52 protein-coding genes and 1 tRNA gene (2 of these 53 running past the window's edge) are annotated in these 57,440 nt (G+C 56.7%); 27 read left to right on the top strand and 26 right to left on the bottom strand.

Features of this window, described 5'->3' with window-relative positions; all coding sequences use genetic code 11:
• From mukB to BVU99_RS19540, 4 genes are all read left to right on the top strand, one after another.
• Positions 1 to 1,085: the 3' end of a chromosome partition protein MukB gene (mukB, locus tag BVU99_RS19555; protein WP_025302287.1), read on the top strand. 3,364 nt of this gene lie to the left of the window's left edge; the window shows 1,085 of its 4,449 coding nt (coding positions 3,365-4,449); its start codon lies beyond the left edge, outside the window; it ends in the stop codon at positions 1,083 to 1,085.
• A 220-nt stretch (positions 1,086 to 1,305) separates the two neighbouring features.
• Positions 1,306 to 3,114 (top strand): L,D-transpeptidase, encoded by a 1,809-nt coding sequence (gene ldtD / locus BVU99_RS19550; protein ID WP_025302288.1) that lies wholly within the window; start codon positions 1,306 to 1,308, stop codon positions 3,112 to 3,114.
• Positions 3,115 to 3,294: 180 nt separating this feature from the next.
• Positions 3,295 to 3,843: a YcbK family protein gene (locus tag BVU99_RS19545; RefSeq protein ID WP_025302289.1), complete on the top strand. Its 549-nt coding sequence runs from the start codon at positions 3,295 to 3,297 to the stop codon at positions 3,841 to 3,843.
• Positions 3,844 to 3,907: 64 nt separating this feature from the next.
• Positions 3,908 to 4,555 (top strand): MBL fold metallo-hydrolase, encoded by a 648-nt coding sequence (locus BVU99_RS19540; protein WP_025302290.1) that lies wholly within the window; start codon positions 3,908 to 3,910, stop codon positions 4,553 to 4,555.
• A gap of 77 nt (positions 4,556 to 4,632) precedes the next feature.
• On the opposite strand, the gene BVU99_RS19535 is transcribed toward BVU99_RS19540, so the two are convergent.
• The 5 genes from BVU99_RS19535 to BVU99_RS19515 form a co-directional block, all read right to left on the bottom strand.
• Positions 4,633 to 5,823 carry an amino acid aminotransferase gene (locus BVU99_RS19535; protein WP_049204255.1) on the bottom strand — a complete coding sequence of 397 codons (1,191 nt, stop codon included), beginning with the start codon at positions 5,821 to 5,823 and terminating at the stop codon, positions 4,633 to 4,635.
• Between the two features lie 244 nt (positions 5,824 to 6,067).
• Complete coding sequence (gene ompC / locus BVU99_RS19530) at positions 6,068 to 7,195, bottom strand: porin OmpC (protein WP_025302292.1); 1,128 nt, start codon at positions 7,193 to 7,195, stop codon at positions 6,068 to 6,070.
• A gap of 301 nt (positions 7,196 to 7,496) precedes the next feature.
• Complete coding sequence (asnS, locus tag BVU99_RS19525; RefSeq protein ID WP_004928205.1) at positions 7,497 to 8,897, bottom strand: asparagine--tRNA ligase; 1,401 nt, start codon at positions 8,895 to 8,897, stop codon at positions 7,497 to 7,499.
• Between the two features lie 213 nt (positions 8,898 to 9,110).
• Positions 9,111 to 10,316: a nicotinate phosphoribosyltransferase gene (gene pncB, locus BVU99_RS19520; RefSeq protein ID WP_099817388.1), complete on the bottom strand. Its 1,206-nt coding sequence runs from the start codon at positions 10,314 to 10,316 to the stop codon at positions 9,111 to 9,113.
• Positions 10,317 to 10,571: 255 nt separating this feature from the next.
• Entirely contained in the window at positions 10,572 to 12,272 is a 1,701-nt protein-coding gene (locus BVU99_RS19515) for a GGDEF domain-containing protein (protein WP_025302294.1), read from the bottom strand.
• Positions 12,273 to 12,609: 337 nt separating this feature from the next.
• Here BVU99_RS19515 and pepN point away from each other — a divergent pair, with 337 nt between their 5' ends.
• Positions 12,610 to 15,228: an aminopeptidase N gene (gene pepN, locus BVU99_RS19510; RefSeq protein ID WP_089195727.1), complete on the top strand. Its 2,619-nt coding sequence runs from the start codon at positions 12,610 to 12,612 to the stop codon at positions 15,226 to 15,228.
• A gap of 52 nt (positions 15,229 to 15,280) precedes the next feature.
• Here pepN and ssuB read toward each other — a convergent pair whose 3' ends face one another.
• The 5 genes from ssuB to ssuE are packed head-to-tail and all read right to left on the bottom strand — an operon-like array spanning position 15,281 to position 19,593.
• On the bottom strand, positions 15,281 to 16,054 hold the full coding sequence (gene ssuB, locus BVU99_RS19505) for an aliphatic sulfonates ABC transporter ATP-binding protein (RefSeq protein ID WP_025302296.1): 774 nt from the start codon (positions 16,052 to 16,054) through the stop codon (positions 15,281 to 15,283).
• Positions 16,051 to 16,845 (bottom strand): aliphatic sulfonate ABC transporter permease SsuC, encoded by a 795-nt coding sequence (gene ssuC, locus BVU99_RS19500; RefSeq protein WP_033650683.1) that lies wholly within the window; start codon positions 16,843 to 16,845, stop codon positions 16,051 to 16,053. The genes ssuB and ssuC overlap by 4 nt, the downstream gene beginning before the upstream one ends.
• Positions 16,846 to 16,856: 11 nt before the next feature.
• On the bottom strand, positions 16,857 to 18,005 hold the full coding sequence (gene ssuD / locus BVU99_RS19495) for an FMNH2-dependent alkanesulfonate monooxygenase (protein WP_025302298.1): 1,149 nt from the start codon (positions 18,003 to 18,005) through the stop codon (positions 16,857 to 16,859).
• Positions 18,006 to 18,024: 19 nt separating this feature from the next.
• The gene (locus BVU99_RS19490) at positions 18,025 to 18,990 is read right to left on the bottom strand and encodes a sulfonate ABC transporter substrate-binding protein (RefSeq protein ID WP_049295343.1); all 966 of its coding nucleotides are present in this window, start codon (positions 18,988 to 18,990) and stop codon (positions 18,025 to 18,027) included.
• A 24-nt stretch (positions 18,991 to 19,014) separates the two neighbouring features.
• On the bottom strand, positions 19,015 to 19,593 hold the full coding sequence (gene ssuE / locus BVU99_RS19485) for an NADPH-dependent FMN reductase (RefSeq protein WP_043137622.1): 579 nt from the start codon (positions 19,591 to 19,593) through the stop codon (positions 19,015 to 19,017).
• Positions 19,594 to 19,851: 258 nt separating this feature from the next.
• Between ssuE and pyrD the strand changes: the two genes are divergently transcribed.
• Positions 19,852 to 20,862, top strand: a complete 1,011-nt coding sequence (gene pyrD / locus BVU99_RS19480) for a quinone-dependent dihydroorotate dehydrogenase (protein ID WP_019454516.1) — start codon at positions 19,852 to 19,854, stop codon at positions 20,860 to 20,862.
• A 176-nt stretch (positions 20,863 to 21,038) separates the two neighbouring features.
• A complete protein-coding gene (locus BVU99_RS19475) occupies positions 21,039 to 21,587 on the top strand; it encodes a cell division protein ZapC (RefSeq protein ID WP_004928171.1) in 549 nt (182 codons plus the stop codon).
• Between the two features lie 6 nt (positions 21,588 to 21,593).
• Here BVU99_RS19475 and BVU99_RS19470 read toward each other — a convergent pair whose 3' ends face one another.
• Positions 21,594 to 22,697, bottom strand: coding sequence for a YcbX family protein (locus BVU99_RS19470; protein ID WP_099817387.1), 1,104 nt, complete (start codon positions 22,695 to 22,697; stop codon positions 21,594 to 21,596).
• 103 nt (positions 22,698 to 22,800) lie between these two features.
• On the opposite strand from BVU99_RS19470, the gene rlmKL reads away from it, so the two are divergent.
• The 6 genes from rlmKL (at position 22,801) to rmf (ending at position 30,858) form a co-directional block, all read left to right on the top strand.
• A complete protein-coding gene (rlmKL, locus tag BVU99_RS19465) occupies positions 22,801 to 24,927 on the top strand; it encodes a bifunctional 23S rRNA (guanine(2069)-N(7))-methyltransferase RlmK/23S rRNA (guanine(2445)-N(2))-methyltransferase RlmL (protein ID WP_025302302.1) in 2,127 nt (708 codons plus the stop codon).
• Positions 24,928 to 24,932: 5 nt separating this feature from the next.
• Positions 24,933 to 26,837 (top strand): ABC transporter ATP-binding protein, encoded by a 1,905-nt coding sequence (locus BVU99_RS19460; protein WP_049295345.1) that lies wholly within the window; start codon positions 24,933 to 24,935, stop codon positions 26,835 to 26,837.
• 145 nt (positions 26,838 to 26,982) lie between these two features.
• Positions 26,983 to 28,227 (top strand): membrane integrity-associated transporter subunit PqiA, encoded by a 1,245-nt coding sequence (gene pqiA, locus BVU99_RS19455; protein ID WP_228988422.1) that lies wholly within the window; start codon positions 26,983 to 26,985, stop codon positions 28,225 to 28,227.
• Positions 28,214 to 29,860, top strand: coding sequence for an intermembrane transport protein PqiB (pqiB, locus tag BVU99_RS19450; protein WP_025302305.1), 1,647 nt, complete (start codon positions 28,214 to 28,216; stop codon positions 29,858 to 29,860). Before pqiA ends, pqiB begins: the two co-directional genes overlap by 14 nt.
• Positions 29,857 to 30,417 (top strand): membrane integrity-associated transporter subunit PqiC, encoded by a 561-nt coding sequence (gene pqiC, locus BVU99_RS19445; RefSeq protein WP_043137613.1) that lies wholly within the window; start codon positions 29,857 to 29,859, stop codon positions 30,415 to 30,417. Before pqiB ends, pqiC begins: the two co-directional genes overlap by 4 nt.
• Positions 30,418 to 30,687: 270 nt before the next feature.
• A complete protein-coding gene (gene rmf / locus BVU99_RS19440) occupies positions 30,688 to 30,858 on the top strand; it encodes a ribosome modulation factor (protein WP_004928150.1) in 171 nt (56 codons plus the stop codon).
• Positions 30,859 to 30,922: 64 nt separating this feature from the next.
• Here rmf and fabF read toward each other — a convergent pair whose 3' ends face one another.
• From fabF to BVU99_RS19420, 4 genes are all read right to left on the bottom strand, one after another.
• Complete coding sequence (gene fabF, locus BVU99_RS19435; RefSeq protein ID WP_043137608.1) at positions 30,923 to 32,200, bottom strand: beta-ketoacyl-ACP synthase II; 1,278 nt, start codon at positions 32,198 to 32,200, stop codon at positions 30,923 to 30,925.
• The gene (locus BVU99_RS19430; protein ID WP_099817386.1) at positions 32,197 to 32,724 is read right to left on the bottom strand and encodes a helix-turn-helix domain-containing protein; all 528 of its coding nucleotides are present in this window, start codon (positions 32,722 to 32,724) and stop codon (positions 32,197 to 32,199) included. Before BVU99_RS19430 ends, fabF begins: the two co-directional genes overlap by 4 nt.
• A gap of 402 nt (positions 32,725 to 33,126) precedes the next feature.
• Positions 33,127 to 33,645 carry a bifunctional 3-hydroxydecanoyl-ACP dehydratase/trans-2-decenoyl-ACP isomerase gene (gene fabA / locus BVU99_RS19425; RefSeq protein ID WP_004928144.1) on the bottom strand — a complete coding sequence of 173 codons (519 nt, stop codon included), beginning with the start codon at positions 33,643 to 33,645 and terminating at the stop codon, positions 33,127 to 33,129.
• Positions 33,646 to 33,713: 68 nt separating this feature from the next.
• Positions 33,714 to 35,462 (bottom strand): Lon protease family protein, encoded by a 1,749-nt coding sequence (locus BVU99_RS19420; RefSeq protein ID WP_025302309.1) that lies wholly within the window; start codon positions 35,460 to 35,462, stop codon positions 33,714 to 33,716.
• 210 nt (positions 35,463 to 35,672) lie between these two features.
• On the opposite strand from BVU99_RS19420, the gene matP reads away from it, so the two are divergent.
• A complete protein-coding gene (gene matP / locus BVU99_RS19415; RefSeq protein WP_004928138.1) occupies positions 35,673 to 36,131 on the top strand; it encodes a macrodomain Ter protein MatP in 459 nt (152 codons plus the stop codon).
• Between the two features lie 105 nt (positions 36,132 to 36,236).
• Here the strand turns inward: matP and ompA are convergent, their stop codons facing one another.
• Together ompA and sulA are read right to left on the bottom strand one after the other, a co-directional pair.
• Entirely contained in the window at positions 36,237 to 37,316 is a 1,080-nt protein-coding gene (gene ompA, locus BVU99_RS19410) for a porin OmpA (protein ID WP_015377358.1), read from the bottom strand.
• Between the two features lie 356 nt (positions 37,317 to 37,672).
• Entirely contained in the window at positions 37,673 to 38,179 is a 507-nt protein-coding gene (gene sulA, locus BVU99_RS19405) for an SOS-induced cell division inhibitor SulA (protein ID WP_025302310.1), read from the bottom strand.
• Between the two features lie 229 nt (positions 38,180 to 38,408).
• On the opposite strand from sulA, the gene BVU99_RS19400 reads away from it, so the two are divergent.
• Positions 38,409 to 39,065 carry a TfoX/Sxy family DNA transformation protein gene (locus BVU99_RS19400; protein ID WP_025302311.1) on the top strand — a complete coding sequence of 219 codons (657 nt, stop codon included), beginning with the start codon at positions 38,409 to 38,411 and terminating at the stop codon, positions 39,063 to 39,065.
• A 4-nt stretch (positions 39,066 to 39,069) separates the two neighbouring features.
• Here BVU99_RS19400 and yccS read toward each other — a convergent pair whose 3' ends face one another.
• Entirely contained in the window at positions 39,070 to 41,205 is a 2,136-nt protein-coding gene (yccS, locus tag BVU99_RS19395) for a YccS family putative transporter (protein WP_049204262.1), read from the bottom strand.
• A 26-nt stretch (positions 41,206 to 41,231) separates the two neighbouring features.
• Complete coding sequence (locus BVU99_RS19390; RefSeq protein WP_025302313.1) at positions 41,232 to 41,684, bottom strand: YccF domain-containing protein; 453 nt, start codon at positions 41,682 to 41,684, stop codon at positions 41,232 to 41,234.
• Between the two features lie 166 nt (positions 41,685 to 41,850).
• Between BVU99_RS19390 and helD the strand changes: the two genes are divergently transcribed.
• Complete coding sequence (gene helD, locus BVU99_RS19385) at positions 41,851 to 43,905, top strand: DNA helicase IV (protein ID WP_099817385.1); 2,055 nt, start codon at positions 41,851 to 41,853, stop codon at positions 43,903 to 43,905.
• 33 nt (positions 43,906 to 43,938) lie between these two features.
• Here helD and BVU99_RS19380 read toward each other — a convergent pair whose 3' ends face one another.
• The gene (locus BVU99_RS19380) at positions 43,939 to 44,397 is read right to left on the bottom strand and encodes a methylglyoxal synthase (protein WP_016928284.1); all 459 of its coding nucleotides are present in this window, start codon (positions 44,395 to 44,397) and stop codon (positions 43,939 to 43,941) included.
• A gap of 123 nt (positions 44,398 to 44,520) precedes the next feature.
• Positions 44,521 to 45,186, bottom strand: a complete 666-nt coding sequence (locus BVU99_RS19375) for a DUF2057 family protein (RefSeq protein WP_099817384.1) — start codon at positions 45,184 to 45,186, stop codon at positions 44,521 to 44,523.
• Between the two features lie 256 nt (positions 45,187 to 45,442).
• On the opposite strand from BVU99_RS19375, the gene BVU99_RS19370 reads away from it, so the two are divergent.
• Positions 45,443 to 45,856 (top strand): CoA-binding protein, encoded by a 414-nt coding sequence (locus tag BVU99_RS19370; RefSeq protein ID WP_049295349.1) that lies wholly within the window; start codon positions 45,443 to 45,445, stop codon positions 45,854 to 45,856.
• A gap of 61 nt (positions 45,857 to 45,917) precedes the next feature.
• Here the strand turns inward: BVU99_RS19370 and hspQ are convergent, their stop codons facing one another.
• Positions 45,918 to 46,235: a heat shock protein HspQ gene (gene hspQ / locus BVU99_RS19365; protein WP_004928104.1), complete on the bottom strand. Its 318-nt coding sequence runs from the start codon at positions 46,233 to 46,235 to the stop codon at positions 45,918 to 45,920.
• A gap of 60 nt (positions 46,236 to 46,295) precedes the next feature.
• The gene (gene rlmI / locus BVU99_RS19360) at positions 46,296 to 47,486 is read right to left on the bottom strand and encodes a 23S rRNA (cytosine(1962)-C(5))-methyltransferase RlmI (RefSeq protein WP_025302317.1); all 1,191 of its coding nucleotides are present in this window, start codon (positions 47,484 to 47,486) and stop codon (positions 46,296 to 46,298) included.
• 93 nt (positions 47,487 to 47,579) lie between these two features.
• On the opposite strand from rlmI, the gene yccX reads away from it, so the two are divergent.
• Entirely contained in the window at positions 47,580 to 47,858 is a 279-nt protein-coding gene (yccX, locus tag BVU99_RS19355; RefSeq protein WP_025302318.1) for an acylphosphatase, read from the top strand.
• Between the two features lie 34 nt (positions 47,859 to 47,892).
• On the opposite strand, the gene tusE is transcribed toward yccX, so the two are convergent.
• Both tusE and yccA read right to left on the bottom strand, forming a co-directional pair.
• The gene (tusE, locus tag BVU99_RS19350; RefSeq protein WP_004928095.1) at positions 47,893 to 48,222 is read right to left on the bottom strand and encodes a sulfurtransferase TusE; all 330 of its coding nucleotides are present in this window, start codon (positions 48,220 to 48,222) and stop codon (positions 47,893 to 47,895) included.
• A 111-nt stretch (positions 48,223 to 48,333) separates the two neighbouring features.
• Entirely contained in the window at positions 48,334 to 48,996 is a 663-nt protein-coding gene (yccA, locus tag BVU99_RS19345) for an FtsH protease modulator YccA (RefSeq protein WP_049239713.1), read from the bottom strand.
• 228 nt (positions 48,997 to 49,224) lie between these two features.
• Here yccA and BVU99_RS19340 point away from each other — a divergent pair.
• From BVU99_RS19340 to BVU99_RS19305, 8 genes are all read left to right on the top strand, one after another.
• Positions 49,225 to 49,312 (top strand) — tRNA-Ser (locus BVU99_RS19340).
• A 216-nt stretch (positions 49,313 to 49,528) separates the two neighbouring features.
• On the top strand, positions 49,529 to 49,741 hold the full coding sequence (locus BVU99_RS19335) for a hypothetical protein (RefSeq protein WP_025302319.1): 213 nt from the start codon (positions 49,529 to 49,531) through the stop codon (positions 49,739 to 49,741).
• 831 nt (positions 49,742 to 50,572) lie between these two features.
• Positions 50,573 to 51,157, top strand: a complete 585-nt coding sequence (locus BVU99_RS19330) for a fimbrial protein (protein WP_025302320.1) — start codon at positions 50,573 to 50,575, stop codon at positions 51,155 to 51,157.
• A gap of 54 nt (positions 51,158 to 51,211) precedes the next feature.
• Positions 51,212 to 51,907: a molecular chaperone gene (locus BVU99_RS19325; protein WP_025302321.1), complete on the top strand. Its 696-nt coding sequence runs from the start codon at positions 51,212 to 51,214 to the stop codon at positions 51,905 to 51,907.
• A gap of 14 nt (positions 51,908 to 51,921) precedes the next feature.
• Entirely contained in the window at positions 51,922 to 54,417 is a 2,496-nt protein-coding gene (locus tag BVU99_RS19320; RefSeq protein WP_099817383.1) for a fimbria/pilus outer membrane usher protein, read from the top strand.
• A gap of 14 nt (positions 54,418 to 54,431) precedes the next feature.
• Positions 54,432 to 55,496 (top strand): fimbrial protein, encoded by a 1,065-nt coding sequence (locus BVU99_RS19315; RefSeq protein WP_049295353.1) that lies wholly within the window; start codon positions 54,432 to 54,434, stop codon positions 55,494 to 55,496.
• A gap of 136 nt (positions 55,497 to 55,632) precedes the next feature.
• The gene (locus tag BVU99_RS19310) at positions 55,633 to 56,157 is read left to right on the top strand and encodes a hypothetical protein (RefSeq protein ID WP_049204270.1); all 525 of its coding nucleotides are present in this window, start codon (positions 55,633 to 55,635) and stop codon (positions 56,155 to 56,157) included.
• A 91-nt stretch (positions 56,158 to 56,248) separates the two neighbouring features.
• Positions 56,249 to 56,764: a LuxR C-terminal-related transcriptional regulator gene (locus BVU99_RS19305; RefSeq protein WP_197538605.1), complete on the top strand. Its 516-nt coding sequence runs from the start codon at positions 56,249 to 56,251 to the stop codon at positions 56,762 to 56,764.
• 47 nt (positions 56,765 to 56,811) lie between these two features.
• On the opposite strand, the gene soxR is transcribed toward BVU99_RS19305, so the two are convergent.
• Entirely contained in the window at positions 56,812 to 57,285 is a 474-nt protein-coding gene (gene soxR, locus BVU99_RS19300) for a redox-sensitive transcriptional activator SoxR (RefSeq protein ID WP_025302326.1), read from the bottom strand.
• A 145-nt stretch (positions 57,286 to 57,430) separates the two neighbouring features.
• On the opposite strand from soxR, the gene BVU99_RS19295 reads away from it, so the two are divergent.
• Positions 57,431 to 57,440, top strand: partial view of an efflux RND transporter periplasmic adaptor subunit gene (locus BVU99_RS19295; RefSeq protein WP_099817382.1) — the start only. Its footprint extends 1,076 nt past the window's final position; the window shows 10 of its 1,086 coding nt (coding positions 1-10); it begins with the start codon at positions 57,431 to 57,433; its stop codon lies beyond the right edge, outside the window.

Here is a 57,440-nt window from a genome sequence, read left to right as displayed (position 1 = left end):
GTCTGGTGAAAGACAATGGCGTGGAACGCCGCCTGCATCGCCGCGAGCTGGCGTATATGGATGGCGACGAGCTGCGTTCGATGTCGGATAAGGCGCTCGGTGCGCTGCGTCTGGCCGTGGCGGACAACGAACACCTGCGAGACGTGCTGCGCCTGTCGGAAGATCCGAAGCGGCCGGAGCGCAAGATTCAGTTCTATATCGCGGTGTACCAACACCTGCGCGAGCGTATCCGTCAGGACATCATTCGCACCGACGATCCGGTCGAGGCCATCGAGCAGATGGAGATCGAGCTGGGCCGTCTAACCGAAGAGCTGACCGCGCGCGAGCAGAAGCTGGCGATCAGTTCGAAAAGCGTGGCCAACATCATTCGCAAAACCATTCAGCGCGAACAGAACCGTATTCGCATGCTGAACCAGGGGCTGCAGGCCGTTTCCTTCGGCCAGGTGAAGAGCGTGCGCCTGAACGTCAATGTGCGAGAAGCGCACGCCACCCTGTTGGACGTGCTCTCTGAGCAACAGGAACAACATCAGGATCTGTTTAACAGTAACCGCCTGACCTTCTCCGAAGCGTTGGCCAAGCTTTACCAGCGCCTGAATCCGCAGATCGACATGGGGCAGCGCACGCCACAGACCATCGGCGAGGAGTTGCTGGACTACCGCAACTATCTGGAGATGGAAGTGGAAGTGTACCGTGGCTCCGACGGCTGGCTGCGTGCGGAAAGCGGCGCGTTGTCTACCGGTGAGGCCATCGGTACCGGGATGTCAATTCTGGTGATGGTGGTACAGAGCTGGGAAGAAGAGTCCCGCCGTCTGCGCGGCAAAGACATCTCGCCGTGTCGCCTGCTGTTCCTCGATGAAGCGGCGCGTCTGGATGCCAAGTCGATCGCCACGCTGTTCGAACTGTGCGACCGTCTGGAGATGCAGCTCATCATCGCGGCGCCGGAAAACATCAGTCCAGAGAAGGGCACCACCTATAAACTGGTGCGTAAGGTGTTCCAGAACCACGAGCATGTGCACGTGGTGGGGCTGCGCGGTTTTGCCGGCGAGCCGCCGGCGCTGGGTACTGCGTCGGTTGAAACGCAGTAAGGTAGAAAAACGCCCTAAAAATCCGAAAATAGCCGCCGTAGGGTGGCTATTTTTTTGTACGCGTGGATGATAGTCCTGCTTTTTTATCCGTTGAAAAGCGGTTAGTTTAATCAGATAAACAGTAATTCGACGCCCGCAGGGCGAAACGGCCTTTCTGTTTGTATACTGAAACTATATGCAGTTTTTGACGTTTTTTTTGTGAGCATACAGGGGGCAAGGGATGTTGCTTAAAAAGGGAAACTCTCTACGGCGTTTGGCGCTGAGTGGCGCTATCGCCTGTAGTCTTGTGTCGTCGTTTTCCGCATCGGCCACCGTAGCGGCGTTACCAGTGGCATCAGCAGGCATGTCCGTTGCGCAGAGCCGTTCTGAACTGCTGGCCGCGTTGCCGCGCGGCATGGATTTGCACTACCTGTCCACGCTGGCGCCGCTGTATGCGGCGAACCATATGCAGCCGATGTGGCAGGATCGCGAAGCCGTTCAGCAGTTTCAGCAGCAGCTGGCCGAGCTGGCGATGTCCGGCGTGCAGCCGCAGTTCACCCAGTGGGTGAAGATGTTGACCGATCCGGCGCTCAATGAAGTGGGCCGCGATGTGGTGTTGTCCGATGCGATGCTGGGCTATTTGCAGTTCGTGTCCGCGATCGGCGCCAACGGCAACAACTGGCTGTACAGCAATATTCCCTACAAGCTTGGCTTGCCGCCCACCGCAGTGATTAATCAGTGGCAGCTGGCGGTGCGCCAGGCGCGTACCCTGAGCTACGTGAATTCGCTCGCGCCGCAACATCCGCAATACGCCAAGATGCATCAGGCGCTGCGCGACTTGCTGGCGGACAATCGCCCTTGGCCCCAGGTGGGCAGTGGCCCGAGCCTGCGCCCAGGCCAAATGAGCAATGATATCCCGGCGCTGCGTGAGATCCTGACGCGCACCGGTATGCTGGCCACCTCGGCGCCGGAAGCGGAAGCGGAACCGGCGGTGGTCTCGGCGAAGAGCAATGAGCCCGACGACGGCGGGCTGACGGTAGACGAAGAGAAAAGCCGCGTGACGGTCAGCCCATCGGCGGCGCCGGTGACGGAGCTGACCGCGGAACAGACGCCGCCGCAGATCGGCAGCGTGGTGAGCGACAATCTCTATACCGACGAGCTGGCGGAGGGCGTCAAGCGCTTCCAGAAATGGCAGGGGCTGACGGCGGACGGCGTGATCGGCGTGCGCACTCGCGAGTGGCTCAACGTGTCACCGAAAACCCGTGCCGCGCTGTTGGCGTTGAATATCCAACGTCTGCGAATTTTACCGGGGCATGTCGGCACTGGCATTATGGTGAACATTCCCAATTACTCGCTGACCTACTATCAGAACGGCAACGAAGTGTTGTCCTCCCGCGTTATCGTCGGGCGGCCGAGCCGCAAGACGCCGCTGATGAGCAGCGCGTTGAACAACGTGGTGGTCAACCCGCCTTGGAACGTGCCGACCACGCTAGTGCGTGAGGATATCGTGCCGAAGGCGATGCGCGACGGTAACTATTTCCAGAAACACGGCTACACCGTGCTGTCGGGCTGGAGCAACGATGCAGAAGTGATCAACCCGTCTATGATCGACTGGAGCATGGTCTCTGCGCGTAACTTCCCGTATCGCGTCCGTCAGGCGCCGGGAGCGACCAACTCGCTGGGGCGCTTCAAGTTCAATATGCCGAGCTCGGACGCTATCTATTTGCACGATACCCCGAACCACAGCCTGTTCCAGAAAGATATCCGCGCGCTCAGCTCCGGCTGCGTGAGGGTGAATAAGGCGTCCGATTTGGCGAATATGCTGCTGCAGGACGCCGGCTGGAACAACAGCCGCGTGTCTTCCACACTGAAAGAGGGGAATACCACTTATGTGAATATTCGCCAGCGTATTCCCGTAAAACTGTATTATCTTACCGCCTGGGTTTCGGATGACGGCCAACCGCAATTCCGTACAGATATTTACAATTATGATAATACGGTGCGATCGGGCGCACAAATTTTGGCTCAGGCCAAAAAATTAATGCAGTAAATGCAGTAATTATAAATAAATAACGGTCAGAATGTTTGGCTATACCGCAGGCCCCCGTAGCCGGGGGCCTGTAAACCTAGGCGTATCGCGGGTTGACTCAGCATACGCAGGCGGTTATGGTTCGGACAGTGCGCTGCTTTGTGCATTTATTTTGACATTCTTGCCGGGTTTAACAGAGTCATGGACAAAATTGATCATCACCGCCGTAAATGGCTGGCGCTAGGTGGCGCTGCTATGGGCATAGCGCTGCTTCCAGGGCAGGCGTTTGCCAGTCTTTCCACCGCTCGACCGCGTATTTTAGTGCTGAATAACCTGAATACCGGTGAATCTATTAAAGCCGAGTTCTTTGACGGCAAAGGTTACAATAAAGAAGAGTTGGTGCGGTTAAATCATCTGTTCCGCGATTATCGCGCCAACAAGGTTAAATCGATCGATCCCCGCTTGTTTGATCACCTTTATCGTCTGCAGGGGCTGCTGGGCACCAGCAAGCCGGTGCAGCTGATCTCCGGATACCGTTCCGTAGATACCAACAACGAATTGCGCGCACACAGCCGCGGCGTGGCCAAGCACAGCTACCACACCAAGGGCCAGGCGATGGATTTCCACATCGAAGGTATCCAATTGAGTAATATCCGTAAAGCGGCGTTAAAAATGCGCGCCGGTGGTGTAGGATATTACCCACGTAGCAACTTCGTACACATCGATACCGGCCCGGTTCGGACCTGGTAACCGCTGTGCCGTCAGTGAATAACGCCGCCCCTTGCGGAAGCGGCGTTATTGTCGTTGGAGCCTTATGAAATACCATCTTATTCCCGTTACCGCTTTTAGCCAGAACTGCAGCCTGATTTGGTGTGAAAACACGCAGCAAGCGGCGTTGGTCGATCCCGGCGGTGAAGCGGAAAAAATCAAAGCGGAAGTCGCGCAGCAGGGGGTGATGATCACTCAGATCTTGCTGACTCACGGCCATTTGGATCATGTTGGTGCGGCGGCGGAGCTGGCGGACCATTATCAGGTGCCGATTTACGGCCCGGATAAAGAAGACGCTTTTTGGCTGGATGGTTTGCCGGCGCAGAGCCGGATGTTCGGGCTGGAAGAGTGTGCGCCGCTGACGCCGACTCGCTGGCTGTCAGAAGGTGATGAGATGCAGGTGGGCGAAATGACGCTCAAGGTGCTGCACTGCCCCGGGCATACGCCGGGCCACATCGTCTTTATCAATGAGCAAGCGCGTTTGGCGCTGGTGGGCGACGTGCTGTTTAACGGTGGCGTAGGGCGCAGCGACTTCCCGCGCGGTGACCATCAGGCGCTGATCGCCTCTATTCGCACCAAGCTGCTGCCATTGGGCGACGATATGCGCTTTATTCCTGGCCACGGCCCGATGTCGACCTTTGGCCACGAGCGCCAGACCAACCCGTTCCTGCGCGAAGAGCCGGCAGTGTGGTAGCGATTATTTCCCGGCAGAAATAATCAAGGGCGCATAGAGCGCCCTTTTTTTATGATTTATGACCTGTGTCGATGCATTTAGAGCACGGCGACGATGGCTTCACACAGCGGTGCCATGTTGTCCGGCGTCATGCCGGCCACGTTCACCCGGCCTGAGTTCACGGCGTAGACGCCAAACTCTTCGCGCAGACGCAGCACCTGTTCTTTGGTCAGACCGCTGAAGGAGAACATGCCATTCTGCTGGATGATGAAGCTGAAGTCCTGTTGGGCGCCTTTTTCCTGCAGGGTGTTCACGAACAGCTGACGCATGCGGTGAATGCGCTGGCGCATGTCGGTCAGCTCCTGCTCCCACATCGCGCGCAGCGCATCGTTACCCAAAATGGTGGCGACAACGGCGGCGCCGTGTGACGGCGGGTTGGAGTAGTTGGCGCGAATAGCCGCTTTTACCTGGCTGAAGGCGCGATCGGCGGTTTCGGCATCGGCAGCTACAATGGTGCAAGCGCCGACGCGCTCATTGTACAGACCGAAGTTTTTTGAGTAGGAGCTGGCGACAATCAGCTCTTGATGTTTGGCGGCGAAAATACGCAGGCCCTGCGCATCCTCTTCCAGACCTTTGGCGAAGCCCTGGTAGGCGAAGTCGAACAGAGGCAGCCAGCCATTGGCCACGGAAAGCTCAGCCAGCTGTGCCCACTGTTCCGCCGTTGGATCGATACCGGTCGGGTTATGGCAGCAGCCGTGAAACAGCACCACATCACCGGCCTGGGCCTGTTTCAGGCTGTTCAGCAGGCCGTCGAAATCCAATGCGTGGTTGGCGGCGTCGTAGTAGGCGTACTCCAGGACTTCCAGGCCCACGGCGCTAAAGACGTTCTTGTGGTTCGGCCAGCTTGGGTTGCTGATCCAGATGCGCTTGGCGCTGGTCTGGTTGGCGATAAAGTCTGCCGCCACGCGCAGGCCACCGGTGCCGCCTGGCGTCTGTGCGGTGCGCGCGCGACGATCGGCGACGATCGGGCTCTCTTTACCGAACAACAGCACTTGCGTGCAGCTGGCAAACGCCGGGATGCCTTCAATGCCGAGATAGTTTTTGGTGGTCTCATTTTCCAGCAGATATTGTTCAGCTTTCTTTACGCTGGTTAACACCGGGGTTTTACCGGTTTCGTCTTTATAAACGCCAATCCCTAAATTGATTTTATTCGGGCGGGCGTCGGCGCGGAAAATGTCGGTCAGGCCCAGGATCGGGTCGGCGGGTGCGGCGGTGATTTTTTCAAACATGTCAGGTGCTTCCAAATCTCGGAGTTAAGCAGACAGAAGCATCAGGGTAGCGCCAGTTATCGGCTTTGCCAACCGTTTGCGATAAAAACACCGCGATCTTGTGAACGGGAAGGATTCGACAGAAAAAATGATGGGGAAGGGGAAATCTGCAGGATAAAACGTTACCGGAAGACACAAATAAAAACAGGGCCGAAGCCCTGTTTTTTAACTTAGCCGACGGTATACCGCCGTTAAGCGAGACAACTTAGAACTGGTACACCAGACCAACAGCTACGATATCGTCGGTAGCGGTGCCGGTTGCTTTGGTGAACTCGTTGTCATCCAGCAGGTTGATTTTGTAATCAACGTAGGTGGACATGTTTTTGTTGAAGTAGTAAGTGGTACCAACAGAAACATATTTAACCAGATCCTGGTCAGAACCTACGCCTGGGACGTTCAAGTTTTTACCTTTAGACTGCAGGTAAGACACTTCTGGACGCAGACCGAAGTCGAACTGGTACTGAGCAGTCACTTCGAAGTTCTGAGTTTTGCTCGCGAAGCCACCGCACTTGTCATCGGTAGCTGCACAGCCTGGACCGAAGTTACCGCCGCCGAACGGGGTCATGTTACGGGTTTCTGCGTACATCGCCGCCAGGTAAACGTTGTTGGCGTCGTATTTCGCACCCACGGTCCATGCATCAGCCTTGTCACCACGCTCGTTGGAACGCAGTTTCTGGTCGTCGGTACGGTTGGAGGAAGCGTATGCAGCGCCGAAGCTTACGCCTTCGCCGATGTCATAAGTAGAGGAGATACCCCAGCCGTCGCCGTTTTGTTTCTTGACGTTACGACCGTCGTTCTGGTTTTTGCCCTGGTATTGCAGAGCGAAGTTCAGACCGTCAACCAGACCGAAGAAGTTGTTGTTACGATAGGTCGCAACGCCGTTGGTACGGCCGGTCATGAAGTTGTCGGTGTAGGTGTAGGTGTCGCCACCGAACTCTGGCAGCATATCGGTCCAGCCTTCCACGTCGTACAGTACGCCGTAGTTACGGCCGTAGTCGAAGGAGCCGTAGTCAGCGAATTTCAGACCGGCGAAGCCCAGACGGGTTTTGGTGCCTTCGGTGCCCTGAGATTCGGAGTGGTTAGCCTGGACGTTGTATTCCCACTGGCCGTAACCGGTCAGTTGGTCAGTAATCTGAGTTTCACCTTTGAAGCCGAAACGAACATAGGTCTGATCGCCGTCGTTACCTTTGTCGTCGGAGAAGTAGTGCAGACCGTCAACTTTGCCGTACAGATCCAGCTTGTTGCCGTCTTTGTTGTAGATTTCAGCTGCGTTTGCTGCACCAGCAGCCAACAGAGCCGGGATAACCACTGCAAGAATGTTGCGCTTCATCATTATTACCCTCATTGGTGTTATTCGGACACCTTTGCCACTGCCGCCAATAATTCTTTGGGAACTATTGTTGATAGATTGGTGTCGTCCTGTGTCTGAACGCAGTGTTCCATTCACAGGCGGGTTAATCTAGGACGAAAATGATACCAATGTCCCAATCAGGTTGCAAAAGGAAAGTATGTGTAACCAAATGTAATTTTTCGGGAACTTTGTGACGTGCGTCAATATTAAAAAATGCGAAAGGCCAGCGAGGCTGGCCTTTGTTTTGTAACGAAATCGTTTAAAAAACGAGTGATCGTATAAATTAGAAGCTTGCGTTACGTGGCGTGCGTGGGAATGGAATCACATCGCGCACGTTTTGCACGCCGGTGACATAGGCGATTAAACGTTCAAAGCCCAGGCCGAAACCGGAATGCGGCACGGTGCCGTAGCGGCGCAGATCGCGATACCACCAGTAGTCTTCTTTATTCAGACCCATCTCTTCCAGACGCTGATCGAGCACGTCGAGGCGTTCTTCACGCTGCGAGCCGCCGATGATTTCGCCGATGCCCGGTGCCAGCACGTCCATGGCCGCAACGGTTTTGCCGTCTTCGTTCATGCGCATATAGAACGCTTTGATGTCTTTCGGGTAGTTTTTCACCACCACCGGCGCTTGGAAGTGTTTCTCCGCCAGGTAACGTTCATGTTCGGAAGAGAGATCGATACCCCAGGAAACCGGGTTTTCGAAGGTTTGGCCCGAGGCCAGCAGGATCTCAATGGCGTCGGTGTAGTCCACCTGGGCGAAATCGGAAGAAACGAAACGCTCCAGACGAGCGATAGCGTCTTTATCCACGCGCTCGGCGAAGAATTTCAGATCGTCGGCGCGTTCATCCAGCACCGCCTGGAACACATACTTCAGCATGCTTTCGGCCAGGCCGGCAACGTCGTCCAGCGTCGCGAAGGCCACTTCCGGCTCGATCATCCAGAATTCCGCCAGGTGGCGGCTGGTGTTGGAGTTTTCGGCGCGGAAGGTTGGGCCGAAGGTGTAAACCTTCGACAGCGCGCAAGCGTAGGTTTCGCCGTTCAGCTGGCCGGAAACGGTAAGGAAGGCTTCCTTACCGAAGAAGTCTTCGCTGAAGTCGACGGCGCCCTTGTCGGTGCGCGGCAGGTTTTCCAGGTCCAGCGTGGACACGCGGAACATCTCGCCGGCGCCTTCGGTATCGGAGGCGGTGATCAGCGGGGTGGACACCCAGAAATAGCCATTTTCATGGAAGAAGCGGTGAATCGCCTGCGCCAGCGTATGACGCACGCGCGCCACGGCGCCGATCAGGTTGGTACGCGGGCGCAGGTGAGCCACTTCGCGCAGGTATTCGATGCTGTGACGTTTGGCCGCCATCGGGTAAGTGTCCGGATCGTCGACCCAGCCGACCACTTTGATCGCGGTAGCCTGCAGTTCGAAGCTCTGCCCTTCGCCCGGTGAAGCGACGACTTTGCCGGTGACTTCAACCGAACAACCGGTAGTCAGATGCAGCACTTCATCCTGATAATTCGGCAGAGAATTATTAACGACGGCCTGTAACGGATCAAAGCAGGAACCGTCATAGACGGCCAGGAAGGAGATACCAGCTTTTGAATCTCTCCGGGTACGTACCCAGCCGCGTACGGTGACTTCACTGTCAACCGCAGCACGACCTTGCAGTACGTCGACTACAGGCACTACGCTCATAGATTTCTCTCTTTAATAATTTGGTTTAGAAATAGCTTACAACCCAAGAATATGGGGGTAATGGCTATGTTACTTGCCGCGGTGCAGAGCACAAGCAGAAATCATCGGATTGGCGCAACATTTATTGCGGCTGACTGAAAAGAGGGCGGTCGGGATAAAAACAAAAAAGCCGGCGCGTGAACCAGGCCGGCTTTCTTTCTATATAGAGGCGGTTCAGCTGGCTTTCTTCACCAGCGGCAGATCGAAGGCTTTGCGCAGGGCCCTGACGAAGGCCTGGTCCTGGCAGATGGTCTTGCCGGGGCTGTCGGAGAGTTTAGCCACCGGCTTGCCTTTGCATTCGACCAGCTTGATCACGATATTCAATGGCTTAACGCCCGGAATATCGCAGGTCAGGCGCGTGCCGATACCGAAGCTGAGATTGATGCGCTGATAGAAGTGGCGATAGAGCGCCAGCGCTTTTTCCAGATCCAGGTTGTCCGAGAACACCAGCGTTTTGCTCATCGGATCGATGCCCAGTTTCTGATAGTGGGCAATGGCTTTCTCACCCCACTCGACGGGATCGCCAGAATCGTGGCGCAGCCCCTGATAACGCTCGGCGAACTGCGGGCCGAAGTCGCGCAGGAAAGCATCCATGGTAATGCAGTCGGTGAGCGCGATGCCGAGCTGATCCGGGTATTCATCCAGCCAGGCCTGCAATGCGGCGCGCTGGCTGTTGGCCAGCACCGGGCTTATCTGCTGATGCGCCTGGAACCATTCATGCGCCTGCGTGCCGACCGGCGCCAGGCCGAGCTGATGAGCCAGATCGTAATTGCTGGTGCCCGACAGGTACGGGAATTCGGCCTGCAAGGTGCTGACGATGGCCTGCTGCACGCCCTGAGAGAAACGGCGACGGGTACCGAAGTCCATCAGCTTGAAGCGCGAAAGGTCCAGATCGCCCGCCAGCGCCTTGAACTGCGCCAGCTTGGTTTGCAGATGCGCCACCGCCTGTTCCGGCGTCGCCAGCGGCGAGCGCCGGCGGTGCACCACTTCACTGATCACCGCCAGCAACGGCACTTCCCACATGATCACTTCACGCCAGGGGCCGGCGATGCGGATGTGCAGTTTGCCGTCGCGGTTGTCGATGGTGACCTGCTGCGGATCGTAGCGGAACGTGCGCAGCCAGTTCAGGTAATCCTGACGGAAGAAGGGCAGATCCGAAAGATAAGCGAATTCGGCGTCGGTCAGCGCCAGCCGGCTCATCAGCGCCACCTGCGCGCGGATCTCGTCGGCATATTCGCCCAACAGTTCGTCGCCGCGGCAGCGGAATTCCGCCGCCACGCTGATCGCGGGATAGCGATGGAACACTGCTTGCTGCATATGAAGCTTATAAGCATCGGTATCAAGCAGTGATGTCAAAATCGGGGAAGCGTATTGAGTCATAGCGCGTTACAGCATCCTCGTCAGGCGCGTGTCCAAATCCGGATAATCATAAAAGTGGGGGTGGAGTATACCCGGATTATCCTGTTATTGAAGCTGCATCACACCATAAATCACCAAAGCGGGTCGAGGATTAAACGTGCCTTTATGACGGCCTGGCGGCGACGGGGAGAAAAAAAAGCCAGATATGCCTGTAAGGTGAATGACTTACCCTAATTAGTCATAAAAATTATAATGTTAATTATTTTAAACAGCGAATCAGATAAAGCCGGCTTCGGTATGCACGCTGACCCGATCCTTGCCGCTCTTTTTGCAAAAATAGAGCGCTTCGTCCGCCTGTTTGATCGCCGCCTGCAGTGCGGTGAACGCGTTGACCGGCGCGATGCCGCAGCTGGTGGTGAAATGCACTTGCCGTCCGTCGGCCAGGTGTAGCGTCAGGCGATGAGTGCGGGCGCGCAATTGCTCCATGATGTCCCGCGCGTTGTCCAACGAACAGTTACCCAGCAGCACCGCAAACTCTTCGCCGCCGTAGCGGCAGAAAATGTCGCTGGCACGGAACGCGCGTTGCAGCAGGTGTCCGAATGCCACCAGCGCCCGGTCGCCCACGTCGTGGCCGTAGCTGTCGTTGAGCTGTTTGAAGTTGTCGATATCGATCAGGCAAAAGGCCTGCGGGTAGCTGCCGTCGCCCAGCAGCTGAGATTCAAGGAAGAATTTACGACGGTTGTAGATATTGGTGAGCGGATCGAGGAAGGAAGAGGCCTCGAGCTCTTTAATCAGCAGTTGTTTCTCGCTCTCCAGCGAGACCTTGTCCAACTGGTATTGCCTGAGCTGCTGAATGGCGTCGCTGATGGCGATCAGTTCCTGGCTGTAGAAGGCGTCGTTGCGATCGATATTCATCTCACCGCGCGACAGCCGTACGATATTGTTGTGGGTCTTGGTCAGCCAACGGTTGATGCTGGTGCAGAACACCAGCGCCGGCAAAATGAACAGCAATACCACCAGGCCGGCAAGTGCGATCATGCCGTAAATGGTCGTCTGGCTGTCATAAATCTTGTGGCGCGAGGCGAGGGTTTCCAATTCGAAGCTGCGCTGATACAGCGCCTGCGAAAGCCCGCTCACATCGTCGACATAGCGCGAGATAAGCGCTGTGGGATAGGGCTTGTGGGTATCGATAGCGGTGTACAGCCCATCGGTAATCTGTTGAAGGCGTTCAGCGGACACCTGGGCGAGTAACGCATTGACGATGTCGGTGATTTGTCCATCGTCGTAGTTGATCTTCATGAAGATCAATCGGGTGCTCAGGGCGTTCAGCACGCCGGTCAGTTGAATGGACTTCAGATAGGCGTCTTTGCGAACCAGCGGGCTTACATTGACGTCGATAATCTGATCGCTCAATTCCGTCAGTGACATATTCAGCCGGTTATTGAGACGGATGGCCTCGAGAAACATAAAGGAGTCGGTATCCACCATCCGGGTATCGTAGGTATAACGGTAATAGCTCTTGCTGGTTTGCGAGATGTAATAGGCGCTGTTGATGTTGAACAGATTAGCGTTGGTGTTATTGATCTGCGAAAGCTGCAGGTTGTCATTATCCAGCAACTGTTCCATCAGGCCGATCATCGACAGCGCGGCAATTTTTTGCCGAACCCCGAGCTGTCTGGCGACCTCATCGTCCAGATGTTCGCGGATCCGGGTGATTCTCTCGCGCGCCACCCGATCGGCGGCCAAACATTGCGCGCGGGTGATCTGAGGATCGATCAGGCTCAATCGTTTGAGACGGTGAGCCTGCAGCGCCGCCTGGAAGGCTTCGGAGATTTCTTTGGCGCGATCAATTTTGTACAGGTTGAGTTGGTTGTCGCGGTAATCGGTATGGGCTTCAAGCAGCTCATCGACGATGAACAGAGAGAAGGAGGTCATCAGGCACAGGGTAAAAAAATAGATTGCGTATTTGATTTTCATAGTGCGAGTCATCCCTGGGCCTGATGCCGCAATTATACCACCATGCTGCCTGAGCCGCCTCAACTATGCCGGCGCCCCCCGATGGTGGTTTTTTAGCATTAAATGCTGATTTTTATTTGGCCATTGGTCACCCGCGCTGCCGCCAGACGGACGATTTATGATTTGCCTCTGATTTCTCTATCGTGGTCGCCCGGCGGCTCTGGGCTTTTCGGCCAGCTGTGATACAGTTTATTCACAATTCAGGCCCGCCGCGCGCTGCCGGGAAACACACCGGCTGCGGTACGAAGGGGAAGAGCGGCCTGGCACCTATAACTCACTGAGATGTTTAAGGGTTTTTATGACACAACAGCCACAGGCAAAATACCGCCACGACTATCGCGCGCCCGATTACACCACGACCGATATCGATTTGGACTTCAGTCTGGACGCGGAAACCACGCGCGTGACCGCCGTCAGTAAAATCAAACGTCAGGGCACGGTCGGTGCACCGCTGGTGCTGGATGGTGAAGATCTGACGCTGGTGAGCATTCAGGTCGACGGCCAACCGTGGAGCGCCTACCGTCAGCAGGATAACCAGCTGATCATCGATGAGTTGCCGGCACAATTCACTCTTACCATCGTCAACGACATTCACCCGGCGAAAAACACCGCGCTGGAAGGGCTGTACCTGTCCGGCGATGCGCTGTGCACGCAATGCGAAGCCGAAGGCTTCCACCACATTACCTATTACCAGGATCGCCCGGACGTGCTGGCGCGCTTTACCACCCGCATCGTGGCCGACAAGGCGCGCTATCCGTTCCTGCTGTCAAACGGCAACCGCATTGGCCAGGGTGAATTGGCCGATGGCCGCCACTGGGTGCAATGGCAGGATCCGTTCCCGAAACCTTGCTACCTGTTCGCGCTGGTGGCGGGGGACTTCGACGTGCTGCGCGACAGCTTCACCACCCGTTCCGGCCGTAAGGTCGCACTGGAGCTGTTCGTCGATCGCGGCAATCTGGATCGCGCCGACTGGGCGATGACGTCGCTGAAGAACTCGATGAAGTGGGACGAGACCCGCTTCGGTCTGGAATACGATCTCGACATTTATATGATCGTGGCGGTCGATTTCTTCAATATGGGCGCGATGGAGAACAAAGGGTTAAATATCTTTAACTCCAAATATGTGCTGGCGAAGGCGGAAACCGCCACCGACAAGGATTACCTGAACATCGAAGCGGTGATTGGCCACGAATACTTCCACAACTGGACCGGTAACCGTGTGACCTGCCGAGACTGGTTCCAGCTCAGCCTGAAAGAGGGGCTGACGGTGTTCCGCGATCAGGAGTTCAGTTCCGATCTGGGATCGCGCTCGGTCAACCGCATCGATAACGTGCGCGTAATGCGCGGCGCGCAGTTCGCCGAAGACGCCAGCCCGATGGCGCACGCCATCCGCCCGGACAAAGTGATCGAGATGAACAACTTCTACACCCTGACGGTGTATGAAAAAGGTTCTGAAGTGATCCGCATGATGCACACCCTGCTGGGGGAAGCGAACTTCCAGAAAGGAATGCAGCTCTATTTCGAACGCCATGACGGCAGCGCCGCCACCTGCGATGACTTCGTGCAGGCGATGGAAGACGCGTCCAACGTGGATCTGTCGCGCTTCCGCCGTTGGTATAGCCAGTCCGGCACACCGCTGTTGACGGTGCGCGACGAGTACGATGCGGAAACCCAGCAATATCGCCTGCATGTCAGTCAGAAAACCGCGCCGACCGCCGATCAGCCGGAGAAATTGCCGCTGCATATCCCGCTGGATATCGAACTGTACGACAGTGAAGGCAACGTCATCCCCTTACAAAAGGGGGGGCTGCCGGTCAACAATGTGCTGAACGTCACCGAAGCGGAGCAGACTTTCGTGTTCGACGGCGTGGCGCACAAGCCGGTGCCCTCGCTGCTGCGCGAGTTCTCCGCACCGGTGAAACTGGACTATCCGTACAGCGATCAGCAACTGACCTTCCTGATGCAGCACGCACGCAATGAATTTGCGCGTTGGGATGCGGCACAGAGCCTGCTAGCGACCTACATCAAACTGAACGTGGCGCGGCACCAGCAGAAGCAGCCACTGTCGCTGCCGCTGCACGTGGCCGATGCGTTCCGCGCGGTGCTGCTGGACGAAAAACTGGATCCGGCGCTGGCGGCGCAGATCCTGACCTTGCCGTCGGAGAACGAAATCGCCGAGCTGTTCGCCACTATCGATCCGGAAGCGATCGCCGCGGTGCATGAAGCGATCGTACGCTGCCTGGCGCGGGAGTTGGCCGATGAGTGGCTGGCGGTGTATCACGCCAACAAGACCGACGGCTACCGCGTGGAGCATGGCGAGATCGCCAAGCGCGCCTTGCGTAATGTGTGCCTGGGCTATCTGGCGTTCGGCGAAGATGTGGTGCTGGCGGACCAGCTGGTGAGCGAACAGTATCGCCAGGCGGACAACATGACCGACTCGCTGGCGGCGCTGTCTGCTGCGGTCGCGGCCCAGCTGCCGTGCCGCGATGCGCTGCTGGCGGCGTTCGACGAGCGCTGGCATCAGGATGGCCTGGTGATGGACAAATGGTTCGTGCTGCAGGGCAGCAGCCCATCGGCAGACGTGTTGAGCAAGGTGCGCGCGCTGCTGCAACACCGCTCGTTCAGCCTGAGCAACCCGAACCGCACCCGCTCGTTGATTGGCGGCTTCGCTTCCGGCAACCCGGCGGCGTTCCATGCCGCGGACGGCAGCGGCTATCAGTTCCTGGCGGAGATCCTCAGCGATCTCAACCAGCGCAACCCGCAGATCGCCGCGCGCCTGATTGAACCGCTGATTCGCCTGAAGCGTTACGACGCGGGCCGTCAGGCGCTGATGCGCAAGGCGCTGGAACAGTTGAAAGGGTTGGAAAACCTGTCCGGCGATCTGTACGAGAAGATCAGTAAGGCGCTCGACGCCTGATCTTTTCACGCTGATATAGATAAGGGACGGCCTGCGCCGTCCCTTTTTTCGTTCAATTCGCCGCCTGGCGTGAGCTGGCCGCGGTGACCGGCGGTGATAATACCCGCTCCAGCACTTCAGCTTCCAGTTCCGCCAGCCTGGCCGAACCTTTGCGGCGTGGCCGCGGCAGATCGATGCTCAGATCCAGTCCGATGTGGCCCTCTTCAATCAGGATCACCCGATCCGCCAGCGTGATGGCTTCGCTGACGTCGTGCGTCACCAGCAGTACGGTAAAACCGTGCTGTTGCCACAGTGTCTCTATCAACCCTTGCATCTCGATGCGCGTCAGGGCATCCAGCGCCCCGAGCGGTTCGTCCAGCAGCAGCAGGCGGGGGCGGTGGATCAGCGCGCGCGCCAGGGCGACCCGCTGCTTTTGTCCACCGGACAGCGCCGCCGGCCAGTCGCGGGCGCGATCCGCCAAACCGACTGCGTCCAGTGCCTGCAGCGCCGCGTCGTGCCAGTGGCCGCGCAGCCCCAGGCCCACGTTGTCGATCACCGTTTTCCACGGCAGCAGGCGCGCATCCTGAAACATCAACCGGGTATCCTCTTTGGCGGCGGCAAGCGGCGCGTTGCCGCTGAGCAGCGCGCCGCTGCTGGCCTGTTCCAGGCCGGCTAACAGGCGCAGCAGGGTGCTCTTGCCGCAGCCGCTGCGGCCGACCACCGCCACGAACTGCCCGGCGGAAATGCGCAGCTGAATATTGTCCAGCACCGTGCGGTTGCCGTAACGTTTGCCGATGGACTCCAGCGTCACCGGCGTGCCTTGTGCAAGGCGAGCGGGAAGGGTCATAGCGCTTCTCCCTGTTTCAGTTGATAGGCCGGATGCCAGCGCAACCAGACGCGCTCAAGCAGCTGCGCGCCCACGTCCGCCAGTTTGCCGAGCAGGGCGTACAGCACGATCGCCACCACCACCACGTCGGTTTGCAGAAATTCACGCGCGTTCATCGCCAGGTAGCCGATGCCCGAATTGGCCGAGATGGTTTCGGCGACGATCAGCGTCAGCCACATGAACCCGAGGGCGAAACGCACGCCGACCATAATCGACGGCAATGCGCCCGGCAGCACCACCTGCGTGAACAGGCGAAAACCGCTCAGACCGTAGCTGCGCGCCATCTCCAGCAGGCCGCGATCGATGTTTTTGATGCCGTGATAGGTATTGAGATAAATCGGGAACAACGTGCCGAGCGCCACCAGAAAGATCTTGGCGGATTCATCGATGCCGAACCACAGGATCACCAGTGGGATTAGCGCCAGGTGCGGCACGTTGCGGATCATTTGCACCGAACTGTCCAACAGGCGTTCACCCCAGCGCGACAGCCCGGTAATAAAGCCGAGGATCAGTCCGATGCTGCCGCCGATGCCAAAGCCGATCAACGCGCGCTGGCTGCTGATGCTCAGGTGCTGCCACAGTTCGCCGCTTTGGCTCAGGCGCCAGAAGGCGGCCAGCACCGCACTCGGCGCCGGCAAAATGCGGTTGGACAGCCAGCCGGTTTCGACGGCGACTTGCCAGATGATCACCAGCGCCAGCGGCAGCGCCCAAGGGGCCAGCCGGTACAGGATGCGTTGCGCGTTCTTTGCCATCGGGGCGCTCCTCAGCTCTGCGACACTTTTTGCGGAACATAGATGTTGGCCACCACTTCGCCCTGCGGGCGCACCGGTTGAAGGCGCGCGGGCGTTTCCTCCTGCGCCAGATCGAGGTGCGGGAACAGCAGTTCTCCGACGCGGTAGGCCTCTTCCAGATGCGGATAGCCGGAGAGAATAAAGGTGTCGATGCCCAGATCGGCGTATTCCTGCATGCGCGCCGCGACCGTCGGGCCATCGCCCACCAGCGCGGTGCCGGCGCCGCCGCGCACCAGGCCGATGCCGGCCCACAGGTTCGGGCTGATCTCCAGGTTGTCCTTCTTGCCGCCGTGCAGCGCCGCCATGCGCCGTTGGCCGACGGAGTCGAAGCGCGCAAAGGCCTGCTGCGCGTTGGCGATGGTTTCCTCATCGAGGTGGGCGATCAGCCGATCGGCGGCGCGCCAGGCCTCTTCGGTGGTTTCCCGCACGATGACATGCAGACGGATGCCGAAACGCACCTGTCGGCCCTTCGCCGCCGCTTTGGCGCGCACCTCTTCGATCTTCTCTTTGACCTGCGCCGGCGGCTCTCCCCAGGTGAGGTACATTTCTACCTGCTCGGCGGCCAGATCCTGCGCGGCGGCGGAGGATCCGCCGAAATAGAGCGGCGGGCGCGGTTGCTGCACCGGCGGGAACAGCAGCTTGGCCCCTTTCACCTGAATATGCTTGCCGTCGAAATCGACGGTTTCGCCTTCCAGTACCCGGCGCCAGATATGAGTGAACTCGGTCGAGGCCTCGTAACGCTCTTCATGACTGAGATGTAACCCCTCCGCCGCCAGCTCTTCCGGATCGCCGCCGGTGACCAGATTGAACAGCGCGCGCCCGTTGGACAGGCGATCCAGCGTCGCCGCCTGACGCGCCGCCAGCGTAGGGGAGATGATGCCCGGCCGCAACGCGACCAAAAATTTCAGCCGCTGGGTGACCGGGATCAGCGAGGCGGCCACCAGCCAAGAGTCTTCGCAAGAGCGACCGGTGGGGATCAGCACACCGCCGAATCCCAGCCGATCCGCCGCCTGGGCGATCTGCTGCAAGTAACCGTGATCGACGCTGCGAGCGCCCTGCGCGCTGCCAAGATAGTGGCCGTCGCCATGGGTGGGTAAAAACCAGAAAACGTTCAGGCTCATCGTCAATGTTCCCCCGTATTTATTGCGCGCTTGGGCGCCAGATGCGTTGCGAGATGTCGACCTTCACCGGCACCAACCGGTTGGCGTAAAACAGGTCGGCGGTTTGCTGCTGCGCGGCGATCGTATGCGCATCGAGCGGTGTGATGGCGGTCGGAGGGCGGTGATCCAGATAGCTGGCGATCACCGGTTCCGGCAGCCCCATGGCGTTGGCCAGCAGGGTCACGCTTTGCGCCCGGTCGCTGCGGGTGAGTGCATCGGCCTGGGTTAGCACCGTCAGGACCTGGCTGATAAAGGCGCCATTGGCTTCGACATAGGGGCGCGCCGCCAGATAGAAGGAACCGGTCTGATTCAGATCGGTGCCGTCGCCGAGCACCCGCACGCCGCCCTGCAGCAGCGCGGCGGAATAATAAGGATCCCAGATAGCCCAGGCATCGACGTTGCCCTGCTGGAATGCGGCGCGCGCATCGGCGGGCGTCAAATAGGCGGGCTGGATATCCGTAAATTTCAGTCCGGCCTTTTGCAGCGATCGCAGCAGCAGGTTATGTGAGCTGGATCCTTTCTGGAACGCGACCTTATGGCCTTTCAGATCGGCGACGGTTTTGATCGGGCTATTTTCCGGCACCAGGATTACTTCGGCCTTCGGTTTGGGCGGCTCAACGCCGACATACAGCAGATCCGCGCCGGCGGCCTGCGCAAAGATCGGCGGAATATCACCGGTGCTGCCCAGATCGATGCTGCCGACGTTCAAGGCCTCCAGCATCTGCGGGCCGGCGGGAAATTCAATCCAACTGATGCGGGTGGCGGGGAAGCGTTCCTCCAGCAGCCGGTGGCTTTTCGCCAGCACCAGACTCACCGATCCTTTCTGGTAACCGATGCGAAATTGCGCCGGATCCTGCGCGACGGCGGCGTTGGCCCAGACCAGCGACAGCAGGCCGGTGAAGGCCGCGGCGCTCAGCCAACGTCGCAAAGCGTTGCGTTGTTTCATTCAGGCCCTCCTTTTCCAGGCATGTCAGGCGGTTTGACGCGCCGTCAGCGGCGAGGCGACGCGCAGCGCGGGCGGTTTGCGGCGGCCAAGCGCCAAATAGAAACTGGCGAGCGCCTCTTCCAACCGGGCGGCCACGGCGTCGGTGAGCGTGGCGCTTTCGCCGGTCAGTTGGATCTGGCTGTCGTCGGCGAACACGCCGTGCAGCACCTCTTGCGCTTTCAGCGCCGCCAGCACCGGTTTCAGCGCATAGTCCACCGCCAGCATGTGGCCGACGGAACCGCCGGTCGCCAGCGGCAGCACCACCTTATGATCCAGCGCGCGTTCCGGCAGCAGGTCCAGCAGGGTTTTCAGCGCGCCGGAGAACGACGCTTTATAAACCGGCGTGGAAATCAGCAGGCCGTCGGCCTGCGCCAGCTGCTCGGCAAACGCCTTGATCGCCGGACTGTTGAAGTTGGCGTACAGCAGGTCTTCGGCGTCAAAGTCGTGCAGGGTATAGGCCGTCACTTCCACCCCTTGCTGCCGCAGCCAGTTCTGACTCAGCGAGAGCAGCGCGGCGGAACGTGATGGGATACGTGGGCTACCGGCCAGTGATATAACGCGCATTGCCACTCCTTATAACTAAAAGTTAGGTTTAATTAGAAAATCAATGGGAAGTGTTTTAAACCTACCAGCAACCGGGCGCGTTGTTTAAATCTCATTTTTTGATTTGGATATGCGCAAAAGCGGATTGGCGCCGATTTGGCGGTGAAGTGGGAAAACGATTGCGTAAAAACGGCTTTTTTTGCCTTTAATCAATTCCAATTAGGCGGGGGATACCGGATAATACGCCCCCGGTTTGCAACCGGGAAATCAGGAGAGTCCATGTACTACCCCCTCATCAGGAAAGCGTTGTTCCAGCTCGATCCGGAGCGCGCGCACGAAGTGACCTTTCGTCAGCTCAGCCGTATTACCGGCACCCCATTAGCGTTTCTTGTCCGTCAGTCCGTGCCGACCAAACCGGTCAGCTGCATGGGGCTGTCGTTTAAAAACCCGCTGGGATTGGCCGCCGGTCTGGATAAAAACGGCGAATGCATCGATGCGTTCGGCGCGATGGGCTTCGGCCATGTGGAAGTCGGCACCGTGACGCCGCGTCCGCAACCGGGCAACGACAAGCCGCGCTTGTTCCGCGTGGTTGAGGCGGAAGGCCTGATTAACCGCATGGGGTTCAATAACCATGGCGTGGACAATCTGGTTGAAAACGTTAAGAAATCCCATTTCGGCGGCATTCTTGGGATCAATATCGGCAAGAATAAAGACACGCCGGTCGAGCAGGGAAAAGACGATTATTTGATCTGCATGGATAAAGTTTATCCGTATGCCGGATATATCGCGATTAACATCTCTTCACCGAATACGCCGGGGTTACGATCCTTACAGTATGGCGAAGCGCTGGACGATCTTTTGGCTGCGATTAAAAATAAGCAGCAGGAATTACATGCGCGGCATCACAAATATGTGCCGGTGGCGGTAAAGATCGCGCCGGATCTTTCAGAAGAAGAATTGATCCAAATTGCCGATAGCCTGGTGCGGCATAATATCGATGGCGTGATCGCCACCAATACCACGTTGGATCGAAAATTGATCCAGGGGTTGAATTACTGCGAACAAGCGGGCGGGTTAAGCGGGCGTCCGTTGCAATCACGCAGCACCGAAGTGATCCGTCGTCTCTCCACCGAACTGCAGGGGCGCCTGCCGATTATCGGCGTAGGCGGCATTGATTCGCTGACGGCGGCGCGCGAAAAAATGGAGGCCGGCGCGAGCCTGCTGCAAATTTATTCCGGATTTATCTATCACGGCCCGCGTTTGATTAAAGATATCGTTACCCATATCTAATATTTTTCCTCTCATTTTATTCCGGGGGTTTATTTCTGCCCCCGGCTCGTCTATATTTTGTTCGTTAGCATAAATATCGTTCGCGGAATTATCCGATGTTTAAGCTATTTTATCGGTGATAAAATCGCCTTTTAGGGTGAGTGCGGCATTGGCATAGGCAGCGAGAAGGATACGAAATGAAGATAAAACCTGACGATAATTGGCGTTGGTATTTTGATGCCGAACACGATCGGCTAATGCTGGATTTAGCTAATGGTATGATCTTTCGTTCACGTTTCCCGGCCAAAATGTTAACGCCGGACGCCTTTGATGAATGCGCTTTTTGCGTGGATGACGCCGCCCTTTATTTCACCTATGAAGAACAGTGCAAGCAGGTCAAGCTGAGCCATGAACAGCGCGCCGAGCTGGTGTTGAATGCGCTGGTCGCCTATCGCTTCCTGAAACCGCTGATGCCAAAGAGCTGGCATTTCTCGCAACAACACTACCCGTTGCAGCCGAAAAACGGCGAACTGGCGGCAGTGAAAGTGATGGAAAGCGGCGCGGAAGCGCGTTTGCTGGTGGTGGAGGCCGGGGATAACGCCAGCCTGTGCCTGCTGGCGCAAAATCAGCTGACGGTCGCTGGCCGTACCATGGTATTGGGTGACGCCATCAAGGTGATGCACGATCGGCTGAAACCCTGCGCGCAGGATGAAAGCGCCGCCCCGGCTTACGACAGGGCGGTATAAGGCGGATTACGCCAACGTCAAATCACTTTTCGGGATGCAGCTGCAGCACAGGATGGTGCCGTTGTCGCCCAGCGCGCTTTTCTTCAGGGGCGCGACTTCACCGCTCAACAACGTAATGCGGCAGCTGCCGCAAATTCCGGCGCGGCAGGAGTAAGGTACGCGGATGCCTTGCTGTTCCAACTGCTCGAGCAGGATCTGCTGGTTATTGCCGGTAAACACCTTGCCTTCATATTCGATCGTGACGCTGTGCGCGCTGTCTTGTGGCGCCTGCACGCTCTCCACCACTTTCCCGGCGCCATAAGGGCGCGGCGGCTTGGTCGACAGCACTTCCACCGTATCGCCCACGCGAATGATGCCGCTGTTGCGCGCGATCATATTCTGGCCAAAATCGATGTCGCCGTTGTCGGCGGAGCGGAATTTTTGCAGCGTGCTGAGCGGTTCGCCGCTCGGGTGCTTGCGGCCACGCTCGGTGCTGACGGTGGTAAGCACGCAGCGGCTGCTGGGTTTCACCAGATCGAACATCACGTCACCGACGCGGATCACCTGCCAGCCGTCTTCAGCCCAGGCGGTGGCGCCGCTCACCACCAGATTGGGGCGGAACTGCTCTAGCTTGATGCTGCCGGGGCAGCGCTGTTGCAGATCGTTGAACGAAGCCTGGTTAATCAGCAGATAAGGGTAGCCGTCGGCAAACGTCAGCGGGATTTCAGGGTGTTTCTTGACCCGGCGGGTCAGCTCCGGTCCCAGCCAGCGCAGCTGCACGTCGCGCTGGAAATAGCCGCTCAGCCAGCGGTTGATCTCATCTGGCGCAGTCAGCGCGGTGAAATGGTTGCCCCATACCTCGGTCGGCTGCGGCGCGGCGGCGAAGTCGCTGAAGCGAATGGCGGCGCTTTCACCGTCCGGCGCGGTCAGAAACAGCCCATCCGGCAACAGCGCCGGCGTGAACAACACCATCTGCGGATATTGGCGCGCGGTAATAAAGGTGCCGTCCGGCTCGGTGATCATAAAGTTGCGGTCGAAGGCCAGACCGCTGCTGCCGACCTGGGCGTAAGAAAGCTGCAGGCCGCGCAGTGATTTAACCGGATAGACGTAGAGTTTGGAAAGCGTGATCACCCTTATCTCCGTGCGATGATTAAATAGAAGGGAGCAACTTTATGACAAGCGGTGCGGATTAGCTATAATGCGCAACAATTTTCTTTTTGGTGATAAGTACGATATGAACTCTCTGTTTGCCAGCACGGCGCGTGGATTGGAAGAACTGTTAAAAAGCGAGCTGGAAGCGCTTGGCGCTCACGACTGCAAAGTGGTGCAGGGCGGGGTACATTTTCAGGGTGACGATCGTCTTCTGTACCAAAGCCTGCTGTGGAGCCGCCTGGCTTCGCGCATTCTGTTGCCGCTGAACGAATTCCGCGTGCACAGCGACCTGGATCTGTACCTTGGGGTGCAGGCGATCGACTGGCCGAGCATTTTTGGCGTGGATAAAACTTTTGCCGTGCATTTCAGCGGCGTGAACGAAGAGATCCGCAACAGCCAATATGGCGCGCTGAAGGTGAAAGACGCCATCGTCGACAGCTTCACCCGTAAACTTGACCAACGCCCGACGGTTGCCAAGCAGCAGCCGGATATTCGCGTTAACGTCTTCCTGCAACGCGATATGGCCAGCGTGGCGCTCGATCTGAGCGGCGAAGGCCTGCATCAGCGCGGCTACCGCGATCTCACCGGCCAGGCGCCGCTGAAGGAAAACCTGGCGGCCGCCATCGTGCTGCGCTCCGGCTGGCAGCCGGGCACGCCGATGCTCGATCCGATGTGCGGTTCCGGCACGCTGTTGATCGAAGCGGCGATGATCGCCGCCGATCGCGCGCCGGGTCTTCACCGTCAACACTGGGGCTTCAGCGCCTGGAATGGCCACAACGCCGAACTGTGGCGTGAAGTCACCACCGAAGCACAGGTTCGTGCCCGCCGCGGTCTGCAGGAAACCGCCTCTCGCTTCTTCGGTTCCGATATCGATCGCCGGGTGATTGAGATGGCGCGCGGCAACGCCCGTCGCGCCGGCGTCGCCGAACTGATCACCTTCAACGTCGGCGACGTCGCGCGGTTGACCAACCCGCTGCCGGAAGGCCCGCACGGTACCGTGATCAGCAACCCGCCGTATGGCGAGCGTCTGGAAAGCGAACCGGCGCTGATCGCGCTGCACAACATGCTGGGCCGCGTGATGAAAAGCGCCTTCGGCGGTTGGCAGCTGTCGCTGTTCAGCGCCTCGCCGGAGCTGTTGAGCTGCCTGCAGCTGCGCGCCGAGCGCCAGTTTAAGGCGAAGAACGGCCCGCTGGAGTGCGTGCAGAAAAATTATCAGCTGGCGGCAAGCCCGGCCGGTGCCGCTACCGGCGGCGTGCAGGTGGCGGAAGATTTCGCCAACCGTCTGCGCAAGAATTTGAAGAAGCTCGACAAGTGGGCGAAGCAACAAGGCATTGAATGCTACCGCCTGTACGATGCCGATCTGCCAGAATACAACGTCGCGGTGGACCGCTACGGCAGCAAGGTGGTGGTGCAGGAGTATGCGCCGCCGAAAACCGTCGATGCACAGAAAGCGCGTCAGCGCCTGTTCGATGTGATCAACGCGACGCTGGCGGTGCTGGAGCTGCCGTCGAATCAGCTGATCCTGAAAACGCGCGAGCGGCAGAAGGGCAAAAACCAGTACGAGAAACTGGCGCAGAAGGGCGAGTTCCTGCTGGTGGAAGAGTATAACGCCAAGCTGTGGGTCAACCTGACCGACTATCTCGATACCGGCTTGTTCCTCGATCACCGCATCGCGCGCCGTATGCTGGGCGAGATGAGCAATGGCAAGGACTTCCTCAACCTGTTCGCCTATACCGGCACCGCCAGCGTGCATGCCGGGCTGGGCGGCGCGCGCAGCACCACCACGGTGGACATGTCGCGCACTTATCTGGAATGGGCGGAGAAGAACCTGCGCGCCAACGGCCTGACCGGCCGTCAGCATCGATTGATCCAGGCCGACTGCCTGTCGTGGTTGAGCAACGCCAACGAACAGTTCGACGTGATCTTCATCGATCCGCCGACCTTCTCCAACTCCAAGCGGATGGAGAACACCTTTGACGTGCAGCGCGATCACCTGGCGCTGATGAAAGATTTGAAACGGTTGCTGCGCCGCAACGGGACCATCATGTTCTCGAACAACAAGCGCGGTTTCCAAATGGATATGGCAGGGCTGAGTGCGCTGGGCCTGGAGGCGAAAGAGATCACCGCCAAGACGCTGTCGCAGGACTTTGCCCGTAACCGTCAGATCCACAACTGCTGGCTGGTGACTCACGCCGGCGAAGGAAAATAATTACTATGTCGTTAATCAGCATGTCCGGCGCCTGGCTTTCTTTCAGCGATGCGCCACTGTTAGACAACACCGAAATTCATATCGAAGACAACGAGCGCGTGTGTCTGGTCGGGCGCAACGGCGCCGGTAAATCTACGCTGCTGAAGATCCTCGGCAAAGAGATCCCGCTGGATGACGGCCGGGTGATCTACGAACAGGATCTGATTGTGGCGCGCCTGCAACAGGATCCGCCGCGCAATATCGGCGGCAGCGTGTTCGACTTCGTGGCGGAAGGCGTTGCGGAGCAGGCAGAACACCTGAAGGCGTATCATGCGATTTCCCACCTGGTGGAGAGCGATCCGAGCGAGAAAAACCTGGCGCGCATGGCGCAAATCATGGAGATCCTCGATCACCAGGGACTCTGGCAGCTCGACAGCCGCATCAGCGAAGTGCTGCTGCAGCTGGGGTTGAACGGCGACGCAGAACTTTCCTCGCTGTCCGGCGGCTGGCTGCGTAAAGCGGCGCTGGGCCGTGCGCTGGTGAGCTCGCCGCGCGTATTGTTGCTCGACGAACCGACCAACCACCTGGATATCGAAACCATCGACTGGCTGGAAGGTTTCCTGAAAGAGTTCGACGGCAGCATCGTCTTCATCTCGCACGACCGTTCGTTTATCCGCAACATGGCGACGCGCATCGTCGATCTGGATCGCGGTAAGCTAGTTTCCTGGCCGGGCAACTACGATCTGTACCTGCAGAGCAAAGAAGAAGCGCTGCGGGTGGAAGAGCTGCAAAACGCCGAGTTCGATCGCAAGCTGGCGCAGGAAGAGGTCTGGATCCGTCAGGGCATCAAAGCGCGCCGTACCCGTAACGAGGGCCGCGTACGCGCGCTGAAGGCGCTGCGCGTCGAGCGTTCAGAACGCCGTGAAGTGATGGGCACCGCCAAGATGCAGGTGGAAGAGGCGACTCGCTCCGGCAAAATCGTATTTGAGCTGGAAGACGTCAATTATCAGGTTGGCGAAAAAGTGCTGGTGCGCGGTTTCTCCGCTCAGGTGCAGCGCGGCGACAAGATTGCGCTGGTGGGGCCGAACGGCTGTGGCAAAACCACGCTGCTGAAACTGATGCTCGGTCAGCTGAAAGCCGACAGCGGCCGCGTGCACTGCGGCACCAAGCTGGAAGTGGCTTATTTCGACCAGCACCGCGCCGATCTCGATCCTGAGCGCACGGTGATGGACAACCTGGCGGAAGGTAAACAGGAAGTAATGGTCAACGGCCGCCCTCGCCACGTCTTGGGCTACCTGCAGGACTTCCTGTTCCACCCGAAGCGAGCGATGACGCCGGTGAAGGCGCTGTCGGGCGGTGAGCGTAACCGCCTGCTGTTGGCTAAGCTGTTTCTGAAACCGAGCAATCTGCTGATCCTCGATGAACCAACCAACGATCTCGACGTCGAAACGCTGGAGCTGCTGGAAGAGCTGATCGACGGCTATCAGGGCACCGTGCTGCTGGTCAGCCACGATCGTCAGTTCGTTGACAACTCGGTGACCGAGTGCTGGATCTTCGAAGGCAACGGCGTGATCAATGCCTTCGTCGGCGGTTACTACGATGCGCATCATCAGCGCGCGACGGCGAAACCGATTCGTCAGGCGGCGCCGAGCGCGAGCAAACCGGCGGCGGAGAAAAAGGCCGAACAGCCGAAGAAAACGGCGGCCAAGCTGAGTTACAACCTGCTGCGTGAGCTGGAACAGCTGCCGCAGCGGCTCGAACAGCTGGAAGCGGAAATCGAAGCGCTGCAGGCGCAGATGAGCGACGCCGACTTCTTCACGCGGCCGCATAGCGAAACGCAAGAAGTGCTGACGGCGCTGGCTGATGCCGAGCAAGCGCTGGAACAGGCTTTCGCCCGTTGGGAAGAGCTGGAAGCGATGAAAAACGGCTGACCGTTGCGATGCCGCCCGCGCGCTGCTGCGGGCGGCATCGACGTGCCGGTGAGCGACGTTATTTAGGAGGAATATGGTGTGTTCCCACAACAATCATCAGCAGCATAGTCATTCCGCACCCTCGGCGGCGCAGCAGGATAACCTGATGCTGTGCCCGCAGTGCGACATGTTGGTGGCGCTACCGCCGCTGGCCTATGGCAGCAAAGCGGTATGCCCGCGCTGCAAAACCACGCTCAGCGCCCGCTGGGACGAGCCGCGCAAGCGGCCGATCGGTTACGCGCTCAGCGCCTTGTTCATGCTGGTGCTGGCCAACATTTTCCCGTTTATCAACATGCGCGTCGCCGGCCTCGGCAACGAAATCCGGCTGATCCAAATCCCGGAAGTGATGGTGGCGGAAGACTACGCCAGCATGGCCACCTTGTTTATGGTGTTCGTGCAGCTGATCCCGGCGTTTTGCATGGTGGCGATTATCCTGCTGTGCGCCAGAGTGCGCTTGCCGCTGGGGCTCAAAGAGTGGATGGCCCGGGTGCTGTTCCAGTTCAAAACCTGGTGCATGGTGGAGATTTTCCTCGCCGGGGTGCTGGTCAGCTTCGTCAAGCTGATGGCCTATGGCGATATCGGCATCGGCAGTAGCTTCGTGCCTTACTGCCTGTTCTGCCTGCTGCAGGTGCGCGCCTTCCAGTGCGTGGATCGGCGCTGGTTGTGGCAGGACATCGAACCGGCGCCGCGACTTAATCGCCCGCTGACGGTGGGGCGCACCGGCATGCGCCAGGGCGTGCGCTCTTGCGCGTGCTGCACGGCGATCTTGCCGGCCGATCAGGTGCGCTGTCCGCGCTGCCACACCAAGGGCTACGTGCGGCGTCGTCACAGCCTGCAGTGGACGCTGGCGCTGCTGGTGACCTCTGTCATGCTGTATATTCCGGCCAACCTGATGCCGATCATGGTGACCGAGGCGTTGGGCAACAAGATGAACTCCACCATCATGGCGGGGGTGATCCTGCTGTGGGGGGACGGCTCTTATCCGGTGGCGATGGTGATTTTCATCGCCAGTATCATGGTGCCGTCGCTGAAAATGTTGGCGATCGGCTGGCTGTGCTGGGATGCGAACGGCAGGAAGAAACCGCGCGCCGACAGCGAGCGTATGCATCTGATTTATGAAGTGGTCGAATTCGTTGGCCGTTGGTCAATGATCGACGTGTTTGTGATCGCCGTGTTGTCGGCGCTGGTGCGAATGGGGCAGTTGATGAGCATTTATCCCGCGACGGGCGCCGTGCTGTTCGCGCTGGTGGTGATACTCACCATGTTCGCCGCCATGACATTTGATCCCCGGCTGACCTGGGATCGCGCAAGTGAAACAATCAACAAGGAGCCGCAAGGTGACGGAAAATAATCATAGCGTCGCGGACGTCGAGAAGATCAAACGCTGGTCGCCGGTGTGGATCATTCCCATCGTGACCGCGCTGATCGGCGCCTGGATCCTGTTTTACCACTTTAGCCATCAGGGGCCGGTAGTGACGCTGGTGACTACGACGGCGGAAGGGCTGGAAGCGGGTAAAACCAAAATCAAAAGCCGCAGCGTTGACGTCGGCGTGGTGGAAACCGTCACGTTGAGCGATGACCTGAGCAAGGTGATGGTGCAGGCGCGTCTTAATTCCGGCATGGAGAAATTGCTGCGCCAGGATTCCGCCTTCTGGGTGGTGAAGCCGCAGATCGGCCGTGAAGGCGTTTCCGGGCTTGGGACGCTGCTCTCCGGCGCCTATATCGAACTGCAGCCGGGCAACAAAGGCAAAGACGGTAAAGACAACTACCAGCTGCTCGACGCGCCGCCGCTGGCCTCTCCGGATGCCAAAGGGCTGCGTATCGTGCTGGACAGCGAGAAATCAGGCCAGCTTAACGCCGGCGATCCGGTGCTGTTCCGCGGTTATCGCGTCGGGTCGGTGGAAACCAGCTATTTCGATCCCAAAGCGCGCGCCATGCGCTATCAGCTGTTCATCACCGCGCCTTACGATCAGTTGGTCACCACCAACGTGCGCTTCTGGAAAGACAGCGGCGTGGCGTTTGACATGTCGGCGCAGGGCATGCGGGTAGAGATGGGATCATTGACCACGCTGTTCAGCGGCGGCGTCAGCTTCGACGTGCCGGACGGCTGGGATCGCGGCGAACTGGCGAAAGAGAAGGCGGAGTACCAGCTGTTCGACAACCAGCGCAGCACGCAGGATTCGCTGTATACCGTACATAAGGATTACCTGCTGTTCTTCTCCGACTCGGTACGCGGCCTGCAGCCGGGCGCGCCAGTCGAGTTCCGCGGCATCCGTCTGGGTACGGTGGCGCAGGTACCGTTCTATAAAGACGGCATGGCGCAGCGTCTGGATAACGATTACCGCATTCCGGTGCTGATCCGCATCGAGCCGGATCGCTTCCAGAAACAGCTGGGCGGCAACTTCGATATCGAAGGGCACTTGAAAGACGCTGAGTCCCGCGGCATGCGCGCCTCGATGAAGTCCGCCAACCTGCTGACCGGTTCGCTGTATATCGATCTCGACTTCTATCCGCAGGAGAAACCGTGGAAAGGGCCGCGCGAGCTGTTTGGTTATCCGCTGATGCCAACCACCAGCGGCGGTCTGGCGCAGATCCAGCAGAAACTGATGCAGACGCTGGACAAGATCAACGCGATGCCGATCAATCCGATGATCAACGAGGCGACCAAGACGCTGGCGGAAAGTCAGAAAACCATGAAGTCGACGCAGCAGACCATGAAGTCGTTGAACGACATCATCGCCAGCAAAGAGATGCAGGCGCTGCCGCAGGACATGCAGAAAACGCTGCTGGAGTTGAACCGCAGCATGAAAGGGTTCCAGCCAGGTTCGCCGGCTTACAACAAGATGGTGGGCGACATGCAGCGCCTCGATCAGGTCTTGCGTGAGCTGCAACCGGTGTTGCGCACCCTGAATGAGAAGAGTAACGCGCTGGTGTTTGAAGCCGCCGGCAGTAATGACCCTCAGCCGAAGAAGGCCACGAAATGATGAAATGGATCCCGGTAGCCCTGGCGCTGTTGCTTAGCGCCTGCAGCAGTTCGCCACAGAAGACTTACTATCAGTTGCCGGCGCTGGGCGCGCCGGCCGCGGCCAGCAGCAGCGGCGCCTCCACGCGCCAGCTGTGGCTGGAGCACGTGAGCGTGGCGGATTATCTGGCGCAGAGCGGCGTGGTGTATCAGACCAACGACGTGCAGTATGTGATAGCCCAGAACAACCTGTGGGCCAGCCCGCTCGACCAGCAGCTGCAGCAAACGCTGGTCACCAACCTGAGCAGCGCGCTGCCGGGTTGGGTGGTCTCTTCGCAGCCGATGAGCAGCGATCAGGATGTGCTGAACGTGACCATCAGCGGCTTCCACGGCCGTTTTGACGGCAAGGCGATCATTCGCGGCGAGTGGGTGCTGAACCGCCAGGGGCGCTTGATCAAACGGCCTTTCAGCCTGGAGCTGAAACAGGGTGAAGACGGCTATGATGCCCTGGTGCGCACTCTGGCGCAGGGGTGGCAGCAGGAAGCCCAGGCTATCGCCGCACAGATGGGCGGCATTTAGTCATAATTTGGTCTAAAATCGTCTAATCCCTGTCGCCGTGGAAATTCGTTTTTTCTCGCTGGCAGGGATTTCTATTTCATTTCAACTGGTTAACTCCTTCCCCGGCAGATCAGCCACTTAGCACTTTCCTCGGGCGTAGCTCACAAATATGACATTGGCGTGAATTTTGCGCATTGATCTTCTCTTCTTTTAGCGCTATTGATTACTCGTGGCTGCGCAAAAAGCAGCCATTGTTTTCTTTCCACCAGACCAAAATGAGGGAAACGAGGCATGAAGAGACAGAAACGCGATCGTCTGGAAAGGGCGCATTCGAGAGGGTATCAGGCAGGTATTTTAGGGCGTTCCAGGGAACATTGTCCCTACCAATCATCGGTGGACGCCCGGTCTCAATGGCTGGGAGGTTGGCGAGAAGCCATGGAAGACAGGGCTGTGACCGCTTAAGCGGCTCCCTGTCAAATAAAAGGAATAACCTCCGCCCTTTGGCGGAGGTTTTTGTTTCAGGCGTTTATTTATCCTGCCAGCGCTTCAGCAAAATACTCGCATTCACGCCGCCAAAGCCGAAGCCGTTTGATAAGGCGTAGGTCATATTCATCGATTCCGCCTGTTTCGCGACCAGATGCAAGCCTGCCGCCGCCGGATCGGGGTTATCCAGATTTAGCGTGGCAGGGGCTATCTGATCGCGCAGAGCCAAGGCGGTAAAGATGGTTTCCAGCCCGCCGGCGGCGCCCAGCAGGTGCCCCGTCGCTGATTTTGTTGAGGTCACGGCGACAGTCCCGGCCGTGCCAAACAGGTGTTTGATGGCGTTGATTTCGCCCAAATCCCCTACGGGTGTCGATGTCGCGTGCGCATTTAAATGCTGTACCTCCTCGGGAACGACGTTCGCCTGCTTCAACGCGATTTTCATCGCCCGATAGGCGCCGTTGCCGTCTTCAGCGCCGGATGTCATGTGGTAGGCGTCGGCGCTGGTGCCATAGCCGACGATTTCCGCGAGCGGGGTGGCGCCGCGCGCCAGCGCGTGTTCCAGCGTTTCAATCACCAGCATGCCGGCGCCTTCCCCCATGACAAATCCGTCCCGGGCGCTGTCGAAGGGCCGAGAGGCCTGTTGCGCCAATTCGGCTGGAGCGGTGGACATGGCGCGCGCGGCGGCGAACCCGCCCAGGCTGACGGTATCTATAGCGGCTTCGGTACCGCCGCACACGGCGATATCGGCTTCATCATTGCGGATCATACGCACTGCGTCGCCAATGGCTTGCACGCCGGCGGCACAGGCGGTGACCGGCGCGCCAATCGGCCCCTTGAAGTGGTGTTTGATTGAAACGTGGCCGGCCGCCAGATTGACCAGGAATGAGGGGATGGTGAACGGCGACAGCCGTTTGGCGCCGCGGCTGTCGGTTGTGCGCACCGCCTGGGCAATCGCCGGGAAACCGCCAATACCCGAGGCAATGACGGTGGCTGTGCGCTCTTGTTTTTCGTCCGTATCGGCTATCCAGCCGGCCTGACGAATGGCTTCATCCGCCGCCGCCATAGCAAACAGGATAAAGCGGTCCATTTTCTTTTGGTCCTTGGGGGCGACGGAGGCGTCGGGGTTGAAGCCCGCTTCAGCATCTTGCGCCAGCGCCGGGACTTGTCCTCCGACCTTGACCGGTAAATCTGCAACGATCTCGTCAGGCAACGCTCGAATGCCGGATTCTCCTTTTAACAAACGTTGCCAGATGGCTTCAACACCGCACCCTAGCGGTGAAACGGCGCCCATGCCGGTAATGACGATACGACAATTGCTCATGATGGCTCCTTGGTAAATTCGGGTAAATCGGCGAGGCGCCGCTGCCGCATCAGTTCGGCGCGTTGATATATGCCATCGCTTGCCGCCGGCCCTGGCGCCAGCGTAATGAACTGCGGCGGCACCGGCTGTTGGGTATCACGATTGACCAACTGGACTTGGATCGGCCGATTGTTGCGTCCGTCGACCAACAGGGCGCTGACGTCCCCGTCGGTCAGATGATTGTTGCCCCATTGTGAGAGCGCCGCCAACACCGGGAGAAAATCGTTGCCGCGCTCAGTAAGCAGGTAGTGATAGCGCACCGGCCGCGTTTGATAACGTTCTTTATACAGAATGCCGTGGGCCACCAAATCCTTCAGGCGACGCGCCAGTAGCGTGGGTGACATCCCCAGACTTTGTTGGAATTCGTCGAATTTGGACAACCCCTGAAAGGCATCACGCAGGATCAGAATGCTCCACCATTCCCCGACGCGATCTAATGAACGCGCGACGGGGCAAGGTGCATCGCTAAAGCGGGTTTTTTGCATACCTTTCTCACTAAGTACAATAATTGTAGTTACTATGCTAGTCATGTTAGAGGATCTTGAGGGGCAAGAGAATAACCGGATGCAAAAAAAGCGCTATTGCACTGATGCGGGGAGTGAGGGAGGCCGTCTTTCAGGCTGCCTATTGCTTTGGCCGCTTCGGGCAAGAATAGGGTAGAGACCTATGAGGGAAGACATTTCGGTGAAGGGCGATGAAATAAGGTACACCCAGCATCAATGCCAACGTGATGAGATATTCCATAACGCCGACGGCGGCTAAAAGAAGATGCGGATAGTCTTTGAAAGCCGGGAAGGGTAAGAGAAAGAAATGCCATCACGTTTCGACGTGATGGCATGCGAAGAGCGTTAGAAGAGAAGGCAGTGGCCGCCTTCTCGCCAGCGTGATTAGAATGCGGTGGTATCTTTGAACAGGCCCACTTTCAGATCGGTGGCGGTATAGATCACTTCACCGTCAACCAGCACTTCGCCATCGGCGACACCCATGATCAGTTTGCGGGTAATGACGCGTTTGAAGTTAATACGATAGGTTACCTTCTTCGCGGTTGGCAGCACCTGGCCGGTGAACTTGACTTCACCGACGCCCAGCGCGCGGCCTTTGCCTTCGCCACCCAGCCAACCGAGGTAGAAACCGACCAGCTGCCACATCGCATCCAGGCCCAGGCAGCCAGGCATGACCGGATCGCCGATAAAGTGGCAACCGAAGAACCATAGGTCAGGATTAATATCCAGTTCCGCTTCCACATAACCTTTGTTGTGAGTCCCGCCGTCTTCGGTCATTTTGACCACGCGGTCCATCATCAACATGTTACCCGCCGGCAACGGTGGGCCACCGGCGCCGAACAGCTCGCCACGGCCGGATGCTTCGAGGTCTTCTTTCGTATAGGAATCGCGTTTATCTACCATGTTCTCAGTAAGCCTTATTTTAATGAAGGACGCAGGTTAGCTAACACGTGTACGCTGAACAAGTCCGATCAGCCGTGGTTGAACCAGTTGAGCCAGCGTAGCGGCCACGGACGGCGGCGTTCCTGCAGGCTCACCTGCGCAATCCGTTCCTGAATGGCCGCCAACAAATTCGGCTGTTGTTCGTCAGAGTAGAGGCAACCTGTGAGCAAAGGCAAGGCTTCCGCCGCGCTCTCTACCGCCCACAGATGGAATTGCCCTTCGCGTACCGCGTCGACGATATCCTGGCGCAAGCACAGGTGGCGCACGTTGGTTGCGGGCAAGACGACACCCTGTTTGCCCGTCAGGCCGCGGCGTAAACAAACCTCGAAGAAACCTTCGATCTTTTCGTTAACGCCACCTATCGGCTGTACGTTGCCAAATTGGTCGACGGAGCCGGTGACGGCGATCTGCTGGGTGATCGGTTGCTGTGACAGGGCGCTGATCAATGCGCACAGCTCAGCCAGCGAGGCGCTGTCACCGTCCACTTCACCATACGATTGCTCAAAGACGATGGAAGCGGAGAAGGGCAGTTGCTGATCAAGATCCAGTTCGGCGATCAGGAACGCCTGCATGATCATCATGCCTTTAGCATGCAGGTTGCCGCCCAGTTCGGCTTTGCGCTCGACGTCGGTGAACTCGCCGTCGCCGAGATGCACAACGCAACTGATGCGCGACGGTTCACCAAAGCTGCGTGGATGGCCCGGATAATCCAGGACTGACAGACCGTTGATCTGCCCGACCACTTCGCCCTCGGTCTCAATCAGGATCTGACCCAGCTCGATCTCATCCTGCATACGCTCGGCCAGATAGCTTTCACGCCATTCGCGGGCATTTAACGCCGCTTCAAGCGCTTTGGCCGTAATGCGGTCCTCTTCGGCATACAGTGCGGCTTCGGACAGTTGCTGGCCAAGCCAAACCGGCGAAAGTGGCAGGATGCCCTGGTCGCCACTGTAACGCACTGCCTGGACGAGCAGCGGCGGCCAGGCGTCGGTCGCCAGCATCGGCAACTGCTGGTCGGCAATCACGCCGTTGACGTAGCCGCACCACTGCGTCATATCATCAATTTCAGTCAGCTGCAGGTCGTCTTCGAATTCACCGTAGATCGCTTGTTCACTCAGCTCAGGCTCGATATCGTGAAAATCGGCCAGGCCGTGACGATCGCCGACCACAATCAGCCGAAGATCCAGCGGCATCGGTGGAATGGCTACCGGCAGCGGGCGGGTTTCGTCTGGCGAAACCCAATGGAACTCACGCTGGCCGATCATCTGCTTCAGCCGCAGCCACAGTAACGGCTGAGCAAGCAGCGCACGTGCCGACAGAATCAGAATGCCGCCGTTGGCCTGGTGCACCAGACCCGGCTGTAGGGTAATGTCGCCATTGTGGATCCGTACGCAGCCAAACAGCTGTTCCGGTTCAATCCACTCCTGGAACAGGCAAGCACCGCCGGCGGCGAAAGGTTCATCGCCACGGCTAGCCGGTTCTACGCTGACCTTGCCATCGTGAATGACATAGTGGCTGCCGCAGCATGCCGTGTTTTTCGGCAGCAGGGGTTTGACGGCGTTAGCAACCAGTTCCAGATACTCTCGCGTTTCTTGCGCTTTCAACAGCATGAAACGCGGTGGCGATTGAGGGTGGCAAAATAGCGTCAGGGCATTTTCCAGCCGAGGCTGAATGGCGGAAAAGGGCACGGGTGCCAACTGAGCGGCGGTATCAAATATCGCCTGATAAGGCGTTACGTCCGGCAATAAAGATTGCCATTCAAGTCGGTTATTGGTCAAAGTGTTAGATGCAATCGTTAAAAAGGGAAAGGGCGATTATACAAGAATAACGGCGGCTTGATACATGCGGAGTGCCAGTTGGCATCAGGGAGTTTGACATCACGCGGTGACTGTGCAAAAAACAGTCTAAAAGACGGCTTAATTGCCGGGGAAATTCGGCGCAAAGCTGTTATGCTTATTTGAAGTTACGCGGTCACTGAAGAGCTCAAGATGAAATATCAGCAACTGGAAAATCTAGAGAGCGGTTGGAAATGGAAGTACCTGGTGAAGAAGCACCGGGAAGGGGAGCTTATTACCCGCTACATTGAAAACAGCGCTGCTCAGGAAGCGGTTAACGAGCTGCTGAAGCTGGAAAATGAGCCGGTAAAGGTACTTGCATGGATTGCCGCTCATATGAATCCGGAACTGGATAACCGGATGAAGCAAACAATCCGCGCCCGCCGCAAACGTCATTTTAACGCAGAACATCAGCATACGCGTAAAAAATCTATCGATCTGGAGTTTTTGGTTTGGCAACGATTAGCTGCCCTGGCGCGCCGCCGTGGCGTTACGCTTTCGGAAACCGTCGTGCAACTTATCGAAGACGCTGAACGCAAAGAAAAGTATGCAAACCAGATGTCATCGTTGAAAGAAGACTTGAAGGCGATTCTTGGCAAAGATCCCAAGTAAGTGCGTGAGAGCGCCTTTGTGGCGTTTGGCCTTGAAGGGTTGTGGCAACAACAATAGGACGAAAAAAAACCCCGCTAGGCGGGGTTTTTTATTAGGCGAGTAAACTTAGCCCTGAGGCTGAGTTACAACGTCTTTGATACCTTTAACTTCGATCTCTACGCGACGATCTGGTGCCAGGCAAGCGATCTGAGCTTTGGTAGCGCGGCCAGATTTGTAGCCACAGGTGTTGCCAGTAACTGCATCTGCTTCACCCATACCACGTGCAGAGATTTTGTCTGACGGGATGCCTTTGGAGACCAGGTAGTCAACAACGCTTTGTGCGCGCTGTTCGGACAGTTTCTGGTTGTACTGGTCAGAACCAACGGCGTCGGTGTAACCCAGAACAACTACAGAACCGTCTTTAGGATCCATGGAGCTCAGCTGGGTGTACAGCTGATCCAGAGCCTGCTGGCCTTCTGCTTTCAGAGTAGACTTGTTGAAGTTGAACAGCACGTCAGACTTCAGAGTGAAACGCTTGGTTTCAACAACTGGAGCTGGAGCTGGTGCTGGTGCTGGAGCAACTACGTCATCCTGACCGAAGCGGTAAGAAACGCCCAGGCTCAGCATGGTGTTGTCTGGACGTGCGCCAACGGTACCTGCGTCACCGATGTTGCTTACGAACTGGTAATCCAGGCGAGTAGCCCAGTTTTTGGTCAGTGCGTATTCAACACCAACAGCAGCCAGCGGAGAAACGCCGGTGTCGTGGTCGCTCAGGCGCTGGCCAGTACGGCCGTAGTTAGCTTTGGAGTCTGCACGCCATACCATACCACCCAGACGAGTGTAGATGTCCAGATCGTCAGCAATTGGGTAGCTCAGTTTAGCGGCCAGTTGAACGCCCTGCGCTTTGAAAGCACCGTTGTTCACGCTGCCTTTGTAAGGCATGCGGCCGAGCCAGTCATAGCCCAGCTCGAAGCCCAGGTATTGGTTTGCCTGGTAGCCCAGGAACGCGCCGGCACCCAGCTGATCTTTGTGGGTTGGGCCGTTGCCGATACCGTTCTGGTAACCGTTACCGTAGAAACCAGTGTCGTGGTACTGGGACCAGCCCAGTTTAGCACCGGTGTACCAGGTGTTATCTTTTGGAGCGGCTTGCGCTACGGTAGCGAAACCTGCCAGTGCCACTGCTAATGCGATAGCTGTCTTTTTCATTTTGCGCCTCGTTATCATCCAAATAGGCAATGAGCTTTAAAGCTGTTTAAGCCCTTGGTTAAATTCCTTCGCCAAGGTTTAAGCCCTCGTTTGTTACTCGCCAGTTTTTCTGACGTTATAGAGCAACCTTGGCGATGTAAAGTCTACAACGTGGCGCGAAAGTTACAAGTGTGATGTGATAAGGCTCTAAAAAAAAACGCGGAATCGTACATATTTGCTAACATTCTTTGCCTAAAAAAACGGCGATTCATCGAGCGTTTTTGCTTGCCAAACCGCAGCCGGACTAGCTTTGTGCCTTCCCACGCAAAGGTTCCGCTTAGGGGGTGCGAAAATGATGGGAAAAATCCTAAATTTACTTAATGATACAAAGAAGAGTGAATTTTTAGGGTGGAACAGTGTCCGTGAGTCGGGTTAATGTCACGTTGAGGCCGCATGATAAACCCATAGGCATTACCCAATTCTGCCGCACGTCTTAATTTTAGACGATCCTCCTCCGTTAGCTCAGGCAACCAGCCGAGAACCACGCTGTAATTTCCCGTTTGCAGCGCTTTTTCCATTGCCTCGACCGTATTCACCGGGCTGATCTGGCTCAATTGCATCATCTTATCTACAGGCAGGCCGGATTGCTGCAGCCATTGTTTGCTTAATTTTTGCTGCGGCGTTAGCCACAGAAGCCAGCGAGACTGTTTGCCCAGTTGTTGCAGCAGGGGCAACAGCAATTGGGCCACTGCGGGCTGGCGCTCGTTGTAAACAAGTTCACTGATCAAGCCATTTTCTTTGCCGACATCCGTGTTCTTCGCAACATTGCGCGCTGTATAAGAGCCATGGCCGAAATGAGGTTGGTAGAGTGATTGAGTACGCATAAAGTTCCCGCCCGTCGTGTTACTGTATGTTTATACAGTATCCCTGATTTAGGATAAGATCAACCCAAATTTTCGTAGCGGCTCGCATAATTGCGATCATTTTTTGTACCGATGATTTTTGTGATTGGCAGGCGGGCGGATAGTGCGTATTTTTCTAATTAGTTGTTCACGTTACTTTTTTCATTGATGAGAGAAATAATACGGCCAGAACCTAAAAAGGAGGAACGCTATGAAAAGGATGTCGACGAGAAGAATCGCGCAGGCTAAAAATTGCTTTGCGGCGCTGGGAGCCATCACAACACGGTCACAGTTTGGTGGCTACGGCCTGCTGGCCGAGGGGGTAATGTTTGCGGTGATAGCGGACGGCGAGCTGTACTTGCGGGCTACGGCGAGCATGGAACCGGCCTTTCGTGCCAGAGGGATGGTCAATATGGTCTACTCCAAGCGTGGAGCGCCCATCACTTTGCGTTATTACTGGGTTGACGAGTCGCTGTGGCGGGAACGCAACGAGCTGGTGGGGCTGGCCTGGCAGGCTGTCAGGGAGGCGCGCCGGGAGCAGCGGCTTAAGGCTGGCGATCACGGCCGACTGAAGGCATTGCCGAATATTGACGTTAATATGGAACGTCTGCTGTGGCGAGCGGGCATTCGCAACGCTTATGACCTGCGGCTGCATGGCGCCAAACGCAGCTATCTCCGTTTATTGAAACAGCAGACTAATTTGGGGCTACGAGTGCTGCTGTCGCTGGGCGGGGCGATAGCCGGTTATCATCAGGCGGCGTTGCCGGCCGAATTACGCAGCGAGCTAGTGCGTTGGTTCGATCATACGATGGCGATGCGCCGCCATGGGCATGAGCCGGTTATTCAGGGCCCATCGAACGGGCCCTGAATAGTTAGGCTGCCTTATTGATTTGGGCATGCAGCGCGGTGAGCTCTGGCAGCAGCTCGAGCACCAATCCCACCTGCTGCAAGACCAATTGTTCTTTGCTTTCAGGTTCCGGAACGGCTTTGCTGATGCGCTCCGCCAGCTGTTCCAACGCCTGCGCAATGCGCTGGCTGTTCCGTTCTTCCTGATGCAAGGCGCCGTCCACGTAACACACGGCGTCATTGAGCAGATCGAGCGTGGCCGGGGTATTCAGCCGCTCGCGGTGCGCCCCCAATGCGGAGATATAGCTCAGGAGCGTGTGGTTCAGACAGAGCAAGCGGAAGGCGGCTTCCTGCAGCGCTTTGTCGGCTTTGGGATCGGCGGACATGTTGGAGATGACCGAAGCCAGTTCGGCATCGCTGTTGTGGGCATCACGTCGCGCGATGCGGTAAGCGAGGCCGTTATCCTTACCCTGGTGGTATTGCACCAGAATGGCGTCCAGATAACGGCAGTTGGCATTCAGCGTTTTATCCACCACCGCCGGCAGTTGGCGGAACTTCCAGTCCGGCCAGATAAAGCTGACTGCCGCCCAGGCGATGGCACAGCCCAGCAAGGTATCGTAAACGCGCGGGGCTGCCACTTCGAATCCTTCGCCCAACAGGTTAAAACACAACAGCACCAGCAGCGTGATGAACATCGTCGCGTGGGCATATTGTACGGTGCGGAAAGCGAAGAACAGAACGCCGGTGATGACGATCAACACCAGTTGCCCTTCCAATGACGGCACGAAATAGAGGATTGGCAGGCCGATCAGGATACCGGCCAGGGTACCGATGATGCGTAGCGCCAGGCGTCGGCGGGTAGCGTTGTAGTTCGGTTGACAGACGAACAGGCTGGTCAACAGGATCCAGTAACCGTGCTGCATACCCGTGAACTGGATGAAGGCGTAACCCACGCACAGTACCACCGACATGCGGATCGCGTGGCGGAACAGGGCCGACTGAGGCGTCAAATGGCGGCTGATGCGCAGCCGAATATCGCTCCAGCCGGTTAAGCGGTCGTCGGCCAGGCTGTTCTCTTCCGCTTGCCCGCTGGCCAGCGTCTGCTCTGATTCGATATTGGCCAGCTGCGCATCGATCGCATGCAGGTTTTTCAACAGATGCGCCAGCGCCTTGGTCTGCTCGTTATTGCCCTGGGTTTCGGCGATGCGCGCCAACGCCTCCTGAATGCGGCTGAAAGCCGGTTCAAAGCGCGGGTTGTGCTGGTACTTTTGCCGCAGCAGGATCGATTGTGCCAATTGGCGGCAGGCGCGTGCCTGCATGCTCAGCAGACGCTGGAAGCGGAACAAAATGTCGCTGTGACGAAATTGCCGGCTGAGCGCGTGGTACTGAACGTGGGAAGAGCTGGCACGCTCGTGGATATCCTGCGCGACAAAATAGTAGTGCAAGGTGCGGCGGGTGCCGCGCTGGCCACGATCGCCTTTCAGGCGCGTCAGCAGCGAGGCTTTGGTTTGGTTAAGCAACGCGACCAAGGCGCTGTTGGCCATTGCGACATCCATCCATGGCAGGTCGGCGTCGCGTTCGGCGTCGGGATCGAACAGATTGGCTTTGGCATCCAGATAGTTGGCCAGTTGATCGTAACAGCGCGCCAGGTTCTCTTGCAGCGGCCGGATCGGGAACAGCAGGTGGCCTGCCAACGTCAGCAGGTTGTACCACAGCGCGCCGATCACCAGCAGCAGCGGTTGCTGATACCAGGCATCGTACATCGAGGTGCCGAGCATGGTGTAAACCGCGATCAGCAGCGCGCCGAAGGCGATGGTGGCATAACGCTGCCCCAAGGCGCCGAGCAGGATAAAACCGCAGGTCGACGTGGTTAAGCCAAGGGCGAACAACCAGGGATAAGGGAACAGCAGCTCGATCGAGGCGGAGGCAACAAAGAAGCACACCAGCGTGATAAGCAGGTTGCGTAACCTGCCGGCCAGGCGGTCATCCAAATCGGTCAGGGCGGCTGCCACCACGCCCAGCGTTAACGGGATAGTCAGCTTGGGAATGCCGAGCCACCAGGGAACGGCGGTGGTGCCGATCAGCGCAATGAGGATGCGCAAGTGATACAGCAGGTTGCTGTTGTAAGTATAACGACGAACTGCGGGTGCAAAAGAGCGCACGAAAAACTCCTCAAACGGAGAAAAAATTAACGCTGTTGATAGTGGCGGCGAGCATTCTCAATACGGGCTTGCTGAGCCATTTCTACCGAGACGACGCGGCGTCCCACCGGCCACAGCGCGATGGCGGCTATTTTGAAATTGGCGATGCCGACTGGAATGCCGATGATTGAAACGCATTGCACGATACCGGCGGCAATGTGTGACAGACACAGCCACCAGCCGAACAGCACCAGCCAGATAATGTTGAGCAGCGAGCCGCCAGCGGAGAGCAGCGCATTGCTTTTTTCCGGATACAGTTCATCGACGTGTATCGCTTCGTTGCCGAACGGCACCAGCGACAGCTTGGTGATTTCCCAACAGGAGCGGGTAAGCGGCAGTGTGATGACAAGCAGCACGCTGAACACCGTAGCAATAAGCCAGCCTAGCGTGGTGAAGAAACCGCCCAACACAAAATTAAGAATATTCAGTACAGTACGCATAGACGTCATTCTGCTCTAATGATAGCCAAACCGCGATGCGGGCGTATTCACGATAAAAACGCAAAATCTATTCTACCCTTTTTTTAGCGCTAGAGTGCCACTGCTTATCGCAGGTAAACTGGCAGATATCCGTTATTTAATCTCAACATAGTCATGGCGCGACGATATGGAACTTAAAGCGACATCGCTGGGGAAACACCTGGCTCAGCACCCTTATAACCGCGTGCGGTTGCTGCACGCCGGCGTTGAGGTGAGCGGGGAAAAACATGAATACCTGATCCCCTTCAATCAACTGATTCAGGTCAGGTGCAAGCGCGGCATCGTCTGGGGCGAGCTGGAATTTGAATTGCCGGACGAAAAAGTGGTGCGGCTGCACGGCACCGAATGGCAGGAAACGCAACGTTTTTATCACTATCTGCAGCAGGCGTGGCAGCAGTGGAGCGCCGAAATGAGTGAGGTCAGTGCCGGCGTGTTGCAACAGCAGGTGGCACAGATTCAGCGCATAGAGCAGCAAGATAAATGGTTCAAAAAGTCTGAGCTGGGCAAGCTGCAACAGCAAATCCGTGAGGCTTTCTCCGCGTTGCCGATGCCGGTGACGCGTCTGGAGGAATTCGATAACTGCCGGGCCGATTACCAACTGTGTCTGCAATGGCTGCAGCAGGGGCTACACAGCGTCGAACAACGCAACCGGCAGTGGACCGATCGCATGCTGGAGCAACATCACGACTTCTTCCAGACCGTCGAAAGCTCACCGCTCAATGACTCCCAGAGCCGCGCGGTGGTCAACGGCGAGGATTCCGTTCTGGTATTGGCGGGGGCCGGCAGCGGCAAAACGTCGGTGCTGGTGGCGCGCGCCGGCTGGCTGCTGCGCCGTCAGGAAGCGCAGCCGGGCCAAATCTTGCTGTTGGCTTTCGGCCGCCAGGCCGCTGGCGAGATGAACGACCGCATCAAAGAACGTTTGGGTGATGTCGGCATTCAGGCCAAGACCTTCCATGCCTTGGCGCTGCAAATCATTCAACAAGGCAGCCGCAAGGCCCCGGCCATCAGCCGGTTGGAAACCGATGCCAAAGCGCGCAAAGAGCTGCTGATTACCCATTGGCGCCAACAGTGCGCGGAGAAGAAAGCGCAGGCCAAGGGGTGGCGTCAATGGTTGACCGAAGAGCTGGAATGGGAAGTGCCGGAAGGCGACTTCTGGCAGGATAAGCGCCTGGCGGATCGCCTGGCAAGCCGGTTGGAACGCTGGTTGGGGCTGATGCGCATGCACGGCGGCAGCCAGTCGGAAATGATTGAGCAGGCGGATGAAGACATCCGCGATCTGTTCTCAAAACGTATCCGGCTGATGGCGCCGCTGCTGAAAGCCTGGAAAAGCGCCTTGAAAGAGGAAGGGGCGGTGGACTTCTCCGGCCTTATCCATCAGGCGGTCAACATTCTCGACAAGGGGCGCTTCGTCAGCCCGTGGAAACATATTCTGGTCGACGAGTTTCAGGATATCTCACCGCAGCGTGCGCTGTTGCTGGCGGCATTGCGCCGACAGAACAAGCAGACCTGCCTGTTTGCGGTGGGGGATGACTGGCAGGCGATTTATCGCTTTAGCGGCGCAGAATTGACGTTAACCACGGCCTTCGCCACGAACTTCGGCGAAGGCGCGCAGTGCGCGCTGGATACCACCTATCGCTTCAATGAACGTATCGGCGAGGTGGCCAACCGGTTCGTGCAGCAAAACCCGCACCAGCTGAAAAAACCGCTCAACAGCTTGAGCAAGGGCAATAAAAAGTCGGTGGCGATCCTGCCGCACGAGCAGCTGGAGCCCTTGCTGGATAAACTGAGCGGCTACGCCAAGCCGGATGAGCGCATCCTGGTGCTGGCGCGTTACCATCATCTGAAACCGGAAGCGCTGGCGAAGGCGGGCACCCGCTGGCCCAAGCTGGATCTGGAGTTTATGACCATCCACGCCAGCAAAGGGCAGCAGGCGGAATACGTCATCATTGCCGGTTTACATGAGGGGCGTGACGGCTTCCCCGCCGTGGCGCGCGAGTCGGTGTTGGAAGAGGTGCTACTGCCGCAGCCGGAGGATTTCCCGGATGCCGAAGAGCGCCGTCTATTGTATGTCGCGTTGACGCGCGCCAAACATCAGGTATGGCTGTTGCAGGATCGTGAACGCCCTTCGGTGTTCGTCGAACACCTGCAGGATCTTGGCGTACCGGTGCAGAAAAAACCGTAGGCATCAGGCCTGGCGCCAGCCAGGCCGTGAGGATTATTTCAGGCGGTCTTGCAGGTAGCGCTGATAGTCGGGGATGGCGATCTCCACCTCGTTTTTGAACAGCGGAGAGTCGATCAGAAAATCGGCGGTCGAGCGGTTGGTGGCCACCGGAATATTCCATACTGTCGCCAGCCGCAGTAGCGCCTTCACGTCCGGATCGTGCGGCACCGCGTTCAGCGGGTCCCAGAAGAAGATCAGCATGTCTATCTTGCCTTCCGCAATCAGTGCGCCAACCTGCTGATCGCCGCCCATCGGGCCACTCAGCATGCTGGTGACGGGAATGCCGCTGGCGCGCTGGATCAGATTACCGGTGGTGCCGGTGGCGTACAGCTGGTGCTGCGCCAGAATAGTCTTGTGGCTTTCTACCCACTCCAATAGGGCCTGTTTGCGGTGATCGTGCGCCACCAGCGCAATGTGTTTGCGTGCGGCAATAGTGCGGGTAGTCAATTCCATCTCGGTGTCCTTCGCTCATCGGGGGATGTGCGACAGATTACTGAAACTGTTTTTCACTGCCTAGCGTTTGCGCCTGAAAATGCGAAGAAAAGGCGCCTTTACGGGGAAAGACGCCGGAAGGGATCAGCGAATCGGTTGTTTATTGGCCCAGCGCAGAAAACGTTTCTGTGTTTCCTTGTCGGCCTGTTGGAACCAGTATTGCAACATCTGTTCCGACACGTTTTCACCTTTCAACGTTACCGTCGGGGCGTTCAGCGGCGCGCCGGCCAACGCGAGGGCTGAGGGATTGCCTGCGTTCGCCTGAACAAAGGCCGGAACGGAGGCCGGGCGGTTCTGGCGGTTGTAATCGGTCATCACCTTTTCCAAATCGGTATTGAAGGTGACGCTGTCGGGATGCAGCGCATCATGTCGGAACGGCAGGGCGTTGCCGTCTTTATCGACCACCAGATAATTCAACGTTCTGTCAAAGCGTTGCGCATCACGATCGTTCTCGATGCGCGGCAGTTCGATCGCCACTTGGCTAATCTTTTGCGTATTGAAGGTGGCAACCAGCGGCAGGGACGTATAGGCCTGTGTATGCTGGCCGGAACGTACGGTTTTGGTCACTTTAAACAGCAGTTGGTGCTGCCCGCCGTCCAGTTCAAGGCTGTCGGCGCCTTTTAACAACGAACCTGTCATTTTCTTGCCGTCGACCACCAGCAGGTCGATGTCCGGGGCGAGTTTCAGGGTCGTAGCCGCGGCAGGCATACTGATGCTGAGCAACGCCGCAACCACCAGACCAAATTTCATCATTATCTCCTTATAAAGTGACGTAGCTCTAAGTGTTGAACACGACATAGGTTGTGTCAAAATTTTTCAATCGGGTATTTTGTTTACATTTTTACATATTTTATCGCGTTTAGACACGACCGTGCGCAGCTGAACCGCGACAGCCTCTGACCATAAGATTGCGGTGAAGTTTCCTTCGCATTAGCGTTTAACCGAGCGAATGCCGATCGGTTACACTCGAAATGGAAAGTGACGCAGTGATAAACGGGAGTTGAAGATGCAAGATCAAGAGATTGTTGAGCTGTTGCAGCAGGTGAAAACCATCGCGCTGGTGGGCGCCAGCGATAACCCGTCGCGGCCCAGCTATGGGGTGATGGCGTATCTGTTGGCGCAAGGGTATCAAGTGATCCCGGTCAGCCCAAAACTGGCGGGGCAGACGCTGCTGGGGCAGCCGGTTTACGCTACGCTGGCCGCTATCCCACAGCCGGTGGATATGGTTGATGTGTTTCGCAATTCGGAGGCGGCTTACGGCGTGGCGCAAGAGGCGATAGCGATCGGCGCCAAGGCGCTGTGGCTGCAGATCGGCGTGATTAACGATCAGGCGGCGGAGCTGGCGCAACAGGCCGGGCTGCGCGTGGTGATGGATCGCTGCCCGAAAATCGAAATCCCGCGTTTAGGGCTGGAGCGCTAAATAAAAAAAGGGCCTGGCGCGATGCCGGGCCCTCTCGGGGGTTTCTCAGGTCTTGGCGCGGTCAATTGCGCAAACGTGGCGCCTGTAACTGGTGACGGATGGATTCCGCCAGTTCATCCAGCGATGGTTGCTCGGGGTGCGCTTCCTGGGGCTCACCATCCAGCTGCGCTTCCGCCAGATAGGTATGCACCGGTTGGCCTTCCTCGTCTTCCATCACCACGTGGTACCAAGGGGCGGAACGCAGTTCGTCGTTCGCCGCTATCTCGTCAGCTTTGGGTTGTTCTAAAGAGTATTCCGGGTCGATATCGATCACGACGCCCAAATACCCCAGCAGTTTATGCCTAACCTGTTGTCCGATACCGAATTTGCTGGCAATCATGATGACCTCCTGAGAAACAATGCCTTGCTCATATATGGGGGCAAGGCAGCGCATTTCAAGTTACATCACCCGACAAGCGAAGCCTTTCAGATACAGCCCCTCAGGATACGTGGCGATCACCGGGTGATCGGCAGCCTGGCGGAACTGTTCTATAAATTGTACATCACGTCCGGCATCTACAGCGGCATCGGCCAAAATTTTCTGGAACAGGTCGGTCGGCATCAGGCCGGAGCAGGAGAAGCTGAGCAGAATGCCGCCTGGATTCAGCAACTGCAGCGCCAGCATGTTGATGTCCTTGTAACCGCGGCAGGCGCTGGCCAGCTGATTCTTGTTCTCGACGAATTTAGGCGGATCCATGATGATCAGATCGAATTTTTCGCCTTGAGCGCGGTAGTTGCGCAGCAGTTGGAACACGTCATCACGAACGAACTCCGCCTTGTTCAGATCGAGCTTGTTGAGCTCGACGTTCTGTTTGGCGATGTCCAGCGCTGCCTGCGAGGTATCCACGCTGATCACCTGTGCACAGCCGCCCATCAGAGCGGAAACGGCGAAGGCGCCGGTGTAGGAGAAGCAGTTCAGCACCCGGCGGCCAGCAGAGTAGTTCCGCGCCGCCAGGCGACTGTCGCGCTGGTCGAGGTAGAAACCGGTCTTGTGCCCTTGCTGAATGTCCACCAGCAGCTTCATGCCGTGCTCGGTGATAGGCAGCAGTTCCGGCGGCAGATCGCCCAGCACCGGGCCCTGCGCCAGCGGCAGGCCTTCTTTTTTGCGCACCGCAACGTCGGAGCGATCGTAAATCGAACATTCCGGGTAGCAATGCTGCAGGGCGGAAAGCAGGGCCGGGCGCTGGTATTCGGCACCGGCGGACAGCAGCTGCAGCACCAGGAAATTCTGGAAGCGATCGATAGTGATGCCCGGCAGGCCGTCGGATTCGCCGGCGATCAGACGGTATCCGTCCAGACCGTCGCGCTGTGCGACCCAATCGCGCCAGCTTTGCGCTTGCTGCAGGCGGCGAATAAAGAAATCGATGTTAATCTCTTCATCCTGCTGGAAAGTCCAGACGCGTGCGCGGATCTGCGACTCGGGCGAATAGGCGCCGCGAGCCAGCCATTTGCCCTGGCTGTCGAGAATATCGATGGTTTCACCGGAGTGGGCTTTGCCCTCAACGCGTTGAACGGCACCGGAGAACACCCAAGGGTGGCGACGGAGTAAGGACTTTTCACGTCCTTTGGCGAGAAACAGGCGTACGGTCATAATTAATAATGCTGCCAGCTAGGATAGAAAGAGTGACACGGCGGTGCAAAGGCACGGCAATGCCATAACGAAAACTTAATTAAGGGGGCGATTATGACACAAGTTTGCATTGCTGCGTATGTGTATGGCGTGGTGCAGGGGGTGGGGTTTCGCTATTCCACTCAGCGGCAGGCCGAGGCGTTGGGGGTGGCCGGCTATGCGCGCAACCTTGATGACGGCAGTGTCCAGGTGGTGGCCTGCGGCACACAGGCGCAGGTGGATAGGCTGGTGGAGTGGTTGAAACAGGGCGGCCCGCGCAGCGCGCGCGTCGAACGCGTGCTGGTGGAGCCACACGGCGTGGCTGACTACGATGGGTTCGGCATTCGCTATTAAACGCTCGCCTGCAGCGGCGCTGCGGGCGGAGCGGTCAGATGCATTTTACCGGTTTGGGCAACCCGGCGATCTTGGTGGCTTGTTTGGCCGGTCCTTTCGGGAACAGGCGATACAGATAGCGGCTGTTGCCTTTTTCTTCGCCGTATTTCTGTGCCATCGCTTTGACCAGCATGCGAATAGCCGGTGAGGTATTAAATTCCTGATAGAAGTCGCGCACGAAGCGCACCACTTCCCAGTGTGCTTCGGTGAGCACGATCTCTTCCTGCGCGGCCAGCAGCGGCGCCAGGCCTTCATGCCAGTCGGCGCTGTTTTTCAGATAGCCCTGCGCGTCAGTGTCAATAACCTGACCTTCAAACTCCAACATACTGCCTCGATAACGGATAATTCGGAACGGCAGCCAGTTTAGCAAATTTTTTCGGCCGCAAAAAACAAAGCCCCGCCGGAGCGGGGCCTGGAAGGCATGCGTAACGTGCGATCAGTTGCTGCGGGCGAAGCCCAGAATGCTCAACAGGCTGATGAACATGTTGTAGAGCGACACGTACAGGCTAACGGTGGCGCGAATGTAATTGGTCTCGCCGCCGTGAATGATGTTGCTGGTTTCCCACAGGATCGCGCCGGCGGAGAACAGGATGAACAGCGCGCTGATGGCCAGGTGCAGGGCAGGGATCTGCAGGAACAGGTTGGCGATCACCGCCACCAGCAGCACCACAAAACCGGCCATCATCATGCCAGACAGGAACGACATGTCTTTACGGGTGGTCAGCACATACGCCGAGCAGCAGAAGAACACCGCTGCGGTGCCGCCCAGTGCCAGCATGATCAGGTCGCCCGCGCCGGCGTTCAGGAACGAGCTGAGGATTGGGCCGAGGGCATATCCCATGAAACCGGTCAGCGCGAACGCCGCCAAGATGCCCGCTGGGCTGTTGGCCAGTTTATGGGTCAGGAACATCAGGCCGTAGAAGCCAACCAGCATCAGCAGCAAGCCCGGCGCCGGCAGCCCCAGCATCGTGCTGGCGGTGGCGGTCAGGGCTGAGAAGGCCAGGGTCAGGGATAACAGGAAATAGGTGTTGCGCAGGACTTTATGCGTGCTGAGCAGCGAGTCGCGCGAAGAAGAAGATGAGACGACAATGCGGTCCATAATGCTCTCTCTTATCAAGCCATCACAAAATAATCCCGATAATAGGCAGCGCAAGCGGTTGATTAAAGTTTGTTTACCAATCTTTACCCTTAGTTATCATTACGGCAACAGCGGGGATGCGGACGCGTGTTTGTTCGCCGTTTGCCGCGCCTTCGCTGATTTTTCGCGCGGTTGAACGCGCCCGGGCTTTACAAGCGAATAAGGTCTGTTTATAGTGCGCGTCGTTGCGGAGGGGTGGCCGAGTGGCTGAAGGCAACGGTCTTGAAAACCGTCGACGGGAAACCGTTCCAGAGTTCGAATCTCTGCTCCTCCGCCATACATTCTGACCCCGTGCTCTATGAGCACGGGGTTTTTTGCTTTTGCGTGCGGAGAAAACGGCAAGCCTTTCCAGGAAACGCGATCGGCTATTGATAAGGGCCACGCATCGGTGAGATTATGCGTTTATCAAGGTCGGCTGCTCGTGTCAGGCGTGACCGGCGCGATAATCAACGCCGCCTTATCTATTTTCGCTTAATGCTCTATGGAGACAGAGATGAACTGGTATCAAGTCGCCTTATGGACCATGATCTTTCTGAAGTCCGGCGCTTTCCTGGTATTCGTGTGGTGGTGGATGTTCAAACGTGCGACCAAACCTTATGTGCGTCCGCAAGACGTCGTGGTGGATGAGACGCCGTATGACGATAGCCTTACGATGGAAGAAGTGATGAAGAATCATGGCATTGTACGGACTGAAAAGCCGCTCTGATCGTCAAATGTGTGTTTTGCTATAAACCCGAGCCTCTGGCGCTCGGGTTTTTTATTCCTGCCGTTACTTGAGATGCATCCCTTTTCCCCTATCTTGTTTTACCCTTACGGCGATTTATTTAAATGAATTACCTTTCGGTATATTTTTAAATGTACTTTAAAAGTGGGATTTATATTTATATGGGAGGGTATATTTTTCTCTGAAAGAATTCAGCCTTATCGACTGAACGAAGAAAAGTGTGGGCGCTGTTTTTTGTGTGTCTGGATATTGATATGCAAAGAGTGTCGCATTTTCGGGCTGCTCCTATAGCGGTGGGTCGGAAAATTTTTAAGGTAGAGGAAAACTAAACCTTACGTGGGAGGAGAAGGAGGGAAGGAATCTAAGATTTTTCTTTATGTGTTTTTTTCTTTTTATTTCAATGGTTTTTTTTGTTTTTATGCCACAAGCGCTTTATGAGGAAACGGCGACATTTATTTAACCTGCGCAGCAAGTATCCTGTTGTACTCACTCTTTTAAGGCGCGTATCTTTCTGCTCATTGCGCGATTCGTTTTTTTATGGTCATGAAAATTATTTGATTCGATGTTGCATTTTTTTTGTCTTTGGAATTAATATGTTCTGCATCTGGCGGTGAATGAGATTTTTCCCATTGTCGGATATCTTTTAGAATACACTTGGATATATATAAATATATACCGCCACATATAAACTTTTAGATGGCAGGATGCTGTCAATACTCTGCTATTGCCTAAGCTTCGTTAGCCTCTAAACGGTTTAATGGTGTAGGTCATTTTATATATGCTCTCTCAGCGAAGAAAGTAATGGGGTTTATTATGATTAAGCAAGGCATCTCTTTGGCGGTATTGGCTGCCGCGTTAACATCTGTGGGCGCAACGGCGGCAGATAATTCCGCCGGTGGCGTTATTTCGTTTAGCGGTGCCGTTACGGATACCACTTGTACCATCAATGGCGGGAAAAGCGCCGATTTTACCGTTGCGCTCAGCCCGATTTCCGTGACGGATGCGGGCACCGTTGTCGGCCCCATCACCAAAAACAAGAAATCTTTCTCGCTGACGTTCTCCGGCTGCACGCCGGCGGCGGGAACGGCCGGTACGCCGCTGAAGATCTACTTCTCTTCGGCGAATAATATCTCTACCGACGGAAAATATCTGCTGAACAGCTCCGTGAATGAAAGCGACGCCGCCGTAGCGAAAAACGTCGGTTTTTCTCTGGCCGAGCCGGGTTCATCCACGCCGATTCCGTTGAACGTGCCTTATGTCACCAAGATCAAAGGCGATAAAACGGCGCCAGATGCCGAAACGCTGACGCTGGATGCCTATTACTACAAGACCAATGCGTTGGAAGCAAAAGTGGGGGAATTGAGTTCCAACGTGACGTACACCATTTCTTACCTGTAATTGCAATTAAGCCAGGCCTGTGCCCAAGGCAAAGGCCTGGCATCTGGGGTGACTATGAAACAGTGCTTAATCTTTGCTGGATTGTTTCTCAGCAGCTTTTGCGCCGATGCCAATATTGTAATTAATGGAACGCGCGTTATTTATCCGGAAAAAAACAAGGATGTTATCGTTCAGTTAGTCAACAATGGTGACGATCCGGCACTGGTGCAGGCATGGATTGATGATGGTGATATCAACTCGACGCCTGAAACGGCAAACGTGCCGTTCTTGTTATCCCCGCCGGTTGTAAAAGTTGCCGGAAATAATGGCCAGCAATTACGCATACAAAAAATGGGCGCGGCGCTCCCCGGCGGTCGTGAGTCGGTATTTTATTTGAATGTGCTGGATATCCCGCCTACGCCGGAAAATTTGCAAGGGGTCAATACGCTGCAATTAGCCATCAAATCGCGCATCAAGCTATTTTATCGCCCGGCAGGGTTAACCGGCAGCGCAAATAACATCACCGACTTCATTGAACTCCAGGCGGCAGGGAAGGGATTTAAGGTTATCAACAAAGGTCCTTACTTTTTTACGTTGGCCAATGTTGATCAGAAAGGCAAAAAGAATCTGTTGATTGACTCAGTGATGGTCGGGCCATATTCCAGCCTCTTTGTTCCGACCAAAGTTGGTGTGAGCCGGAACATTCCCTACACCCTGCTCTATATCGACGACCTGGGGGCTTATAAATCTAAAGCCATTACAGCCCGCTAACGTGAAGAACGGCCATGAAGCTTAAACTAAAATTGCTTTCGATACTGACCGCATCTGTATTCATTCCGTTAAATAAAGCCTCGGCGATGAAATTCGACACTTCTCTATTGGCCGGCGCGTCCAGCGAATCCGACCTGTCGCGTTTTTACCTCAATAATGACATGCCGGCAGGCACGCAAACGGTCGACGTGTATGTCAACCAGAGTTGGAAAGGGCGGTTCTCGTTGCAGTTCGGCGAACATAAAGGCGATATTCGCATCGCCCATCGTGACGCCGCCCTGTTGGGCATCGATATGAGTAGTTTGTCCATCGGGGGGGACAAGGAACCGATCCCCGTCCAAACGTTGGTGCAAGGAGGAAGGGCCGACTTCGACGTGGGGACGTTGAGCCTTAAACTGACGGTGCCTCAGTCGCGAGTGATTCGCGCAGAGGCCGGCTATGTTGACGCCAAATTTTGGGATCGCGGCGTGCCTGCGCTGCTGCTGGCCTATAACGCCACCTATTACCACGTGCAGTCGTTGCAGGGCGACAAGGCGTCAAACGACGATTTCTATACCGGTTTGGAATCGGGGATCAATCTGGCGGGTTGGCAATTCAGAGACAGCAGCAATTTCCGCAGCAGTTCGCGACAGGGTAGCGATTGGCAGAATAATACTCGCTATGTGCAGCGTGGCTTCGCCGCCATCAAATCGAACCTGACGATGGGCGATTTCTATTCGCCGGGGGACTTGTTCGACTCGATTCGGGTGCGGGGCGGCGCTTTAGCCTCGGATATCAACATGCGGCCCAATTCGCAGCAGGGTTTTTCGCCGATAGTACGGGGCGTGGCGCAGAGCAATGCCCTGGTGAAAGTATTGCAAAACGGCAACCTCATCTATCAGGAGAACGTGCCGCCGGGCTCCTTTACGCTGGATAACATATTGCCGACTGGCTCTGCGGGGGATCTGTTGGTCGTGGTCAAGGAAGCCGACGGGCGGGAACAATCCTTTACCGTACCGTTTTCCGCCGTTCCCAACATGTTGAAGCAGGGTGTCAGCAAATACGGCCTGGTGGCCGGTAAGGTCAATCAGGCGGATACCGACTATGCGCCTGCTTTCGCGCAGGGCACGCTGCAGTATGGCTTCAATAACCTGGTCACCGGTTACGTCGGTACGATCCTCAGCGAGGACTATCGCGCCTGGCTGCTGGGCAGTGGCTGGAATCTGCCGTTCGGCGCGGTATCCGTCGATGTGACTCAGGCCTCGACGCATTTGCAGGATCGCAATGAAAATGGGCAAAGTTTTCGGATCGCCTACAGCAAGTTTTTGGACGCTACCGCAACAAACTTCACGCTGGCGGCATACCGTTATTCGACCAAAGGTTATTACAGCTTTAACGATGCCATATATACCCATCAAGGTTACCGCGAGCGTGACAAGCGTTTTCACGATTATTGGAACGATCGGGATGACGATGAGCTTGCCCCGTTGGATTTGAATACCTGGGACGCCGTTCGCGCCGCTCGTCCACGCAATACCTTCAATTTGAACCTGAACCAGAGGCTCGCAGACGGGTGGGGCACGCTCTATTTCTCCGGCACCCAACGCGATTATTGGTCGGATACGAATAAAAGCCGGGAATACCAGCTCGGGTATTCAAACGCCTTCTCGCGCGTCAGTTACAACATTTCCGCGAGTCGCGTGAGAAATTCCGATCGCAAAGAAGAGACGCGGTTTTATCTCTCTCTGAGCGTGCCGCTGTCGATGTTCGACAACAATGCCTATCTCAGCACCAGCTTATCCGCCACCGATTCGCACTATCAGCAAAGCTCGCTGAGCCTGAGCGGCAATGCGCTGGAATCAAACCGTCTGAGTTATGCGCTTGCCGGCAGCAATCAAAGCGGCGGCAACAGCATGGCGAGCGTGAATGCCGCCTATCGCGCCAACGCGACGACTGTCGGCGGCTCCTACAGTGAATCATCAGACTATCGACAATTGGGCATGAGCGCCCGCGGCAGCCTGGTGGCGATCCCTTGGCATTTGCTAGCGTCCAACGAAATGGGCAACACCATGATGGTGGTGGACGCGCCCAAGGCCAAAGGGCTGATGGTGAACGGCGACGAGAGCATCGTCACTAACGACGAAGGGCTGGCTTTGGTGCCTTACGCCACGCCTTACCGGCAAAACTCCGTGACATTGTCGGATACCGGCAACAGCTCCGGCGCCGAGATCGTCGGCAATATCGCCAACAGTGTGCCCTATGCCGGCGCCGTCAACTATTTGAGATTTGAAACCGATCGGCGTCGGCCTTATACGCTGCGCGCCTTTAAGCGCGGCAATAAACCCCTGCCATTTGGTGCGGAGGTGGCGGATCAAAGTGGGAATGCCATTGGCTTCGTCGGGCAGGCCAGCGTCCTGTATCTACGGGTTGAACAGCAGCCAACGTCGCTGGAAGTCAGGCTGAATGACGGTGTCTGCAAGATTGAACGCCCGAAAATATCGATGGACAGCGTAGCCAACACATGTCGATAAAGGATAATTACACCATGCTCAGGATACTCGCACTGACGCTGTCCCTATTGTTCAGCGGTTACAGTTACGCTTCATGCTACGGCAATGGCATCCAATATGCGCCGCCGATCTACGTCGATTTGTCGGATAAGCTCAGCGATAAGACACCGGTCTGGGAAGGCAGTTTTTATACGCAATACAGCGGTTCATTTAGCTGTTCAACCTCGAGCAGCGAATTCGGCTATACGCGTATCCTGTCAACCGACAGCACGAAGGCGACCATTCTGGGATTCAACAGCGGTAAATATTGGATACGCGCGGAAATAACCAACGACATCGCCAACAAAAAGCTTAGCGGTTGGGGATCGCACTCCGCTTCGGAATTGAATCAGCCGATGAATATCCGTTTCAGTCTGGTCAGCAAGACGGGCACATCGATACCCGGCGACACGGTTAGCCTTAAGGACGTGATGTTCGTGACCGATCTGAGCGGGATGTCTTTGCTGGAGATCATTTTGTGGCCCGCCAAGCAGTTGGTGAAGATCTTGACCTGGCTGCTCAACGGCTTCAATTGGCCTTACGATCAGCGCGACATGTACGGACAGCCGATGACCATCAAGTATGCGCCCAAGATGACGACCTGCACTTTCGACAATGCCGGCCTGGCAGTGAAGTTGCCGACGTTGGGGATATCGCAGATTACTCAGGGGGCGCAAAATGGCCTGACGCCCTTTACACTGAATTTCAGCTGTCAGAATCGGCAAAGCGGCGGCACGGCCGATCGGGATATCAATATGTTTTTATCCAGCAATAATCTGTTGGCTTCAGATAATACGGTTTTGATAGATAAAAGCCCTGAGGCGGCAAAAGGCATTGGCATCCGGCTGGTCAAGACGGCTTCGCCTAATAATCCCGTCACGCTGTCGCTTTCCAGCGTGGCACCAGGTGCGGCGACTTCATTATTTCATGTGGTAACCGGTAATGCCTTGGATGCGCAATTTTCCATCGGCATGGCGGCCTATTATTATCCTTACAGCCCCACCACAATGAGCAGTGGGGGAATTAATACATCGGCCACGCTTAACATTATATATAAATGATTCTTTTGTTATTTTTAATAATAAAAAACAGGTTGCCACATATAAGAAAAATCTTAACATGGTAATTGGTGGCGAATATTATTTACTTGAATAATATTGGTGTTTAATCCGGATCTCTATGTTGAGGATGAATTGTATGACGGAACAAATCCAGATCGGTGTCAAAGTGGAAAAATCGCTAAAAGATGAGGTTGATGTCATTCTTCGCGGTTTGGATATTAAGCCGACGACGGCGATAAATGGGCTTTATCAATATATTTCACAGCATGGAGAGCTCCCTTTTGTCATATCAACCAGCGTGAAAACACCGAAGGATATCGCCGGCGGGTTGTTCAAAAGCCTGTTTTCCTTACAAAGCACGCTCAGCGTTTTCTTGGATAAAGTGCAAATGAAGCGGTGTGTCAGCAGGGAGGAAGTATTGATTGTGCTCGATATACTGCGCGATTTTATCGTTGCTTTTCGCCAAAGCGCGCAATATCTCGGCGCTTCACCTTTCGGGCGGCGTGTAGTTTGGAAGGATGCCGTATGCGCCGTCGAGAGTATTCATGAAATTCTAGATAATAACGTAAAATACAGTGAAGATGGCATTATGAATTTGGATGAAAAATATCTTTCATCGCTGTCTGCATTGCTGATCTCATTATGTTCTTCACTTAAGTAAGTCGAACCAATAAAGTTAATTGGCATGACTGCCATGGGGGCGTTGTTAAAAACGCGCCCATGACAAATAGCAATGGGGTGATCCTGTGCGAGTGGCTATATTTTCTGATGATTACTATTTATTCTATGGCATATCGCAGATCTTGAAGTCGTTGGAGGGCGTTGAAGTTATTGGTCTGCATTCATCTGCACGTCGTGGATTACATGCCATGTCTTGTCATGCAGAAGTGGTCATCGTCTCTTTCTCGTCTATCTGTCGGGTTATGAATTTCTTATCGCATATTATCGACAGGCCTGACAATACGATCGTCTTAACCGGCGTGGAAACGCCGCGCCTGGCGAATTTTAACTGTCTGAAAAAAAACATCGGTCTTACGACGTTCGTTGAGGCGATAAAAATGTTCACCGCGAGCTGCAAAGGGCAGAGCCTGTCGCCGCGCGAGCTTTCGGTGTTGGCCATGCTGCTGGCGGGAAAACCGAATACCGGCGTCGCTAAGGCGTTGGGTATTTCCGAGAAAACCGTCAGCCAGCATAAAATGAACGCCATGCGTAAGCTGGAGATTCAACGTTTTCATCAGTTCATTTTGGCAGCGGATGAGCGAGTGTAATCGCTATTCCACAGGCGGGTGCGTTGGCCCGCAGGGAGAGCATCTGCTCACCCATGATCGGCCGGGCGTTCGAAAATATGCGCACCGGCACCCTGTTGGCCCCAAATATCGTTTGGGTTGCGCAGCGGGCAGTCGGCGAGGGACAGGCAGCCGCAGCCGATACAGCTGTCGAGATGATCGCGCAGCACCGTCAGCCGCTGTATGCGTTCATCCAGCGTTTTGCGCCAGGAGGAGGACAAAATTCCCCATTGTTCGGCGGTTAGCTTGCTGCCGGTGGGAAAACGCCCCAGCGTTGCGCGGATCTCCTCCAGCGGAATGCCCGCGCTTTGCGCGATCTTGATCACCGCGATGTAGCGCAACACCACCGGCGTGTAGCGGCGCTGGTTACCGGCGTTGCGCATCGCCTGAATTAGCCCCTTGCTTTCGTAAAAGTGCAGTGCGGATACCGCCACGCCGCTGCGTTTCGCCACTTCCCCAACGGTCAATAGCCGATTGGCGTCAATCGGTTCATTTCTTGCCATTTTGTCTTCCTCAACTTGACCTCAAGTTAACCTGAGGTTTTATAGTGCAGCCAGCCGGGCTTGGCAACCGGTATCTCTCGTCACCTCCCTGCGCTACGTCGGGGGAAGGATGGCTTTGGCTGTAAAATCAGGAAGAAACCGTTACATGATGAAAC

Origin of the sequence: Serratia sp. OLAL2 (genome assembly GCF_002752475.1) — a bacterium.
In the GTDB taxonomy this organism is placed as follows: Bacteria; Pseudomonadota; Gammaproteobacteria; order Enterobacterales; family Enterobacteriaceae; genus Serratia; species Serratia bockelmannii.
This window is presented reverse-complemented; position numbering and strand designations above follow the sequence as displayed.

Bases quoted from the DNA above. Each gene is read 5' to 3' on its own strand.
- ldtD (WP_025302288.1), top strand. From the start codon at position 1,306: ATGTTGCTTAAAAAGGGAAACTCTCTACGGCGTTTGGCGCTGAGTGGC.
- BVU99_RS19545 (WP_025302289.1), top strand. From the start codon at position 3,295: ATGGACAAAATTGATCATCACCGCCGTAAATGGCTGGCGCTAGGTGGC.
- BVU99_RS19540 (WP_025302290.1), top strand. From the start codon at position 3,908: ATGAAATACCATCTTATTCCCGTTACCGCTTTTAGCCAGAACTGCAGC.
- BVU99_RS19535 (WP_049204255.1), bottom strand. From the start codon at position 5,823: ATGTTTGAAAAAATCACCGCCGCACCCGCCGACCCGATCCTGGGCCTG.
- ompC (WP_025302292.1), bottom strand. From the start codon at position 7,195: ATGATGAAGCGCAACATTCTTGCAGTGGTTATCCCGGCTCTGTTGGCT.
- asnS (WP_004928205.1), bottom strand. From the start codon at position 8,897: ATGAGCGTAGTGCCTGTAGTCGACGTACTGCAAGGTCGTGCTGCGGTT.
- pncB (WP_099817388.1), bottom strand. From the start codon at position 10,316: ATGACTCAATACGCTTCCCCGATTTTGACATCACTGCTTGATACCGAT.
- BVU99_RS19515 (WP_025302294.1), bottom strand. From the start codon at position 12,272: ATGAAAATCAAATACGCAATCTATTTTTTTACCCTGTGCCTGATGACC.
- pepN (WP_089195727.1), top strand. From the start codon at position 12,610: ATGACACAACAGCCACAGGCAAAATACCGCCACGACTATCGCGCGCCC.
- ssuB (WP_025302296.1), bottom strand. From the start codon at position 16,054: ATGACCCTTCCCGCTCGCCTTGCACAAGGCACGCCGGTGACGCTGGAG.
- ssuC (WP_033650683.1), bottom strand. From the start codon at position 16,845: ATGGCAAAGAACGCGCAACGCATCCTGTACCGGCTGGCCCCTTGGGCG.
- ssuD (WP_025302298.1), bottom strand. From the start codon at position 18,005: ATGAGCCTGAACGTTTTCTGGTTTTTACCCACCCATGGCGACGGCCAC.
- BVU99_RS19490 (WP_049295343.1), bottom strand. From the start codon at position 18,990: ATGAAACAACGCAACGCTTTGCGACGTTGGCTGAGCGCCGCGGCCTTC.
- ssuE (WP_043137622.1), bottom strand. From the start codon at position 19,593: ATGCGCGTTATATCACTGGCCGGTAGCCCACGTATCCCATCACGTTCC.
- pyrD (WP_019454516.1), top strand. From the start codon at position 19,852: ATGTACTACCCCCTCATCAGGAAAGCGTTGTTCCAGCTCGATCCGGAG.
- BVU99_RS19475 (WP_004928171.1), top strand. From the start codon at position 21,039: ATGAAGATAAAACCTGACGATAATTGGCGTTGGTATTTTGATGCCGAA.
- rlmKL (WP_025302302.1), top strand. From the start codon at position 22,801: ATGAACTCTCTGTTTGCCAGCACGGCGCGTGGATTGGAAGAACTGTTA.
- BVU99_RS19460 (WP_049295345.1), top strand. From the start codon at position 24,933: ATGTCGTTAATCAGCATGTCCGGCGCCTGGCTTTCTTTCAGCGATGCG.
- pqiA (WP_228988422.1), top strand. From the start codon at position 26,983: ATGCTGTGCCCGCAGTGCGACATGTTGGTGGCGCTACCGCCGCTGGCC.
- pqiC (WP_043137613.1), top strand. From the start codon at position 29,857: ATGATGAAATGGATCCCGGTAGCCCTGGCGCTGTTGCTTAGCGCCTGC.
- rmf (WP_004928150.1), top strand. From the start codon at position 30,688: ATGAAGAGACAGAAACGCGATCGTCTGGAAAGGGCGCATTCGAGAGGG.
- fabF (WP_043137608.1), bottom strand. From the start codon at position 32,200: ATGAGCAATTGTCGTATCGTCATTACCGGCATGGGCGCCGTTTCACCG.
- BVU99_RS19430 (WP_099817386.1), bottom strand. From the start codon at position 32,724: ATGCAAAAAACCCGCTTTAGCGATGCACCTTGCCCCGTCGCGCGTTCA.
- fabA (WP_004928144.1), bottom strand. From the start codon at position 33,645: ATGGTAGATAAACGCGATTCCTATACGAAAGAAGACCTCGAAGCATCC.
- matP (WP_004928138.1), top strand. From the start codon at position 35,673: ATGAAATATCAGCAACTGGAAAATCTAGAGAGCGGTTGGAAATGGAAG.
- ompA (WP_015377358.1), bottom strand. From the start codon at position 37,316: ATGAAAAAGACAGCTATCGCATTAGCAGTGGCACTGGCAGGTTTCGCT.
- sulA (WP_025302310.1), bottom strand. From the start codon at position 38,179: ATGCGTACTCAATCACTCTACCAACCTCATTTCGGCCATGGCTCTTAT.
- BVU99_RS19400 (WP_025302311.1), top strand. From the start codon at position 38,409: ATGAAAAGGATGTCGACGAGAAGAATCGCGCAGGCTAAAAATTGCTTT.
- BVU99_RS19390 (WP_025302313.1), bottom strand. From the start codon at position 41,684: ATGCGTACTGTACTGAATATTCTTAATTTTGTGTTGGGCGGTTTCTTC.
- helD (WP_099817385.1), top strand. From the start codon at position 41,851: ATGGAACTTAAAGCGACATCGCTGGGGAAACACCTGGCTCAGCACCCT.
- BVU99_RS19380 (WP_016928284.1), bottom strand. From the start codon at position 44,397: ATGGAATTGACTACCCGCACTATTGCCGCACGCAAACACATTGCGCTG.
- BVU99_RS19375 (WP_099817384.1), bottom strand. From the start codon at position 45,186: ATGAAATTTGGTCTGGTGGTTGCGGCGTTGCTCAGCATCAGTATGCCT.
- BVU99_RS19370 (WP_049295349.1), top strand. From the start codon at position 45,443: ATGCAAGATCAAGAGATTGTTGAGCTGTTGCAGCAGGTGAAAACCATC.
- hspQ (WP_004928104.1), bottom strand. From the start codon at position 46,235: ATGATTGCCAGCAAATTCGGTATCGGACAACAGGTTAGGCATAAACTG.
- rlmI (WP_025302317.1), bottom strand. From the start codon at position 47,486: ATGACCGTACGCCTGTTTCTCGCCAAAGGACGTGAAAAGTCCTTACTC.
- yccX (WP_025302318.1), top strand. From the start codon at position 47,580: ATGACACAAGTTTGCATTGCTGCGTATGTGTATGGCGTGGTGCAGGGG.
- tusE (WP_004928095.1), bottom strand. From the start codon at position 48,222: ATGTTGGAGTTTGAAGGTCAGGTTATTGACACTGACGCGCAGGGCTAT.
- yccA (WP_049239713.1), bottom strand. From the start codon at position 48,996: ATGGACCGCATTGTCGTCTCATCTTCTTCTTCGCGCGACTCGCTGCTC.
- BVU99_RS19335 (WP_025302319.1), top strand. From the start codon at position 49,529: ATGAACTGGTATCAAGTCGCCTTATGGACCATGATCTTTCTGAAGTCC.
- BVU99_RS19330 (WP_025302320.1), top strand. From the start codon at position 50,573: ATGATTAAGCAAGGCATCTCTTTGGCGGTATTGGCTGCCGCGTTAACA.
- BVU99_RS19325 (WP_025302321.1), top strand. From the start codon at position 51,212: ATGAAACAGTGCTTAATCTTTGCTGGATTGTTTCTCAGCAGCTTTTGC.
- BVU99_RS19320 (WP_099817383.1), top strand. From the start codon at position 51,922: ATGAAGCTTAAACTAAAATTGCTTTCGATACTGACCGCATCTGTATTC.
- BVU99_RS19315 (WP_049295353.1), top strand. From the start codon at position 54,432: ATGCTCAGGATACTCGCACTGACGCTGTCCCTATTGTTCAGCGGTTAC.
- BVU99_RS19310 (WP_049204270.1), top strand. From the start codon at position 55,633: ATGACGGAACAAATCCAGATCGGTGTCAAAGTGGAAAAATCGCTAAAA.
- soxR (WP_025302326.1), bottom strand. From the start codon at position 57,285: ATGGCAAGAAATGAACCGATTGACGCCAATCGGCTATTGACCGTTGGG.